This is a genomic window from Paenibacillus sp. NAIST15-1 (assembly GCF_001894745.1).
Lineage (GTDB): Bacteria > Bacillota > Bacilli > Paenibacillales > Paenibacillaceae > Paenibacillus_B > Paenibacillus_B suaedae.
Genome location: NZ_BBYF01000007.1, coordinates 173015 through 230685 on the forward strand (window position 1 = coordinate 173015; position 57671 = coordinate 230685).

Annotated in this window: 56 protein-coding genes and 1 riboswitch (2 of these 57 running past the window's edge); of the genes, 35 read left to right on the forward strand and 21 right to left on the reverse strand. The window is 46.4% G+C overall.

What is annotated here, in order from left to right:
• From PBN151_RS17035 to PBN151_RS17050, 4 genes are all read right to left on the reverse strand, one after another.
• A protein-coding gene (locus tag PBN151_RS17035) for an energy-coupling factor transporter transmembrane component T family protein (protein WP_072729947.1) crosses the window boundary here: on the reverse strand, positions 1 to 682 show its 5' portion. It extends 107 nt beyond the left edge of the window; the window shows 682 of its 789 coding nt (coding positions 1-682); it begins with the start codon at positions 680 to 682; its stop codon lies off the left edge, out of view.
• On the reverse strand, positions 679 to 2262 hold the full coding sequence (locus PBN151_RS17040; RefSeq protein WP_072729948.1) for an ABC transporter ATP-binding protein: 1584 nt from the start codon (positions 2260 to 2262) through the stop codon (positions 679 to 681). Before PBN151_RS17040 ends, PBN151_RS17035 begins: the two co-directional genes overlap by 4 nt.
• Positions 2263 to 2326: 64 nt before the next feature.
• Positions 2327 to 2923: an ECF transporter S component gene (locus PBN151_RS17045; protein ID WP_072729949.1), complete on the reverse strand. Its 597-nt coding sequence runs from the start codon at positions 2921 to 2923 to the stop codon at positions 2327 to 2329.
• 89 nt (positions 2924 to 3012) lie between these two features.
• Positions 3013 to 3126: riboswitch (TPP riboswitch) on the reverse strand.
• A gap of 221 nt (positions 3127 to 3347) precedes the next feature.
• On the reverse strand, positions 3348 to 4769 hold the full coding sequence (locus tag PBN151_RS17050) for an MFS transporter (RefSeq protein ID WP_083545196.1): 1422 nt from the start codon (positions 4767 to 4769) through the stop codon (positions 3348 to 3350).
• A 239-nt stretch (positions 4770 to 5008) separates the two neighbouring features.
• Here PBN151_RS17050 and PBN151_RS17055 point away from each other — a divergent pair, with 239 nt between their 5' ends.
• The 8 genes from PBN151_RS17055 (at position 5009) to PBN151_RS17095 (ending at position 13162) form a co-directional block, all read left to right on the forward strand.
• Positions 5009 to 5662: a response regulator transcription factor gene (locus PBN151_RS17055; RefSeq protein ID WP_072729950.1), complete on the forward strand. Its 654-nt coding sequence runs from the start codon at positions 5009 to 5011 to the stop codon at positions 5660 to 5662.
• Complete coding sequence (locus PBN151_RS17060) at positions 5655 to 7055, forward strand: sensor histidine kinase (protein ID WP_072730021.1); 1401 nt, start codon at positions 5655 to 5657, stop codon at positions 7053 to 7055. Before PBN151_RS17055 ends, PBN151_RS17060 begins: the two co-directional genes overlap by 8 nt.
• Positions 7056 to 7240: 185 nt before the next feature.
• Positions 7241 to 8116, forward strand: a complete 876-nt coding sequence (locus PBN151_RS17065) for a metallophosphoesterase (RefSeq protein WP_072729951.1) — start codon at positions 7241 to 7243, stop codon at positions 8114 to 8116.
• A gap of 197 nt (positions 8117 to 8313) precedes the next feature.
• Positions 8314 to 9036 carry a response regulator transcription factor gene (locus tag PBN151_RS17070; RefSeq protein ID WP_072729952.1) on the forward strand — a complete coding sequence of 241 codons (723 nt, stop codon included), beginning with the start codon at positions 8314 to 8316 and terminating at the stop codon, positions 9034 to 9036.
• On the forward strand, positions 8999 to 10066 hold the full coding sequence (locus PBN151_RS17075) for a sensor histidine kinase (RefSeq protein ID WP_370510429.1): 1068 nt from the start codon (positions 8999 to 9001) through the stop codon (positions 10064 to 10066). The genes PBN151_RS17070 and PBN151_RS17075 overlap by 38 nt, the downstream gene beginning before the upstream one ends.
• A gap of 71 nt (positions 10067 to 10137) precedes the next feature.
• Positions 10138 to 11058 carry an ABC transporter ATP-binding protein gene (locus tag PBN151_RS17080; RefSeq protein ID WP_072729954.1) on the forward strand — a complete coding sequence of 307 codons (921 nt, stop codon included), beginning with the start codon at positions 10138 to 10140 and terminating at the stop codon, positions 11056 to 11058.
• Positions 11051 to 11785, forward strand: a complete 735-nt coding sequence (locus tag PBN151_RS17085; RefSeq protein WP_072729955.1) for an ABC transporter permease — start codon at positions 11051 to 11053, stop codon at positions 11783 to 11785. Before PBN151_RS17080 ends, PBN151_RS17085 begins: the two co-directional genes overlap by 8 nt.
• 612 nt (positions 11786 to 12397) lie before the next feature.
• Positions 12398 to 13162: an alpha/beta fold hydrolase gene (locus PBN151_RS17095; RefSeq protein WP_072729957.1), complete on the forward strand. Its 765-nt coding sequence runs from the start codon at positions 12398 to 12400 to the stop codon at positions 13160 to 13162.
• Between the two features lie 156 nt (positions 13163 to 13318).
• On the opposite strand, the gene PBN151_RS17100 is transcribed toward PBN151_RS17095, so the two are convergent.
• The gene (locus tag PBN151_RS17100; protein ID WP_021253640.1) at positions 13319 to 13600 is read right to left on the reverse strand and encodes a hypothetical protein; all 282 of its coding nucleotides are present in this window, start codon (positions 13598 to 13600) and stop codon (positions 13319 to 13321) included.
• A 630-nt stretch (positions 13601 to 14230) separates the two neighbouring features.
• Here PBN151_RS17100 and nrdI point away from each other — a divergent pair.
• From nrdI to PBN151_RS17130, 6 genes are all read left to right on the forward strand, one after another.
• On the forward strand, positions 14231 to 14602 hold the full coding sequence (gene nrdI / locus PBN151_RS17105) for a class Ib ribonucleoside-diphosphate reductase assembly flavoprotein NrdI (protein WP_021253639.1): 372 nt from the start codon (positions 14231 to 14233) through the stop codon (positions 14600 to 14602).
• Complete coding sequence (gene nrdE / locus PBN151_RS17110; RefSeq protein ID WP_072729958.1) at positions 14571 to 16667, forward strand: class 1b ribonucleoside-diphosphate reductase subunit alpha; 2097 nt, start codon at positions 14571 to 14573, stop codon at positions 16665 to 16667. The genes nrdI and nrdE overlap by 32 nt, the downstream gene beginning before the upstream one ends.
• A 121-nt stretch (positions 16668 to 16788) precedes the next feature.
• Positions 16789 to 17787 (forward strand): class 1b ribonucleoside-diphosphate reductase subunit beta, encoded by a 999-nt coding sequence (gene nrdF, locus PBN151_RS17115; RefSeq protein ID WP_021260297.1) that lies wholly within the window; start codon positions 16789 to 16791, stop codon positions 17785 to 17787.
• Between the two features lie 216 nt (positions 17788 to 18003).
• Positions 18004 to 18840 carry a YitT family protein gene (locus PBN151_RS17120; protein ID WP_065291164.1) on the forward strand — a complete coding sequence of 279 codons (837 nt, stop codon included), beginning with the start codon at positions 18004 to 18006 and terminating at the stop codon, positions 18838 to 18840.
• 161 nt (positions 18841 to 19001) lie between these two features.
• The gene (locus PBN151_RS17125) at positions 19002 to 20291 is read left to right on the forward strand and encodes an alpha-L-fucosidase (protein WP_072729959.1); all 1290 of its coding nucleotides are present in this window, start codon (positions 19002 to 19004) and stop codon (positions 20289 to 20291) included.
• Positions 20292 to 20337: 46 nt separating this feature from the next.
• Positions 20338 to 21375, forward strand: coding sequence for a glycoside hydrolase family 18 protein (locus tag PBN151_RS17130; protein ID WP_072729960.1), 1038 nt, complete (start codon positions 20338 to 20340; stop codon positions 21373 to 21375).
• A 70-nt stretch (positions 21376 to 21445) separates the two neighbouring features.
• Here the strand turns inward: PBN151_RS17130 and PBN151_RS17135 are convergent, their stop codons facing one another.
• The gene (locus PBN151_RS17135; RefSeq protein WP_072729961.1) at positions 21446 to 22312 is read right to left on the reverse strand and encodes a YitT family protein; all 867 of its coding nucleotides are present in this window, start codon (positions 22310 to 22312) and stop codon (positions 21446 to 21448) included.
• Positions 22313 to 22567: 255 nt separating this feature from the next.
• Between PBN151_RS17135 and PBN151_RS17140 the strand changes: the two genes are divergently transcribed.
• On the forward strand, positions 22568 to 23488 hold the full coding sequence (locus tag PBN151_RS17140) for a VanW family protein (RefSeq protein WP_072729962.1): 921 nt from the start codon (positions 22568 to 22570) through the stop codon (positions 23486 to 23488).
• A 64-nt stretch (positions 23489 to 23552) separates the two neighbouring features.
• Here PBN151_RS17140 and PBN151_RS17145 read toward each other — a convergent pair whose 3' ends face one another.
• The gene (locus PBN151_RS17145) at positions 23553 to 24791 is read right to left on the reverse strand and encodes an MFS transporter (RefSeq protein ID WP_072729963.1); all 1239 of its coding nucleotides are present in this window, start codon (positions 24789 to 24791) and stop codon (positions 23553 to 23555) included.
• Positions 24792 to 25005: 214 nt separating this feature from the next.
• On the opposite strand from PBN151_RS17145, the gene PBN151_RS17150 reads away from it, so the two are divergent.
• From PBN151_RS17150 to PBN151_RS17190, 9 genes are all read left to right on the forward strand, one after another.
• Positions 25006 to 25485: a GbsR/MarR family transcriptional regulator gene (locus PBN151_RS17150; protein WP_072729964.1), complete on the forward strand. Its 480-nt coding sequence runs from the start codon at positions 25006 to 25008 to the stop codon at positions 25483 to 25485.
• A gap of 14 nt (positions 25486 to 25499) precedes the next feature.
• Complete coding sequence (locus PBN151_RS17155) at positions 25500 to 26324, forward strand: alpha/beta fold hydrolase (RefSeq protein WP_072729965.1); 825 nt, start codon at positions 25500 to 25502, stop codon at positions 26322 to 26324.
• Between the two features lie 180 nt (positions 26325 to 26504).
• The gene (locus PBN151_RS17160; protein ID WP_072729966.1) at positions 26505 to 27401 is read left to right on the forward strand and encodes a serine/threonine-protein kinase; all 897 of its coding nucleotides are present in this window, start codon (positions 26505 to 26507) and stop codon (positions 27399 to 27401) included.
• A 434-nt stretch (positions 27402 to 27835) separates the two neighbouring features.
• Positions 27836 to 28654, forward strand: a complete 819-nt coding sequence (locus PBN151_RS17165) for a hypothetical protein (RefSeq protein ID WP_072729967.1) — start codon at positions 27836 to 27838, stop codon at positions 28652 to 28654.
• Positions 28655 to 28707: 53 nt separating this feature from the next.
• A complete protein-coding gene (locus tag PBN151_RS17170) occupies positions 28708 to 30147 on the forward strand; it encodes an SWIM zinc finger family protein (protein WP_072729968.1) in 1440 nt (479 codons plus the stop codon).
• A 12-nt stretch (positions 30148 to 30159) separates the two neighbouring features.
• Positions 30160 to 32019, forward strand: a complete 1860-nt coding sequence (locus tag PBN151_RS17175) for a HEAT repeat domain-containing protein (protein ID WP_072729969.1) — start codon at positions 30160 to 30162, stop codon at positions 32017 to 32019.
• 102 nt (positions 32020 to 32121) lie between these two features.
• Positions 32122 to 33225, forward strand: coding sequence for an AAA family ATPase (locus PBN151_RS17180; protein WP_036590943.1), 1104 nt, complete (start codon positions 32122 to 32124; stop codon positions 33223 to 33225).
• Positions 33225 to 35567, forward strand: coding sequence for a DUF5682 family protein (locus PBN151_RS17185; RefSeq protein WP_072729970.1), 2343 nt, complete (start codon positions 33225 to 33227; stop codon positions 35565 to 35567). The genes PBN151_RS17180 and PBN151_RS17185 overlap by 1 nt, the downstream gene beginning before the upstream one ends.
• 1 nt (position 35568) lies before the next feature.
• Positions 35569 to 36774, forward strand: coding sequence for a VWA domain-containing protein (locus tag PBN151_RS17190; protein ID WP_072730022.1), 1206 nt, complete (start codon positions 35569 to 35571; stop codon positions 36772 to 36774).
• Between the two features lie 163 nt (positions 36775 to 36937).
• Here the strand turns inward: PBN151_RS17190 and PBN151_RS31370 are convergent, their stop codons facing one another.
• The 8 genes from PBN151_RS31370 to PBN151_RS17225 form a co-directional block, all read right to left on the reverse strand.
• Entirely contained in the window at positions 36938 to 37090 is a 153-nt protein-coding gene (locus tag PBN151_RS31370; protein WP_227774784.1) for a hypothetical protein, read from the reverse strand.
• Between the two features lie 434 nt (positions 37091 to 37524).
• Entirely contained in the window at positions 37525 to 38037 is a 513-nt protein-coding gene (locus PBN151_RS17195) for a DoxX family protein (RefSeq protein WP_021260279.1), read from the reverse strand.
• A gap of 294 nt (positions 38038 to 38331) precedes the next feature.
• A complete protein-coding gene (locus PBN151_RS17200; protein ID WP_072729972.1) occupies positions 38332 to 38721 on the reverse strand; it encodes a DUF3899 domain-containing protein in 390 nt (129 codons plus the stop codon).
• A 2-nt stretch (positions 38722 to 38723) separates the two neighbouring features.
• Positions 38724 to 40370: a peptide ABC transporter substrate-binding protein gene (locus PBN151_RS17205; protein WP_072729973.1), complete on the reverse strand. Its 1647-nt coding sequence runs from the start codon at positions 40368 to 40370 to the stop codon at positions 38724 to 38726.
• Positions 40371 to 40412: 42 nt separating this feature from the next.
• Positions 40413 to 41366 carry an ABC transporter ATP-binding protein gene (locus tag PBN151_RS17210; RefSeq protein WP_072729974.1) on the reverse strand — a complete coding sequence of 318 codons (954 nt, stop codon included), beginning with the start codon at positions 41364 to 41366 and terminating at the stop codon, positions 40413 to 40415.
• The gene (locus PBN151_RS17215; protein ID WP_072729975.1) at positions 41347 to 42381 is read right to left on the reverse strand and encodes an ABC transporter ATP-binding protein; all 1035 of its coding nucleotides are present in this window, start codon (positions 42379 to 42381) and stop codon (positions 41347 to 41349) included. Before PBN151_RS17215 ends, PBN151_RS17210 begins: the two co-directional genes overlap by 20 nt.
• 12 nt (positions 42382 to 42393) lie before the next feature.
• Positions 42394 to 43341: an ABC transporter permease gene (locus tag PBN151_RS17220; RefSeq protein ID WP_072729976.1), complete on the reverse strand. Its 948-nt coding sequence runs from the start codon at positions 43339 to 43341 to the stop codon at positions 42394 to 42396.
• A 1-nt stretch (position 43342) separates the two neighbouring features.
• Entirely contained in the window at positions 43343 to 44269 is a 927-nt protein-coding gene (locus PBN151_RS17225; protein WP_072729977.1) for an ABC transporter permease, read from the reverse strand.
• 513 nt (positions 44270 to 44782) lie between these two features.
• Here PBN151_RS17225 and PBN151_RS17230 point away from each other — a divergent pair.
• The gene (locus PBN151_RS17230) at positions 44783 to 45046 is read left to right on the forward strand and encodes a CD3324 family protein (protein ID WP_021253603.1); all 264 of its coding nucleotides are present in this window, start codon (positions 44783 to 44785) and stop codon (positions 45044 to 45046) included.
• A 92-nt stretch (positions 45047 to 45138) separates the two neighbouring features.
• Here PBN151_RS17230 and PBN151_RS17235 read toward each other — a convergent pair whose 3' ends face one another.
• Complete coding sequence (locus tag PBN151_RS17235; RefSeq protein ID WP_072729978.1) at positions 45139 to 46053, reverse strand: DNA-3-methyladenine glycosylase family protein; 915 nt, start codon at positions 46051 to 46053, stop codon at positions 45139 to 45141.
• Between the two features lie 212 nt (positions 46054 to 46265).
• Here PBN151_RS17235 and PBN151_RS17240 point away from each other — a divergent pair, with 212 nt between their 5' ends.
• The 8 genes from PBN151_RS17240 (at position 46266) to PBN151_RS17275 (ending at position 52967) form a co-directional block, all read left to right on the forward strand.
• Positions 46266 to 46865, forward strand: coding sequence for a bifunctional transcriptional activator/DNA repair enzyme AdaA (locus tag PBN151_RS17240; protein WP_072730023.1), 600 nt, complete (start codon positions 46266 to 46268; stop codon positions 46863 to 46865).
• On the forward strand, positions 46855 to 47382 hold the full coding sequence (locus PBN151_RS17245; protein WP_072729979.1) for a methylated-DNA--[protein]-cysteine S-methyltransferase: 528 nt from the start codon (positions 46855 to 46857) through the stop codon (positions 47380 to 47382). Before PBN151_RS17240 ends, PBN151_RS17245 begins: the two co-directional genes overlap by 11 nt.
• Before the next feature lie 50 nt (positions 47383 to 47432).
• On the forward strand, positions 47433 to 48251 hold the full coding sequence (locus tag PBN151_RS17250; protein ID WP_072729980.1) for an SPL family radical SAM protein: 819 nt from the start codon (positions 47433 to 47435) through the stop codon (positions 48249 to 48251).
• A gap of 316 nt (positions 48252 to 48567) precedes the next feature.
• Positions 48568 to 49767: a serine hydrolase domain-containing protein gene (locus tag PBN151_RS17255; protein WP_072729981.1), complete on the forward strand. Its 1200-nt coding sequence runs from the start codon at positions 48568 to 48570 to the stop codon at positions 49765 to 49767.
• Between the two features lie 32 nt (positions 49768 to 49799).
• Positions 49800 to 50375, forward strand: a complete 576-nt coding sequence (locus tag PBN151_RS17260; protein ID WP_227774786.1) for a TetR/AcrR family transcriptional regulator — start codon at positions 49800 to 49802, stop codon at positions 50373 to 50375.
• A gap of 135 nt (positions 50376 to 50510) precedes the next feature.
• The gene (locus tag PBN151_RS17265) at positions 50511 to 51092 is read left to right on the forward strand and encodes an RNA polymerase sigma factor (RefSeq protein WP_065291107.1); all 582 of its coding nucleotides are present in this window, start codon (positions 50511 to 50513) and stop codon (positions 51090 to 51092) included.
• A complete protein-coding gene (locus tag PBN151_RS17270; RefSeq protein WP_072729983.1) occupies positions 51053 to 52036 on the forward strand; it encodes a DUF4367 domain-containing protein in 984 nt (327 codons plus the stop codon). The genes PBN151_RS17265 and PBN151_RS17270 overlap by 40 nt, the downstream gene beginning before the upstream one ends.
• A gap of 169 nt (positions 52037 to 52205) precedes the next feature.
• The gene (locus PBN151_RS17275; RefSeq protein WP_072729984.1) at positions 52206 to 52967 is read left to right on the forward strand and encodes a hypothetical protein; all 762 of its coding nucleotides are present in this window, start codon (positions 52206 to 52208) and stop codon (positions 52965 to 52967) included.
• Between the two features lie 85 nt (positions 52968 to 53052).
• Here the strand turns inward: PBN151_RS17275 and PBN151_RS17280 are convergent, their stop codons facing one another.
• From PBN151_RS17280 to PBN151_RS17300, 5 genes are read right to left on the reverse strand one after another with little or no spacing between them, the layout of a single operon-like run.
• Positions 53053 to 54114, reverse strand: coding sequence for a polysaccharide pyruvyl transferase family protein (locus PBN151_RS17280; protein WP_072729985.1), 1062 nt, complete (start codon positions 54112 to 54114; stop codon positions 53053 to 53055).
• Positions 54111 to 55271, reverse strand: a complete 1161-nt coding sequence (locus PBN151_RS17285) for a glycosyltransferase (protein ID WP_072729986.1) — start codon at positions 55269 to 55271, stop codon at positions 54111 to 54113. Before PBN151_RS17285 ends, PBN151_RS17280 begins: the two co-directional genes overlap by 4 nt.
• On the reverse strand, positions 55261 to 55986 hold the full coding sequence (locus PBN151_RS17290; RefSeq protein ID WP_072729987.1) for a glycosyltransferase family 2 protein: 726 nt from the start codon (positions 55984 to 55986) through the stop codon (positions 55261 to 55263). The genes PBN151_RS17285 and PBN151_RS17290 overlap by 11 nt, the downstream gene beginning before the upstream one ends.
• 37 nt (positions 55987 to 56023) lie before the next feature.
• On the reverse strand, positions 56024 to 56215 hold the full coding sequence (locus PBN151_RS17295) for a hypothetical protein (protein WP_021253590.1): 192 nt from the start codon (positions 56213 to 56215) through the stop codon (positions 56024 to 56026).
• 23 nt (positions 56216 to 56238) lie between these two features.
• Complete coding sequence (locus PBN151_RS17300) at positions 56239 to 56625, reverse strand: DUF2642 domain-containing protein (RefSeq protein ID WP_139295366.1); 387 nt, start codon at positions 56623 to 56625, stop codon at positions 56239 to 56241.
• 300 nt (positions 56626 to 56925) lie between these two features.
• Between PBN151_RS17300 and PBN151_RS17305 the strand changes: the two genes are divergently transcribed.
• Together PBN151_RS17305 and PBN151_RS17310 are read left to right on the forward strand one after the other, a co-directional pair.
• A complete protein-coding gene (locus PBN151_RS17305; RefSeq protein ID WP_072729989.1) occupies positions 56926 to 57576 on the forward strand; it encodes a DsbA family oxidoreductase in 651 nt (216 codons plus the stop codon).
• Between the two features lie 48 nt (positions 57577 to 57624).
• Positions 57625 to 57671, forward strand: partial view of a nitroreductase family protein gene (locus tag PBN151_RS17310; RefSeq protein WP_139295367.1) — the 5' end (the start) only. Its footprint extends 547 nt past the window's final position; the window shows 47 of its 594 coding nt (coding positions 1-47); its start codon is at positions 57625 to 57627; its stop codon lies beyond the right edge, outside the window.

Genomic DNA, 57671 nt, shown 5'->3' on the forward strand with positions numbered 1-57671 from the left:
TTATATAATAGTAGGTACGTGATTGGCCCATCTGGAACCGCTTCGCCTCCATTGCGACAGCGACTCGCTGCGCGCGGCGAATGCTCTGTGCGAGCAGTGGCAGAGCATACATTCGCAGACGCTCGTAAATCCCTTTGAATCCTTTGCTGTATTGAACGCCGCGGATTTGCAGGGCATGCGTGCGAACTCGGTAATCTTCCCAGATCGCAGGTAGCAGCCGCAAGGAGGCGATGAAGCTATAAGCATATTGCGGCGGAAGCCGGAATTGCTGCATCAGCGCATAGAACAGCAATATTGGCTTCGTCGTGAAGGCGAATGTGATGCCAAGCATGCCGAAGCAGAGTGTCTTCACTCCGATGACAAGTCCGCGGTAGAAGCTCTCCTCTGTGATGCGGATTATTCCCCACGACCACCATTCATGCTCCCCCTTGCCGAATAAGATCATCGTGGATGCCGTCGAGACGAACAGGAAAAGGAACGGTGTTGTCACGAACAGCAGCTTCTTCGTAGAGTGGCCGCTGCATACAAACAACAACAGTGTGTATAAGATTAGCTGATAGCACGCAAAATCAAGCTCTCGGGTAAGCAGCGCAACGATGAGCAGGGCGAGAAAGACGAGCAGCTTGAGCGCAGGGTTAACCTGATGGAGCCACGTCTCGGATTTGGGAGCGAGCAGTTTCATTTCATCTGCACCTCCCGCATTATCTGTCCACGTGGGGAAACTTCTTGTTCCATCAGTTGGCCTTTCTCAACATGCCATATCCGATCTGCAAAACGATCCACGATATTCATGTCATGTGTCACCATGACTATGGCGGTTCCTTCTGTCCGAAGCCGGTTCAATTTTTCCAATATAGCAAATGTATTTTTAGCGTCTTGCCCGAAGGTTGGCTCATCCAGGAGCAGGATCGGACGCTTACGTATCATCGCTGTGGCGACACTTAATCTGCGTTTCTGACCAAGTGACAAATGATACGGATGCCGATTCTGTCCGATATTCAGATCGAATGATTCCAAGACTTGTTCCACTCTATGTGCAATGTCCGATTCATTCCAGTTGTTTTGCCTAGGTTCATAAGCAAGCTCATCATAGATCGAATCCGTTAGAAACTGCATCTCAGGATTCTGAAATACGAAGGCGAGTTCGGCTGGAGGCTGCTTTCCCGTATTTCCGAATCGCGGGAACCATCGCTTGCGAGCCGGTGCTGGCAGCTCTTGACCCTCAATAAGATAAATGCCGCTAGTACGCAGAATTTGCATAAGAGACAACAATAGTGTGCTCTTGCCAGCCCCGTTCTCTCCAATAATCGTTATCCATTCACCCGGATAAATATCAACGCTCGGGACGGATATGCGACGAATCTCTTCATAGTATCCGCTAAAATCACGCAAAGAGAGCAGTGGCTGCAGGGCTTGCAGACGCGCGTAGATGTGCCCACCGTCCTGCTTGCAATGAGGCTGTTGAAATCCGTTCGCCGTTCGTTGCTGCGATATGGCTTGGTAGGCTTCTGAATGAATGTAGTCCTGCCATACACCTGGATACCATATGCCATACTCAATGAGCTTATCTTTATGGTGTAGAAATACGATCTGCGGTTCACCGTCCGCAATGATTCGTCCAGTGCTGTCGAATAATACCACACGATTGATAATGTCGATAACATGCTCGATTTTGTGCTCCACGATTAGAATGGTGGAGGAATCGGCAGCTTGTTTTACGGTGTCCCAGACTTGTTTCGTTCCTTCAGGATCAAGAAGCGCTGTAGGCTCATCGAGGAACAGCACCTCCGGTTCTAGCAGCAGGACGGACGCAAGTGCGAGCCGCTGCTTCATCCCTTGGGATAGCGTTTGGATTTCTGTATGCAGATTGTTGAACTGCAATCCCACTCGTTCAAGTATGCCTATCATGTATGCTGGCATTTGATCACGTGGGATTGAGAGATTTTCCAGTACAAAGGCGAGCTCTTCATCTACATATGGCATGCAGAACTGGCTGTCCGGATCTTGGAATACGTAGCCCCAGCTTGAAGGAAGCTTAATCTGATCGTATTTCATCGGCACTTCGATAGAGTGGGGCATAATTCCGCTTAATACTTGCAGCAATGTTGATTTGCCGCAACCGCTTGGCCCGAGGAGCAGTACCTTCTCACCGGTAGAAATGTGGAAGGAGAGGTCCTTGAACAGCAAGGAATCCTCTCCTGGAAATGTTAGGCGCAAGCGGTCAACAAATGCAGACGAATTCGCATGAGATTCCTGTTGCATGTGTAACCACCTTATTCCGAATTTATGGCGTACGCACAAATTCTATCTATTCATATTATGCGTGCTATTGATTAAGTACCGCGTAATCCTCTTTGGACACAGGACGTATGGATTTGGTTACCCCTGTCGCTTCCAATGCACGAACGAGCAAGCCGGCAAATACGCCAGCGAAGATGAACGCACTAATGACACGAAGTCCATACTTCAAGACGAGCACCCATGTCTCGTAATCTGCATATCCATAACCGAGATCGATGATGAATGAGCCGACTGCGGACAGAATGCCAGCGATACCTGCGATGACGATGCTGTGCTTGCGGTATCCAGTCAAGGCGAATGCCGATTCTGCCGCCAGACCTTGTACACAGCCATACACAATCGTCTCTAGTCCCCAAGCAGAGCCAAGAATAGCCGATAAATTAGCGGCAGCAAGACTTGCCAGGAAGCAGACGCCGGGCTTGCGAATGACCAGGTACGCGAATGGGCCAGCCATAAACCACATGCCATATGTTAATTGTCCTGCTTGTGGGAACAGCGGCTTCGCGAGACTGTAGACGCTCTCCCACATTTTGAAGATCACACCAAATACGACCCCGATCATCACGGTAATGAGAATATCCGTAAACTTTAATTTGTTGCTTCTCTGTTGTTCTGGCAACATAACCCTCTCCTTTGTTGTATAGCTTGCATACAAAAAACCGTCTGGCAACCAGACGGTAGAAGAGTCCTAGATCACAGCAGAGCATGATCACATGACAAATACAGATTCTCTACGCTGGCATTATCCAGATCAGATTAACGGTCAGTAGCGGTATACTTATCTACAATCTCAGCCTGATTCCTCAAGCCCCCGAATTTGTATGACTATGCAATTGCTCATATCATACAATATTCATGATAGGTTGACAACGAAATATTTACAAAAAAAACATAAAAAATACGAAAGAGATAGAAGTCAATGGTTGTAATCGTTCGCTAGACAACATAGAAGAGAGGAATAAGGAGATAAGGAGCGTGTTTAGGAGATTTGAAGAGAGAATAGAACAAAATGAGGATCAGGAATAAGTCCTGATCCTCATGAATTGTTAATCGTGTAAAGCTGTAGAATGTCGTCTCAATGACAAGCTGTATACGATCCCTCCGCAAGCAAGGACTGCTATGAGCAGCATAATCAGGCCACTGTATAAGGGAAATGAAGCTTCATTGGCAACGGCAACGGTAGGTGTCAGTGAAGTCAACAGCCACCCGTGTGTAAGCAGACCGCCGACTACAGCGATGCCGATGCCTTCAGCCATAAAGCATGCAAAGCTGAGCATGCTCATTCCTTCTCCTGCTTGGTCAGGTGCAAGTGATTCTGCAACGGAAGCAGAGATAACCGTCTTAATGAATGACAACCCTCCGAACACGAGCACGAGTGCGAACGTCATCAGCCATGGAGAATCATTCCCCCACGCAAGGAGCGTGACGAAACTGATTGTGACCAGACCTAATCCAGCGACAAATACAAATGAAGTTCCTCTCTTATCAACGAGAGTTCCACCGAGTATGCCGAACAGAATGACGCTGAGTGTCCCTGGGAAAATGATCGCGCTGCCGATTACAGCGGTCGAGAGTTGATGTACATCCCGCATGAAGTAAGGAACCATGGAAATAAATCCAGCTATCGTTCCTAGTAAAATAGAACCAGCAAGCGTGCCGAGTACATAAGGGCGATTAGCGAACAGGGATGGAGCAATAAACGGTTCGCGAATACGGCGGATATGCAAGGCAAACCCAAGGACGAGAATCATACTACAGACCAGATAGAACCAGACATATGTCGTAGTAAACAAGGTAAATAGAATAATGCCTGCTGACAAGAGGGCAATGCCGATGATATCTGTTCTCCCATTGCGAGAAGGCTCCTGCGGCAGTGCGGTCAAGAAGAAGGGGAGACTGACTATTGTCATTACCGGAATGATAAATAGGTAGGACCAATGCACATAATCTGCCAGTACACCGCCTACAGCTGGGCCAATCCCTTCACCAAGCGCTACCATAGAACCAATCATGCCAAACGCCTTGCCTCGATGCTGTTCTCCAACGTAGCGAGTGACCATAACCATGATGAGTCCGGGCACAGCCGAAGCCCCGGCACCTTGTATCAATCTGGCTGCCAATACAGCTGACAGGTAGTCATGGGCGAAGAAACCGAGCAACGAGCCACTACCATAGATGAGCACACCGATGAGCAGCGGCTTCTTAATGCCGTATTGGGATGACAGGGTGCCATAAATGATGGAGCCGAGCGCGAAGGTAATCATGAAGCATGTGTTGATCCAATTCGCAACGGACGGAGTGATACTGAAATCGTGTGCGATGTCGGGCAATGATACGTTGAACACAGTCTCATTCAACACACTGAAAAAAGCTAAAAAGCTTAACCATGCGATCGATTTCTTCACATTGGGAAAGGCATACACGGGTTGTTCTTGTTCTGCCGCCTCGATGCGGTTGTCATTGTTCATTTGTTCCACGAATAGGAATCCCCTTTCTCTTGCTAAAGGGGAATTGCGCAGTTTACAGGGGTGTTATGCGTTATCCCCGATCAATACCTGCCCCAGTTGATGTTACGCACTTCATCTTAACGCCTCCTCATTATTGTTGCTTCCAGTATAGCAGTGGGGTTTTCCTTATTCAATTAAAAATGCAATAATATAGAATGCACTCAACGCAAGACAGACAAGGGTAAGGAGATACAAAGTAGATGAATGTACTTATTGCAGACGATGAGCCGCATATGTTGAAAATTTTAGCGGCTTATTTTGATAAAGAGGGCTTTCGAACTTTTACGGCGGAGAACGGGCATCAAGCGCTTGAGATCTATTACAACCAACCGCTGGACTTGGCAGTGCTCGATTGGATGATGCCGCAGATGAGCGGGATTGAGTTGTGTCGAGAAATCAAATCGAATTCGAAGTTAAAGGTGCTCATGCTAACGGCCAAGGGAGAGCATGAAGATGAGCTGACAGCTCTTGATTCTGGAGCGGATGAGTATATGCGGAAGCCGTTCGATCCTCGGGTTTTGCTGGTGAGGGCGAAGAAGCTGCTGAACATGCAGGCACAATATCTATTCGGGGATATCCAGGTAGATATGGAAGGACAGAAGATTAGCAAGCGTGGAATTGATCTGCGAGTTACGAAGAAGGAATTTCAATTGATGAAGTTTTTTATTCTGAATAAGGGGCAGGTCTTAACGCGCAAAGCGCTGCTTGATCATGTATGGGGCTATGATTACTTCGGCGAGGAACGTACGGTAGATACGCATATACGCCGCTTGCGGGAGAAGATCGGCGAGGAGTGGATACGGACGCACCGTGGTATGGGCTACAGCTTCGAGCATCCGAATAGCCATGAATAAGCTTAGTCGCAAGCTGTTTGTGCAAATTGCACTTATTCTTGTCGTAGTGTTCGGACTCTCGTATTGTGTGAATACGTTCTTTATGCCGAATTATTTTGTCCATCAGAAGCGTGCTGCGTTGACGGAAGCGGTGGAGAGGTTGCTCAGCATAGAGTCGAAGCAGCTCCTTGAAGAAGTTCAGCGGGTGGCGGATGATTACCACTTCACAATCGTTCATACCCCCTACGACCATGACATTGACCGCTTGAATTGGACATTGCGTGAACAATTTACGCGGGAGCGGATTGCGATGAGCAAATTCTGGCTTACGGAAGAGAGCCTTGCAGAGCTAATGCGCGGTGGGATAGTTACGAAGTCGTATCAGCAGGAGAAGTTGAAGTCGAGCGTTCTCGTTACGTTTGTCATGAAAGAAGGAATGATTCTCGCTGTAGGCGAATCGGTGGCCAATTCAGGCGAGACGATACGTATCGTCAATCAGTTCAATTCGATTATTGCGGTAGGTGCGCTCACTCTAGCCCTCCTGCTCACTGCTTGGTTCTCCAAGCGAACGGTGAAGCCAATTGAGCAGCTTAAGAATACGGCGGAGGATATCGCCGAACGACGATACCGGACAGTGGACATCCGAACAGGAGATGAGATTGAGGAGCTTGCACACAGCATTAATACGATGAGTGATAAGCTGAAGCAAGCGCATCTGGAGCTGGAGGAGAAGAACCGGAACTTGCGTGTCCTTATTCGTGACATCTCACATGAACTGAAGACACCGCTTGCCGTGATCAAGGCATATTCCGCAGGGGTGAAGGATGGTCTGGATGACGGTACCTACATGGATGTCATACAGTCGCAAACGGATGATATGTCCGAGCTCGTTACGAAGCTGTTGGAATGGTCTCGCTTGCAGACGGAAGAGCTGAACATTGAAAATGTTCATGTCGTTAATCTTCTTGAACAAGTCATTGCGAAATATGAGCTACCTCTGCAGCAGCATTCGATTGAGTTGACCTTAAATGATCAGAATGCGGAAAGCTTTTGCGTCCAGGCTGATAGGGTCAAGCTTGAAATGGTGCTGAACAATCTCGTATCGAACGCAATGAAATATACGACGAATCGGAAAATTCAGATTGATCTTACGAACAAGGATGATGCGTTAGTGCTGTTCATTCGGAATGGATGTACATTCTCCATGACTGAAGAGCAGCTGAAGCAATTGTGGGAGCCGTTCTTCGTTGCTGAGAGCTCGCGGAACAAGCAGCTTAGTGGTACAGGGCTTGGTCTGGCTATTGTGAAGGGGATCCTGCAGAAGCACAAGGCGGCTTATGGCGTGCGACTGCACAATGGAGATATCGAATTTCATATTGCGCTTCCTCTATGCAAGCAGGGGGAGCAGATGTAAAACTGCCTTTCAAGTAGTGTTTTCAATATACTGCTGAAAGGCAGTTTTTTTTGTATGTAAGCAATAAATTTCATGCTCTCGTTATTAGATGATCATGTTCACGCAGACTGGTTTTCTTGATGGCTATTTTCATTTTGTCATATTGGCGTAACATTGATCTCCTATGATTGGGTTGAGGTGAGATCATGAAGGACAAGAAGTGGAGCAAGCATGCGATTCGTGTGTCTCTGATTGTGTTGCTTCTGCTTGCAGGAACATTATTTTATGGCATAAAGCTGGAACCGAACAGCTTAAGTGTGACGAGGCAGATGATACTAAATCGGTATATCCCTCCAAGTTTTCATGGGATGAAGATTGTACATTTTTCCGATGTTCATTTGGGGGATCATTTCAATGATGTTCAGCTGCTTGAACTTGTTGATCGGATTAATCAAGAACATCCAGATATTATTGTGTTTACGGGAGATATGGTTGACAATTTCAATGCGTATGGAAATCGGAGAGACTGTTCCCAGCGAATACTAGGACAGCTGCAAGCAACATTAGGCAAGTATGCCGTATTCGGCAATCATGATCGCGGTGGAGGAGGCAGCCGGATTTATCAGCCTTATATGGAGGAAGCAGGCTTCACTGTACTCGTGAACGATACCAAGCAAATTCATCTCCCGAATCATGATGAATATATCACCATTAGTGGGCTTGATGATTTCTTGTTAGGTACGCCCAATATACATGGAACGCTAAAAGACTTAGAACCTGACAACTTCAATTTACTCGTCGTGCATGAGCCGGATGTTGCCGATCAAGTTATCGATTATCCGATCGACTTGCAATTATCAGGCCACAGTCACGGGGGTCAAGTTCAATTGCCGTGGTACGGCACGATATACACGCCGCCATTAGCGAAGAAGTATGTTGAGGGGATGTATAAAATCGAGGGAACAACTACCCTGAACAAGCCAATGAAACTCTATGTCAATCGAGGCATCGGGACGACAGAACTGCCTGTCCGTTTCCTAAGCAAGCCTGAAATTACGGTTCATACATTGATGCGTTCGTGAGAACTCTCACAGCAATGCTTGGAGAACAGATAGGGCACTAGTTTATCCATTTGCATCCCGATGAAGGGACACGAGCGTATGGAAATTGGCAAACACGTGCAATTGGCTGCTAGATTCGTTACACTTACATTTGCAAGTATGTAGAATGCGAATCAGATATGGGTAATCTACGATAGATATAAGGGGAGAACGGAACGATGCAGCCTATTCGCGTGCTTGTCGCCGACGACGAGCGAGAGATTCGAGATTTATTGAAGAAGTACTTAGAGCGGGAATTATACACGGTAGATACAGCAGCTCACGGTGAAGAAGCGCTGCGATTGTTCGAGCAGCATAAGTATAATCTTATCATTCTCGACTTAATGATGCCTTACATAGATGGAGTAGAGGTGTGCCGTCGTATTCGGGAGAGAAGCAATGTGCCCATTTTGATGCTGACGGCGAAGGACGAAGAGATGGACAAGATTGTAGGTCTGGGTATCGGTGCTGATGATTATATGACGAAGCCCTTCAGCATACATGAACTGGTTGCAAGGAGCAAGGCATTGCTGAGAAGATTCATGATCCTAGGCAGCGAAGCCGGTAGCCTTGCAGAAGAAGGTTCAGCAACCATGCGATTTAAGGGATTAATAATTAATGTTAAAAAATATGTAGTTACCCGCAATGGGCAAGAAGTAAATCTGACCGCCAAGGAATTTGAGTTGTTGAGATTGTTCGCTTCTCATCCTGAGCAGGTATTTACGAAGACGCAGATTTTTAGACAGGTGTGGGGATCAGAATACATTGAGGACGATAATACAGTTATGGTTCATATTCGTAAGCTTCGGCTGAAAATTGAAACAGACCCATCTGAACCGAAGCTGATTCAGACGGTGTGGGGCATTGGCTATAAGTTTACAGGTGAACGCGATGAGGCATGACAAAAACAGTCTAATGCTGGTTATTTTATTAATGGGATTAACTATATGGTTCGTCATCGATAGTATGACAATACAGCCTCTAGGTATATACAGGTGGGGGCTGTTTGCTGTGTTGTTTACCGTTGCTGCGCTGCTGCTCTACAGACGTGTTCGGTTTATAGCGGAGGTTAGGAGCCATGCTGCCGCCGTGAAGCGTGCTGTTCGCGGCAATGTCAATACGAGACTGCTGGCGAATGAATCTGAGGCGTATGATGAGATGCTCTTTTCGATTAATGAATTAATTGAGCAGATGGAGAAGCTTCAAGTGAATGCAATTCGATCCGATGCTGCCCGCAAGAGGCTTCTCGCTAATATCTCGCATGATATACGAACACCGCTTACTTCGATTATCGGTTATGTCGATGCATTGCAGGATGAACATATCTCTTCAGAGCAAGAGAGGGATGAGTGTGTTGCGATTATTTCAGCGAAGGCGCAAGCGCTTAAGGAATTGATCGACCATATCTTCCAGATGGCGAAGCTGGATGCGGATGAAGTCGAGATGAGATGGGAGTCATTAGATGCTGCGGAGCTGCTGAGGGAAGCGTTGATTTCATTTCTGCCAGAGTTGAAAAAGAACGGTATGGATCTAGCGGTTCAGATTCCTGAGGAGTCCTGTATGGTTGCAATGGATCGCTATGGGTACATCCGAATTTTGAACAACCTGATCAAGAATGCGATACAGTATGGCAAGGATGGTCAGGTATTAGGGGTGGAACTAGAGCGGAATGGGGCGAACATTGCCATTACGATATGGGATAAAGGGCCGGGAATTCCAGTGGACGAGTTAACGAAGGTATTCGAGCGAACCTACCGCTCCGAACGATCACGGAGTCTGCTTCATGGCGGTAGCGGGCTAGGATTAGCAATTACGAAGGCGTTTGTCGATAAGCTTGGCGGGCACATCTCCGTGTTAAGCGAGCCGCATGTCCGAACTGCCTTTATCGTCAATATTCCCATTCGAAAGACATTGCCACCAGTTAAGAGATAGTTAAGAACTCATTAAGCAGCATTTAAAATCAACCCCTTACGATAATAGTAGACTTACTCAGGAGGTGCTGCATGAGCACGATCATACGTACGACCCGGCTCACGAAGCAGTATGGGGAACAGATTGCTGTTCATGATCTGAACATGAATGTGAAGCAAGGCGAGATATACGGCTTTCTTGGTCGCAATGGCGCTGGCAAAACAACGACTATCCGCATGCTGCTTGGATTAATCAAGCCTACAGAAGGGGAAATTGAACTATTCGGGCAGCAATTGAACGCTAAGCCTAGAGAAATCCTGTCCCGAATCGGTTCGATGGTGGAGCATCCCGGATTCTATGAGAATTTAACGGCATATGAGAATTTGCTCATTAATGCGAAGCTGATGGGCGTATACAAACGAAATGCGTTGGAGGAAGCACTAGAAACGGTGGGGCTGCAGGAAGAGACGAAGAAGCTGGTAGGTCAATATTCGATGGGGATGAAGCAGCGTCTCGGGATTGCCAGAGCGATCCTGCATCATCCAGAGCTGCTTATTCTTGATGAACCAACGAATGGCCTTGATCCGATTGGCATTAAGGAGATGCGCAAGCTCATTAAATCATTAGCGGTAGAACGCAACATCACTGTGCTTATATCCAGTCATATTTTATCCGAGGTTGAGCAGCTTGCCGACCAGCTTGGAATTATCCATGAGGGGAAGCTGCTTGAGGAAATTTCAATTGGAGAGCTGCATAAACGAAATCGCAGATATATCGAGTTCCGTGTGTCCAATGACAATAAGGCAGCGATGCTGCTCGAGTCGCGAGCGGGCGTCCATGATTATGAAATCCATGGTGACGGATTGATACGTGTATATTCACGGATTGGAGAACAGAACAAGCTGAATAAGATGTTTGTTCAGAACGATATTGATGTGTTCAAAATGACACTCCACGAGGACACGCTTGAAGATTATTTCGTAAAGCGGATTGGTGGTGGTACGATTGGTTAATTTGCTCTATACCGAGTTATTGAAGCTGAAACGATCGAAGATGTTTCTCGTGAGTATAATTGGGGCGTCTGCCGCACCAATTATGATGTTCATCGCATACTTGAGCCAGATGAAGCGTGAGCCAGAGAAAGTAATCCCTTTCGAAATTTCATTTTATAACACGAATCTGAATGTGATGCTGCTGCTTGGAGTACTGTTGTATGGTGTTATTACTGCATATTTATTCAATCGAGAATTTGTGGAGGATACACTCAAGAACCTGCTTACAATCCCGGTATCAAGAGTTGCTCTAATCGCGAGCAAAATGCTTATGCTGCTCATATGGATACTTCTATTGACGATGGTGGCATGGGTGCTTACATTGGGATTCGGATTTTTTATCAAATCAGACGGGGTAAGTGCCACGGTACTGGTGTCTTCATTGGGTGACTATGTACTAGGTGCTGTCCTTATGTTCCTGTTGTCCACACCGACGATTTGGGTAACCTTCTTATTCAAAAATTATGTGCCGACCATCATGTTCACAGCGGTGATCACGTTAGGGAATGTTACCGTGATCAGTTCCGATTACAAGGCGATTTTCCCTTGGTCAGCTGCACATGTAATTGTGACACAAAGTTATGTAGCGGATTATCCGCCTCTATACTCGTTTATTGCGGTCGGTATCACTTCGCTATTCGGCTTAGTAGCAAGCGTTCTGTATTTCAACAGAATGGATATTAAATGAAGTGAAATATATAGGAAGTTAATTGAAGCAGATCGACCTCCGGGTCGGTCTATTTTACGTTCTCTACCAAACAACATGGCGGACGCGTAGAGAATGAGGATCAAAGCAATCAGGAATACAGCTACAACCTTTAGCAAGTGTTTTATGATGATGATCTCCCTTCAAGAGGCAATATGAATGAGATGGGGAATAGGTAGGCATTGCAAAAATAAAATTTCTTATTTCCGTAGCGGATCATTCTTTTGCATGGTTATGCACATTGCTGCTTGAAGAGACAAAAAGGAGTGAGGTTCGGCATGGAACTGACTCTGTTTTTCTGTGATTATGTTGAACATCACTGTCACAATGGCTCGAAACCGCGCGGTTGCCCGGGAAATGAGAGTACAAGCACGGGAAATGAGTATGGATTGCTGGGGAATTTCCATCGAGTAAGGAAACTTCCTTATCGGGTTGGTTTCTCCATCTGGATACTGGCGATGACCAGAATGGGATCGTAGTGCTTCTGTGGAATGTAAGGTAAGAAAAAACAAAAAATCATTGATCTGAATATTGATCCATATCTAATATATGAGGTGAAACAATCAATAGAAAGCCACATGGGAGGGAGCATGAATGGATCTGAGCTACTCGATTTATGGAACAGGCGAGCCGATTGTGCTGATTCACAGCGGAGGCGTCGATTCAAGGGCATGGGGGGAGCTAGTACCACTTCTCGCAACAACTCACCAGGTCGTTACCTTTGATGCTCGTGGTACGGGGCGATCGCCCGTACCGCAAGTACCGTTCAACCTTGTCGAGGATTTACGTCAACTGCTGGACGACCTGAAGCTGGAACAGGTGACCCTAGTTGGGCATTCTATAGGCGGAGAATTGGCTACTAACTTTACATTAACCTTCCCGGATAGAGTCGCTCGACTGATCGCTGTTGCTCCATCCTTGACAGGTTTCATCTTCTCAGAGACGTATCGGGGCTGGATTCAGCAATTGAATTCACTCGCTCCGGATGTGGGCAAGATGATACAGTTTTCATTGGAGGGGCCAATTTATCGAACGGTCATGGCTAGCGGTCAGCGTGATATCTTTATTGATATGCACACCCAATACTTTACGCGTGTCTTCACAGAGTGGCGCAGCTTTGAGGTGATATGGCCTCAGCCACCTGCGATCGAACAGTTGGAGGAAATCGCGGTTCCTACCTTGTTTATGTACGGGACAGTGGAGTGGGACGATATGCGCATGATCGCGGAGGAGTTCAAGCGGATACCACGTATTGCTTTCGTCGAAATAGAAGGTGCAGACCACATGCTCCCATTGACGCATCCTCAAGAAATGGCCTCGCACATTCTATCTTTTTTGGCAGCAGGGGATGAATCGTAGGGTACAAACTCCGTGACATTTCACGAATCAGCGGCAGTCAGACACGACTCTGGTGTCTTGTACTGCCGCTATATCTGTATCTATATCTGTATCTGGTCGATATCTTAACGTTCCAGTGTAACTCATAATCATACTATGCAAGTTAACCAATGATCATTAAATCGTGATCGTGCGATGTGGTTTGCTATAATGCGATGTTCCGCCACCACCGACGATCACTCTTCCGCCTCTCGGAAACACCAATCGCTTGTTTATCCCGCCTGACAGTATTACCTCAACTTTAGCCCGGTTTGCAGTTGCAATGTAAATAACATACCCACTTCTTGAAATTTCCGTTCTCCAATTCCGATCAAACTCAGATCGCAGTACCCGGTTTGAATACACCTGATTTACCACATCAGATGATCTCGATGTTCGTAGCGCTTTAGATTTGCTCATCGGATGTTTCCCTCCGTCTATTCAAAATGAATTGACATGAATCACTTCTAGTAATCACTTCTAGTAATCACTTCCAATTATTATATGCTTGTTCATATCCGATGTTTGGATTGTGTATGTGGTAATCAAAAAATGTGCTGATTTGACTCCAATGTCATGGTTAAATAAAAAAAGTTGAGATTGGAGAGATCGCCATCCCGTCGCTGAAAAGGGGAATATTCGAATTTTTTTATCATGTATTTCTCTACAATTCCAAAATAAATGATCTCCAATATTCGTCTGAGGTGTGGTACGATAGTAATGTTTTGTGCCAATAGTCGACATGAAATTTGATAGAGAAAGCGTCATAAAATGGACCTTGCCATTTCTCTTAAAATTGTATATGATTCTATAGCGAACTATATATAGTTGGTTTAATGCGATACATACACTATATATTGTGACAGCAATTGGAATCGAGCGGCGCCACGCGCCAGATTCTAAGACATGCCTATTCAGAGATTGAGAGATTAAAGCGACAGCATAAACGCAATTAGGGTACGCAACGTGTCGATCGCTTTGATCCTTGTTTTTGAATGAGCATTTTTTGTTCGTTCCATTTGCAAACTAGTCGAACAACGGAGGGGTCACGTGCTTATCGCTTACGATTCGAAGACGGGTAACGTGAAACGATTCGTCGATAAATTGGATTTGGAGTGTGTTCGTGTCACGCCTGACACCAAGCTTAATGAACCCTTTATCCTGATTACGTACACGACCGGGTTCGGACAAGTTCCACAGTCCACGCAAGAGTTTCTGGAAGAACACAGTCATTTGCTCCAAGGTGTCGCGGCCAGCGGCAACATGAACTGGGGCACTCGGTATGGGCTTGCAGCTGACCATATTTCCAGAGAATACTCCGTCCCCGTACTGATGAAGTTTGAACTCAGCGGGACAAAACGAGATGTAGACAACTTTATTCGGGAGGTCCATGACTTTGATACCAAAATGGATACAGCTTAACAATGAAATCATGGTTCAGAAGGACGGTAAATTTCAATTTGGCAAGGATCACGACGCAGCAAAGAGCTACTTCGTTGATTATGTCAATCAAAATACAGTGTTTTTCCATAACCTTGAAGAGAAGATTCATTATTTGATCGAAAATGATTACTATGAGAAAGAGATTTTCGACCAATATGAATTTAAAGATATTAAGAAATTGTACGAGTTCCTGTACTCGAAGAAATTCCGCTTCCCATCCTTCATGAGCGCGTTCAAGTTTTATAATAACTACGCGATGAAGACGAATGATGATACGAAGTTCTTGGAACGTTATGAAGACAGACTGGCGGTTGTATCCTTGTTCTTAGCGAGCGGAGATATGAACAAAGCATTCGAATATGCAGATCTGTTGATTGCACAAGAGTATCAGCCAGCAACGCCAACCTTCCTGAATGCAGGGAAGAAGCGCAGAGGAGAGCTCGTCAGCTGCTTCCTGCTCGAAGTGAACGATTCCATGAACTCGATCGGATTTGCGATCAACTCCGCACTTCAGTTAAGTAAAATTGGCGGCGGTGTGAGTTTGAACTTGAGCAAGATTCGCGGTGCAGGCGAGCAGATCAAAGGGCTAGACGGTAAAGCAAGCGGCGTACTCCCCGTTATGAAATTGTTTGAGGATGCTTTCTCCTACGCAAACCAATTGGGACAGCGTGACGGAAGCGGCGTTGTATACTTGAACGTATTCCATGCTGACATCCATGAATTCCTGGATACGAAGAAAATCAACAGTGATGAGAAAATCCGCATTAAGACTTTGTCGCTCGGCGTCGTTGCTCCGAACAAGTTCTTCGAGCTTGTTGAGCAGGATAAAGACATGTACTTGTTCTATCCGCACACGGTATTCCAAGCATATGGCAAGCATTTGGATGATATGGATCTCTCCGAAATGTATGATGAGCTCGTAGACAATCCGAAAGTCCGCAAAAAGAAAATTGTCGCTCGCGACCTAGTTTTGAAAATTGCACAGATTCAGATGGAATCTGGTTACCCATATATCATGTTCGTAGATAACACGAATGAATATCATGCCCTGAAAGAAATCGGTAAGGTTAAATTCTCCAACCTGTGCAGTGAGATCGCACAGCTTAGTGAAGTGTCCACAATTAACGATTACGGCATTGAGGATGAGATTAACCGCGATATTTCCTGTAACTTGGGTTCACTTAACATTGTTAACGTCATGAAGAATAAGCGGATGCGTGATACGGTTCATCGTTCTATGGACGCACTGACAGAAGTATCTGACCGCAGCAATATCAGTATCGTTCCATCCGTAGCGAAGGCGAACCGTGAGCTTCATTCGGTAGGCCTTGGTGCAATGAACTTGCACGGTTACTTGGCGAAGAACAAGATTGCATATGAGTCCATGGAAGCAAGAGACTTCGTGCGTGCGTTCTTCATGATGCTGAACTTCTATTCCTTGGAACGTTCCATGCTGATTGCGAAAGAGCGCGGCGTGACGTTCACGGACTTTGACAAGAGTGAATATGCGAGCGGCGCATATTTCGATAGATACTTGAACACGGACTTCACTCCGAAGACAGATCGCGTGAAGGAATTGTTCGAAGGTCACACGATGCCTACATTGGAAGACTGGGCTCGCTTGAAAGAGCAAGTGATGGAGCATGGCTTGTACCATGCATACCGTCTGGCGATCGCACCTACAGGCTCTATCTCGTACTTGCAGTCGTCTACAGCTTCGATCGCGCCAATTACTCAGCGCATCGAGGAGCGTGAGTACGGAGATTCCAAGACGATCTATCCAATGCCTTACATTAACGATGAGAACTACTTCTATTACAAAGAAGCATATGACATGGATATGTTCAACCTGATTGACTTGGTTGCGGATGTTCAAGTTCATATTGACCAAGCGATCTCAACGGTACTGTTTGTTAAGGATGATCTGACGACTCGTGATCTTGCAAAATATTATATTTACGCACAGAAGAAGGGGCTTAAGACGCTCTACTATACACGTACGAAGAAGAAAACAATCGATGAATGTGTAAGCTGCGTTGTCTAATTGAGCGCAACCTGCATTAAATGAGAGTTCAAAAAGGATGGTTTTCAGCACCGAGCACTGTGTATATTACTTCGTGATCTAAAGCGGTCTTTTTGAATTACCTCTAGAAGGAGATTCGTAGATGAGAAACTTTGAAGCTGTTAACTGGAACAGACCTGAATCGGATTATATGGAAATGCTGTGGACGCAAAATACGTCCCAATTCTGGCTTGATACGGAGATTCCAATCTCGAAAGACTTGAAGTCTTGGACGAAAATGTCCGATGATGAGAAACTTGCCTATATGCATGTGCTTGGCGGCTTGACCTTGCTGGATACAGAACAAGGGAACGTGGGAATGCCGGTTATTGCGCAGCATGTAGAAGGGAAGCAGAAGAAGGCAATTCTGATCTTCCAAGCGGCAATGGAAGAAATTCATGCGAAGAGCTACAGCACCATCTTTACGACGGTTGCTAGCACAGCAATGATTGATGAGACATTCGATTGGGTAAAAGACAATAAGCACTTGCAGAAGAAGACAGCAATCATTGACGGCCTATATAAGGGTATTCAAGACAACGATCCAATCAGCTTGTACAAAGCGATGGTAGCATCGGTATTCTTGGAGAGCTTCCTGTTCTATTCCGGCTTCTTCTATCCACTGTATTTGGCTGGACAAGGCAAGATGGTAGCAAGCGGTGAGATCATTAAGCTGATCATCCGCGACGAGAGCGTCCATGGCGTGTTCGTAGGCTTGCTTGCACAGGAAATTTACAATAAGCAAAGTGCGGACGTGCAGCGTGAGTTGTCCCAATTCGTGAACAAGCTGATGCTTGAATTGTACGAGAACGAGCTTGAATACACTGAGCAGCTATATGATGCAATTGGACTTACACATGAAGTGAAGAAGTACATTCGTTACAACGGCAACAAAGCGCTCATGAACTTGGGCTTTGAGCAATACTTCCCAGAAGAAGATGTTAACCCCGTTGTCTTGAACGGTATCCGTACCGAAACAAGTACACATGACTTCTTCTCCACGAAGGGAAGCGGGTATCAAAAGGGCAAGGTAGAGCCTTTGCAAGACAAAGACTTTACAATGCTGAACGATCGTGTCAAACAATCCGATATCTTTGCATAAGATGATAAGGATTGCTAGGAATGATGCAAGAACAACTGAGTGGGAACGCTCAGTTGTTTTTGTATTGTCGTGTCATAAGAGCGGAATACTTAATGTACCGGCTGCATGTATATCCATACTAGGGGAACACCCGTATATTCATGAATCAATTTTCACTGCTTTAGTTTGATGAGATAATTCGGACAGATGATTTTCATACATAAAGGACGGGCTTTCATGAAAAAAAGAATTACGGATATTGCTATCATTATCGCAGGCGCTTTCATTTTTGCATTAGCAGTTAACTTGTTTGTCATCCCCAATGATTTCGGTGAGGGCGGGGTAACAGGGGTTACCATTATTCTCTACTATCTGTTCGAATGGTCACCAGGGTTGATGAACTTGATCTTAAATGCGGTATTGCTTGTCGTTGGCTACAAATTCTTGGATAAGAAAACGACGATCTATACCATCATTGCAGTTGTGTTCAACTCATTATTCCTGCATTTGACGGAGAGCTGGCGGATTGCATCCAATGAGCTCATGATCAATGCGATTTTTGGCGGTATTTTCGCAGGTGTCGGGATCGGTCTTATCATCCGAGTCGGGGGCACAACAGCAGGCTCGACGATTTTGGCTCGCATTATGAACAAGTATTTGGATTGGAATGTAAGTTACGCATTATTGTTCTTCGACCTCATTGTGGCATTCGCGTCGTTCTTCATCATTGGACCGCAAGGCTTGATGCTAACTATTGCGATGCTGTATGTAGGGACGAAGGTGATGGATTTCATTATCGAAGGATTGAATCCGAAGAAGGCGGTTACGATTATTTCCGTGGAGCATGATCGGATCGCGGAGCAAGTGAATGTCGTCATGGATCGTGGAGTGACGGTACTGGAAGGACATGGTTATTATACAAAGGATCGGAAGCAAGTACTGTACATTGTTATTAGTAAGCAGGAAGTATCAACCTTGAAGAAAATCGTCCGAGCAACAGATAAGGATGCATTTATTACGATTCATGATGTTAGGGATGTGTTCGGAGAAGGCTTTATTGATATTACGAAATAACCAGGCTTCAACAACCAAATATGGCGTGTCTGCCACTTGGATTCCGCGCCACATCTAACTGTGAAAAAGTTAGGTGTGGCGCGGAATGTTTTCGCTAACACTTTTCTGCCAAAATGTGCGATAATACGAATTGTACAACTAGAATATGGGAGGGCACAACAATGGTACAACCGTGGTTTGAGAAAGCGAAGCTTGGGATTTTCATTCATTATGGCATTTATGCGGTCGATGGGATTTCAGAATCCTGGTCTTTCTATAATGGAAGAGTGTCGTATGAAGACTACATGAAGCAGCTCGATGGATTTACGGCAAGCAAGTTCGATGCAGACAAGTGGGCAGACCTCTTCGAGAAGTCTGGCGCGAAATATGCAGTTCTGACAACGAAGCATCATGATGGCGTTGCATTGTGGGATACGAAGTACAGTGACTTGAACGTTGTGAAGAAGACGCCTGCCAAGCGTGATCTTATCAAAGAGTATGCCAAGGCGCTTACAGATCGCGGTATTAAGCTTGGTATGTACTATTCCTTGATAGACTGGTCACATCCAGATTATGCAAGTGTGTACGAAGGCGGGAAGGTGCCTGAGGATTTGAGCAAGGTGAACCGCTTCTGCAGTCCGACGGATGGTGTACAGGATGAAGAGGCATGGCAGCGCTTCCTCGAATTCAATAACAATCAATTGCGTGAATTGCTTACTGACTACGGCAAGGTGGATCTGCTGTGGTTCGACGGGGACTGGGAGCGCAGCGCAGAACAGTGGAATTTGCCAGCGTTCAAGGATTACCTGCTGTCGTTCAACCCTGAGCTTATCATTAACTCCAGGCTTCAAGGGCATGGGGACTACAAGACTCCGGAACAGGGCTTGCCAATTACAAGACCAGTAGGGCCATGGGAGTTCTGCACAACCATTAATAGCTCTTGGGGCTACCAACACGATGATGATTATTATAAAACATTGAATCAAATTATCCGAATGTTCTGTGACTGCATTACGATGGGCGGGAATATGCTGTTGGATGTAGGGCCAATGGAGGACGGGACAATTCCGCAGCGTCAGGAAGAGACACTCATTGGTCTGGGCAACTGGATTCGGACGCATGAAGAGGCTATTTATGAGACGGATGAAGGCATTCATACTCGTTATTACTTGGGCGGCAGTACCGTGTCCAAGGATCGTCAGACGTTATATTTGTTCGTATATGATGATCCGAAAGAAAGCGTTTGCTTAAAAGGTCTCTCGAATAAAATTAAAAAGATTACGGTGCTTCATTCTGGCAAGGAATTAACTTATGAAATTCAAGGTGGCGTGCCGTGGTTCAATATTCCGGGTACAACATGGATACATATGACGCCGGAAGATGCGCATGAGAATGTAACGGTATTGAAGATTGAACTGGAAGGCGAACTGGATATGTACGGCGGTTCCGGTGCCGTGGTTACACACAACTAGGGAGTTGCAATCATAGAGAACACAACGTAGAGAGGAAGACGACAGCATGAGCAGCAACAAGCTGATTTTAGCGGGTTATGCAGGTGATCCTGTACTACCGAATGTTACAGCAGAAGATGCGAAGAAACTAACTCATTTGAACGTGGCATTTGGTCATGTGAAGAACGACCGCATTACGATTGATCATTTGCAGAATTTGTCTCAATTGCAAGTATTGAAGTCTTACAACCCTGAGCTGCTCATTCTACTGTCGGTGGGCGGATGGAGTGCAGGCGGGTTCTCTGAGGCTGCGTCGACAGCAGAAGGAAGACGGCTGTTCGCAGAGTCTGCAGTGCGAGTCTTAGAGACAGCACCATTCGATGGCATCGACCTTGACTGGGAGTACCCGTGCTATTCGGAAGCAGGAATAGCGTCCAGCCCGAATGATAAGCAGAACTTCACCTTGCTTCTCAAGGAACTGCGCGAGGTGCTTGACGCCCAGGGGCACGCAGACGGAAGACACTATCTGCTGACGATTGCAGCAGGGGCAGACCAATACTATATCGATGGTACGGAAATGGATGTGATCCATTCGTATTTGGACTTCATTCAGCTCATGACATACGATATGCGCGGCGGCTTCCAAACCTTGACGGGGCATCACACGAACTTGTACACATCGACTGGCGACTTGTTCCGCATTAGCATAGATGCATCTGTACGGTTATTCGCTGCTGCAGGAGTGCCTAGAGAGAAGATTGTCATCGGTGCTGCCTTCTATTCAAGAATGTGGAAGGATGTGCCGAATACGAATAATGGCTACTTGCAAATGGCGCCTGGATCGGGAGGGTATGGACCTGATTATACGAAGCTGGTTGCGGAATATATCGATAAGAATGGATTCGTTCGTCATTGGGATGAGGAAGCGAAATCTCCATACTTGTACGACGGACATAGCTTTATTACGTATGACGATCCAGAATCCTTAACGCACAAGTGCAAGTATGTGAGGGAGCAGGGAATTGCTGGCGTTATGTTCTGGGAATATAGCTGCGACCATACGCATACGTTGCTGGATGCTATGTACCGTGCCTACACAAGCTAATTAGAGATGTTAAATAGAGAATCCCCTGCATACGTCAGCGAGGCTGCTGAGACATGCAGGGGATTTGTGATTAGTGGATATCGTTCTTCTGGAAGTTGCCGCCGAGTACATCCGATACACTTTCGATCGCGATGAACGCCTTGCTGTCAATCTCTTGGACAACAGACTTCAGCTTCGCTAGCTCCAGACGGGTAACGACACAATAGATAATTTGGGTATCTTCCTTGCTGTAACCGCCTCTGCCGTAGATGAAGGTCGTGCTTCGACCCAAGCGGCTCTGAATTGCTTCTGAGACTTCCTCATATTCCTGCGATATGATGGTTACCGACTTCGACTCATTCAAGCCCTCAACGACGATATCCATCACCTTCGAAGCAATATAGAAAGTAAAGATGGAGTACATGGCTGAATCCCAGCCGAATGCGAATCCAGCTATGATAAAGATGAATACGTTGATAATGAGAATAATTTGACCAACTGGCACCCGAGTCTTCTTGGACACGAGAATGGCTACGATTTCAGTACCATCTAGTGATCCGCCAAAGCGAAGAACGAGACCAACACCGAGACCGAGAATAAAGCCACCGAACAGAACTGCCAATATTTTCTCATTTGTAAATGCTTCTGCTGAATGCAGCATAAATGTCGTTCCGGACATGACTATGATTCCGTATAAGGTGGAAAATGCAAATGTTTTTCCGATTTGTTTGTATCCGATAATTAGAAACGGAAGGTTAATAAGGAAGATGAACAGACCTAGCGGCAGGCCCGTTAGCTTGGATACCACGATCGAAATACCGGTTATCCCACCATCAATCACACTGTTAGGTACGAGGAATAATTCCAACGCTACCCCCATTAGAATTGCACCAGACGTGATGAAGATGAATCTCTTCAAGATGTCTAGAACGGACATTTTCTTATGAACTCTAGCCATGCAACAAATCCTCTCTGTCTATAGGTTAGTACTAACTTTACGTATGTATATCATATCATTTTCATGAAACATGAACAATAAAGCGACCAAGGTCATGAAAATAACAGTCATAAAATGCAAAACTCAGCGCGAACTGGTAGAGCATGTATATATCGTTTGGAGTAAGAAAAGGATAAGATAGCGGCAATTATTTCATGCAAGCGGAATGGGTTCAGATGTGCCTCAAGGATGAGGATTTGTCAAAAGGAGAACAACATGTATCTGCAACTTCTCTGGTTAGTGCTTTTGCTGCTCCAACGGCCAACCGTATCGGAACCAATCATGATTGGACATCATGGCCAACAAATTGCATCTGCTCACCGTGCGGATTATTTACTTCCTGGTGCTGCTATTGTGAACGAGCAACAATTAGATAAGCTGATGAAAGCGATAGATCGCCAAGTAGCCATTGCTCCGATTAATGCAGCATTGAATGGTTATGGTGGGATTATTCCCGAGAAAAATGGGATGAGGCTGGATCGAGAATCATTTATCGAGCAGTTTTATAAATACATCGTCAACAGCGGTTCGATGAGGATAGAGGTGCCGATGCAGATTGTCTATCCAAAAGTAGACAGTGAACTCCTATCGCATATTCGTGAGAAGGAAATTGGTCATTACACAACCTTCTATAATACGAACAATAAAAACCGTTCTATGAATATAAAGCTTGCTGCAGAGGCGATTAACAATCACGTCCTATTTCCAGGAGAGACGTTCTCCTTTAATGAAGTTGTTGGGCAGCGCACGCAAGAGAGAGGGTATGTGCGTGCGCCTATCATCGTGAAGGGGGAATTGTCAGAAGGAATAGGGGGCGGCATATGTCAGATATCATCCACCCTGTTCAACGCTGTCGACCGCGCAGGGCTACATATTGTGAAGCGCTACTCTCACTCTAGGAATGTAACCTATGTGCCGCCTGGTCGTGATGCAACGGTAAGCTGGAATGGACCCGACTTTACCTTCCATAATCTTTACAATCAACCGATATTGATCCGAGCCTTTGCCAACGGGGGAAGCGTACATATTGGTGTTTACTCATCGGAAGAGATTCGCTACAAGCAACGTGATGTACCTGGTGCTTCGAAGGAACTGCCTGAAGAAGTGAAGGATATTGATGTGGACAAGGAAGAATAATGCAGGTGAGGGTGCGATAATCAACAATAAGACGGTTGCTCCTCTCGATGGAAGAGCAACCGTCTTATTGTTGCGAATAATGCGTGTACCGCTTGCCGCGGTAGAATACGGATACCGCGATAAGAATCAGACTGGTGAAGATTAGAATGAGAAAGGAGGCTTGATAGCTTCCGCCGATGTCGTAAAAGACTCCGGAAACCAAGGGGAGTAATCCGCCTATCAAATATCCGCCGAACTGAATCATGGCCGTCCATAGACTTGCGTCGCGCGAAGTGCTTGTTACATCGAGAGGCAGGATTAACGCAATCGAGAACAGGCCGCCCGCTCCAATCCCCATCACTGCTGCCGACAGAAATGGATTCACCTCGGCAGGAAAATAAGAAAGCGCGCTGCACCCTGCCAGACTGCATATGGAAAAGGCTAACAGCCATGACTTGCGAGAAGTGGTACGATTCAACATAAGCGGCGTCACCAAGCCTGCGATCATCTGCATGATCGAATATACTGTTACTAGCGTCCCTGCAGTTGCCGCATCCATCCCAATCTCCTGAGCACGGGGGGCAAGCCAGGTAGCAGCGGTGTAGTAGATGCCGGATTGCAGTCCAAAAATAATGAGGAACAGCCATGCTTGCTTATTATTCCACGGAAGCTTGCTCGATTGCTTGCGAGACGATGCGTCGTGATGGTTAGGTGACGCATGCTTTCGAATAATCGGCCACCACGCAAGTATCCCGATAACCGCGAAAATGGACCAGATGCCAAGCGCCGTGCTCCATGATCCGTGTGCGGCACGCTCAATCGGTATCGCGTAGGCGGTGCTGATCGAAGCGCCGATGCCCATGCCGGTTAAATAGACGCCGACTATCGATGAGGCGTGAGCAGGGAAATGATGCTTGATGAAACCAGAGATCAGCGGACCGGCAACCGCAATCCCGATACCGGCAAGCAATGCGGTAAGCAAGAGCAGGAAGGAGGTGACGGCGAAGAAGCGAGCGGCCGTCGCGATGCCGATTAGTCCGATGCACACGGTGATCGCTCTTTCCATTCCCAATCGATCGCTCAAGCTGGCCGCCATAGGAGCGAATATTCCCATGCAGAACAGTGGTATGGACGTTAGCAGGCTGACCGATATCCCGTTCATTCCCAAATCTCTCTGAATGTCTTCCAGCAGCGGGGAAATGGACGTAATCGCGGCTCGCAAATTTGTAGATACGAGAAACAATGATAGAATCAATAAAATGGTATACCCCGTACTGCGTTTGTTGGGAAGCGAATAATCAATCGCTCGCAGTTCGGATTTCATAACATTCACCCCAATCAGTCTATTTATCTAATTTATATTTATCTAATTTGAGTTCTTATCGCGCAATGGACTGTTTCACCTTTATTTTTATGAATTATACCAGATATTTTCTTCACTCATGATTGTTACGTCGAAAAAAGAAAAAGAAGATTGAATTTTTTTATTTTCTGTGTTTAATATATATTAAATCAATTAAACATTAGAGGGTGTTGTCATGGGGAATTTCACGTTGAACGATGCTCAGCAGTCCTTGATCGAGGATTTCGGAACGTATATCGAATCATCAGGGGGTGCGCGCTCACTCGGGAAAATATGGGGCTATCTGCTGCTAGCAGGAGAACCGCGTTCGCTTGATCAGATGGTGCTGGACTTGCAGATTAGTAAAGGCACAGCATCCTTATCTGTTCGTCAAGGGGTTCAAGTATCCTTGTTTCGCAAAGTAGGTATCCCTGGAAGCAAACGGGATTACTATGAACTGCATCCGGATGCTTGGACGTCGATTTTGCATACGAGCATTGCGCAAGGGGGAATGATGGGGGATTATGTGAGACGGGCGAAGTCCATCGCATCGGATGAACAAGCAAAAATGAAAATGGATGAAAGCATCGAGTTTTTTGATTTTGTCGTCCATCAAATGAAGCAAATTCTAGTTCAGTGGCAAGAACAACGTCAACATAAAGACAGTCATAACTAGGGGGAGACAACATCATGCCGAAGGTAGCTGTGAATGGGATGCTCATGCATTATGAGAGTAAGGGGAAGGGTTCGCCTGTCTTATTCCTACATGGCAGTGGATCATCATGGCGAATGTGGGAGCCGCAATTCGAAGCCTTCTCCGAACGGTACAGCATGATAATGCCGGATTATAGGGGGCATGGCGATTCTACTAAGGAATTTCCAGAGGGCAAATATGATCATTACGTGATTGTTGAAGATTTGAAGTGTTTCTTGGATGAGCTTGGGCTGAACAAAGTACATGTCATCGGTGTCTCGCAGGGCGGACAATTGGCGACCCTGCTTGCAATCCGGTATCCACAATATATAGATAAGCTAGTCATATCGAACAGCTATAGTGAAATGCCGACGGTTGCAGCAGGCTGGGTGCTGTCCATTTCCAATTTTATTTTCAGCCTGCTTCCTTACCGTACGATCGTGAATCTCATGATGAAGTTTTATAAGGATGATCCATATACACAGCGAATTTTACGCAATTCTTTCTCAATCGATAAGAAGATGCTCCTTGCTATGAAGACGGCTCCTTTCCCGGCGCATACGAATGAACTGTACCGCATTCAGTCACCAGTTTTAGTCATGGGAGGAGAAGGAAAGATAATGACTGGTATTGACGAGGGGAAAGGGTCTCGTACCATTTATAATCATATTAATCATGCAACTCTTGCCTTGTTCAGAGATGCTTATGATCCGCTGAGCACAATGCGCAGAGATATTTTCAATGAGATGATTATCGATTTCTTCGAGGACAGGCCGTTGAGAGCGCACAACGATGTTGTGATAGAAAGGAAGCAATCCTAATCGGATTTCTATTGTACGCGGTTTATGAATGTGATACGGTGGTGGAACGTTAAAAGTGAAGGAGGCGTTGTGCTATGGCAAAAATGACGAATTTGAATTGGGTGTATCAACGAGATGGGGTCAACGCATAAGCAGCCCACGAAACTGCGGCAGCCCCGATAGGATGAGAGGGGAAGCATCGTGACAGCACATTCATTCACTTCTGTAACGATTCAGCTAGGAAATGTATCATTTGAGCTCAAGGAAGCTCATTCTTTCGATTGGATTCACAAGTATGGACACGTATTCTGCGTATTCGACGAGCAGGATTCTGGGAATATTGCGTTTGGCGTTGAGCAGGAAGGGCGCAAGCGATTTATTAAATATGCAGGTGCTAGAACGAAGGAGTATATGGGCGAGCCGGAAGCTGCCATCGAGCGGTTAAAAGCGGCGATTCCGTTATATACGGCACTGAAGCATCCAAACTTGATTGAGCTATTGGAGCTTTTTGAGGTTCCGGGTGGAGGATATGCCGCCGTATTTGAGTGGTTCGAAGGGGAATGTCTGCATTCTCACTGGTCATTCCCACCGCCGGCTAAGTATCATGATCCAAGATCTCCATTTTATCGACATCGGCATCTTCCCATGCAGCAGCGACTGAACTCATTGGATGTCATTTTTTCATTTCATGAGCATGTGGAAGCACAGGGATATGTGGCAGTAGACTTTTATGATGGAAGTATCTTATATGATTTCATAACCAATCGAACGAAGATTTGTGACATCGACTTTTATCGGAGATCTCCTGCTGTCAATGATATCGGGGAACAATTCTGGGGAGCGATGCGATCCAAATCGCCAGAGGAATACGAATTAGGCGCGCTGATCGATTCCCGAACGAATGTGTACAATTTAGGAGCTATTGCTTTTGGACTGTTAGGTGGGGAACGAAATCACGCTTTGGAACGCTGGGAAGCAGGACAAGCGCTGTATGAGGTCGCTCTGCAAGCCGTTCAGCTGGATAGAGAACAACGATTTTCAAGCATTGCAGCTTTCAAATCTGCTTGGGATAAAGCTCGAGGACAGACGATATTATGAGCTCATGGTTGCATGAACCGATAGAGTAGGAACGAATGAATTTTACTTATGAACCCTCTCCAAGTAATGTTGGAGGGGATTTTTCATGTTTTATATACTGGCGAAATCGCAGGTCAACACGTACTATAACTGTTTATTTCCACTAGGGGAGGTAAGCTATCGGAGAGGGGCATAATGGCTGAGAATGTACTCGCGATAACAATCAATAAGTAGTCCTAAATATATCAAGTGGTACTATATTCCTATAAATATGCAGAGAAGAATTGATAGGAATGGGACTAAGTGACCTGTACTGATAGCTTATAAATTCGTTATTATGAAGGAAAGATTCGTCGAAGCACTGCTTTCGGCGTTTTTTTTCATAATCAAAGGAAACGTATGTTCGTAACTTTCATCAAAATGACACGAATGTGGCGAATTTGAAGGAGGACGGAGTGGACAAGAAGGCGAAGCAGATACTGATGAAAACGTTCTGGAGCAGTGCGGGATGGAAAGATACTCGTACGATAACGTTCGCTGGGGAGGATTTCGAGTACGCTAAGGACAAAGGTCTGATGTTCGATCCCGTGACGATGAGTCACGATGAATGTGTGCTGCGCATCGTAGAATTGCATAAATTGATTACGAAGGAGATGGTGGCACAAGCCTTCCTGCATAGCTTGTCTACGCGTAAGGTGCATCTGCGAAGTGCGCTCTCCAGTTGGGCACTAACACATGGTTTGCTACCCCATCCATTTGAGAGCAATATCGGTAGATGCACGAGCAGCACGTACGCGATGTATGGGGATTGCTATGAATGTGACAAGAGCGGGATTGCCGTTCTTGAATCCTATACGAATGAAGATATCAATGTTCTGAATTTCGAGCGGATGAAATGGGGAGGCGTTCGTCTTAACCATATCCTATATTGTCTATTAGATCTGGAACAGCTCCTAGCAGAAGGGACAGTTGACGTTACGGAAGAGGACGTGACCATTCTCCAACATATGCTGACCGCGATAAAAAGCTGCCAGCCTAGCGATGCTGCGCGTCAATTGGAGAAGAACTTAAGCAATGTGCTGCCATCCAATAAACAGGAACGCGATGTGATGATGGAAATTTTGTCTTATGCGGGTGTGCTGCGAGCTGGTTCGGAGAACAGGCCAGGCAGGGGTGGGAAAAACGACTTCTTCGCTGTTGTAAACTGGCGTGGAGTGGATGGGTATTCCGATCATGCGGTTGAGCATTACTTTGGCAAGTGGTTGTATGAATAGGAATCGAGTACATAAAAAGGATAGTTGACATTGGACAGATAGGAGGAATCAACATGATCGAAATTACAGAGTCATACGTAGATTCACTTGCCCCGAACGCCTCAGCCATCAAGAATGGACAGGGGCTCGTGAAAAAGCGGAGCTTCGTACAGTTGAACCGCTCAGAGGACGGTTCACTCTTATTTGGGGAATGCTCAGGCAGCGGCAAATCGAATTATCAATGCTCGGCAGACTTCATCCAGCCTGAGAAGCCAATTCTGCGCTGTTCCTGTCCAAGCAGGCAGCTGCCATGCAAGCATGCGCTTGGGCTGCTATATGCTTATGTAGGCGGAGGGGAATTCGCAACAGCGCCTGTGCCTGAGGATATCATCTCCAAACGGGAGAAGGCAGAGAAACGCGAAGAAAAGAAGCAGCAGCAAGCAGCGGATGGAGCCGAGCCGAAGCCGAAGAAAGTAAACAAGTCCGCTCTGAAGAAGAAAGTTCAAGCACAGCTGGACGGACTGGAGACGTTAGAGAAGCTGGTGCTGTCGCTCGTGCGCGGGGGCATCGGTACGATTGATACGAAGACGATTAAGATGATTCAGGATCATGCCAAGCAGCTAGGGAATCACTATTTGCCTGGGGCGCAGAATGAACTCCGGAGATTGGCCTTATATTTATCGAGTGATGAAGATCGAGAGACCATCTATACCAATGTAATGGAGCAGTTGACTCTCCTACATGCCTTCATTAAGAAGGGGCGGAGCCATCTGACTGCGAAGCTGGATGATCCGGAACTGGCATTGGATCACGAGAGCACCGTAGAAGAGTGGCTGGGTCATGCATGGCAGCTTAACGAATTGAAAGAATGCGGATTGATGAGCGAGAATGTGGAGCTTATTCAACTCTCCTTCCTCAGCTACGATGATCAAGCTCGACAAGAATATGTCGATCAGGGCTATTGGATGGAGAGAGAAACTGGTGATATTCATCGCACGATGCAGTATCGTCCGTATAAGGCGGCTAAGCAAATGCGTGCAGATGATAGCTTCTTCGATGTTGCACAAGTGAAGACGCTCTATCGATATCCGGGAGAGATGAATCGCAGAGTACGCTGGGATGAATTGATTACTAGAGTAGTAGGAGCGGAAGATGTGGAATGCTTGTCCGCACATGCACAGCGTTCGTATGCTGACGTACTAAAGAAAGTGAAAAATCAGCTGAAAAATCCGCTCGGCGATAAAAATCCAGTGATGCTCCTTCATGTGTCAGACATAAAGCAGACAGATCAGAATGAATATGTATTGTTGGATGAAGCGGGCCAGCAGATCGTGCTGGATGATGTGTGCGCTTCTCATCATTCCACAGTGTCTCTGCTCCCGCTGCTCCCTGCTGATTGGACGAAGGATGCTTCGATGCTGGTCATGTTCGAGCACCGACTTGCAAGCGGACGATTGCTTGCACAGCCATTAACAATAATGAAGGATGCGGAAATGATCCGTCTCATGTATTAAGGAGGATTGGCCATGAGTACAGCATTGTTGCAAGAGCTTCATCAAGAAGTACGGCGACTGTATATTGCAGGCAGTGATTTGGCAGTCGGCGACTTCCGTCTAAAACGACTACTTCCACAGTTCCAGCAGCTAGGTGAGCGGGCCCCCATTTTCAAGCGGCTGGCAGAAGGAATTGCATCATTAATTGAGCCTCCTGCGGGCAAGGAGCAGTCTTCAGCGGAGACGCTGCAGGACATTGGAATGCTCCTTCATTCCGTCTTATATACGCAGGGAAGCTCGGCTCCGGCAGGGCAGTTGACTGACATGGAGAGCTATCCGAGCAATCTGTCTACGAAGCTGTCCTACCGCAAGCTGGCGGCGGTGCAAGAAGCACTAACGACAACAGGCGGAGGACGCTATGAAGTGATCTTACAGGCATTCGAGGACGGTATGTTCGCGGATCTTCGCTTGTTGCAGTACGCGATTGCAGCCCTTGGAGACCCGTATACGGAAATTGCTGATCTAACTACGGATAAGATTCTTCCTTCCTACGGATCGCAAGTCGTACCACATCTGATGAAGACATTCCAAATCGATGGCGGCAAGCTGGAAGCAAGAAAGCTTCGCGTCATCGGTACCGTCGGCGGAGAAGACGTGGCATCGTTTATCTATGAAGCGGCCCAGTCCGGCTCGGATGAAGTGAGAGCGACAGCAATCCGATTGTTGTCAGCCTATATCCAATATGAAGAATCGGTTCTTGATTGGACGAAGGAGAAGAAGAAAGCGATTCGAGAATCCGCGTATCATACGCTTGCGAACTATGGAACAGACAGAGCGGTGGCACGCTTGCATGAAGCGTTTGCCAGCAAGGATATTGAACTTGCCTCAGAAGCGGCAGCTGAATGTGATCATCCGCAGCTGACTGCCCAGTTGGTGCAGGATTTGGATCGCGATTTGAGCGCAGCGTTGGAACTAGCAGACGATAAGAAGAAGCTGGAGGCGGCTTGGACGAGGATCCGATATGTAGTTCGTGCATTGCATGAAAAGCGGTGCGCAGAACTCTACGACGTATATGCGAATTACGTGGGCCGCTATGAAGAATATAGACCTTTCCAATGGCTGGAGCTGCTCCACACTGTCGCTTGGTATATGGAGACAGAGAATTCGGAAGAGGCACTTGCTCATTTGCGAAAAATTGAAGATCTTGACGTACGCTTCATGTCTTATGCTGTTCGCGCCTCGTTCCATCTGTTATCACCAGAGGCAATGTACGATCACTATGTAGAATCGATGCGGAACAAGTGGAAGATGCAGACGAACAAAGAGATGCAGAGAAGGAAGAAGGAACTGTGCTCCACAATCGAAGCACTGGTACTGTCCAGAGAATATGTTGAGGTGCCTGCAGAGTGGAGCTATTCCAACGGAATGATGTCACTATACACGATTGTCATTCAACCACTTCCGCTTATTCTTGCTGCATGGGATGAGCGCTGGCTGGATTGGTTCATTGAGCAGAATGAGCTTGAGCTCGTATGTGCTTTTGCACGGCCGGGACACGAAATAAGCGCCAAGTTTATGTTGAGGAAGTTGGAGCAGCATCCTGAATTCCGCAATACGTACGCTGGCTTGATTTTGTCTGGATTGAAACGATCTGACGTGCCTGAAGAAGTAATGTGGGAAGCTTTAGTGGGGGCTATCGAGAACAAAAAAAATTCGAATTGTTACACATTTGATGGAAATGTGTATGAACGCATATATGAGCTGCCAGCTTCGTATCACGCTCGCTTGTCAGAGGTTCTTCCTATATACAAGTATACGGCTGGCGAACAACTGCGCTATGTCGTGGAACAGATGGAGAAGAAGCAAGCAGTGGTTGCGTCAGAATCGGTATAGCGCTGATTCCTTCTAACACGGAAATTGAAGAATTGTGGGCGCATTGTCAGAGTTATAAGACAGGTGCGTGCAACGAGCTTAAACGTCAGGGGAGATGATGAGATGGCAACGAGCCAACAGCAAATGCAGGATATCATGCGACTCTCAGCCGAGCGCTTGTATGAGGATGAGATTGCGGCACTACGCAAGGCGGACAAAGGAAAGATTCCAACAGGATGGCAAATGTCTCCGCAAGCGGTGCTCACGTTCATCACGGGAGGCAAGGCAGGAAAGACGACAATTACACCCAAATATATCGGCAACAGACGATTAGTTGAAATGGCGATTGCAACACTTGTGACAGACCGAGCACTCCTTCTGATCGGGGAACCGGGTACAGCCAAGTCATGGCTTTCCGAGAATTTGACTGCCGCTATTTACGGTAATTCCGGTCTTGTCGTACAAGGAACTGCTGGAACGAGCGAAGAACATGTACGGTACTCGTGGAATTACGCGATGCTCCTTGCGAACGGACCTACGCCGGAAGCGCTTGTTCAGAGCCCAATTATGCGGGCGATGGAGGCTGGTGGGATCGCTAGATTTGAGGAAATATCTCGCTGCGCCTCTGAGGTGCAGGATGCACTTATCTCGATACTTTCGGAGAAGACAATATCTGTGCCTGAGCTCGGCAAGGAAGTAAATGCGCGCAAGGGTTTCTCCATCATTGCGACAGCAAATACAAGAGATCGCGGAGTCAATGAGATGTCGGCTGCCCTGAAGCGCCGATTCAATATTATTGTGCTGCCAACGCCATCAGATATGAATACCGAGGTTGAGATCGTGAAGAAGCGCGTTCAGGAGATCGCTTCCGCTTATGATTTGCAGACAGCTGCTCCTTCTGATGAGGCGCTTCACAAGGTTGTAACCATATTCCGTGAGCTGCGCAGCGGCATGACGGTTGACAGAAAGGAGAAGGTGAAGTCTCCGGCGGGTGTCATATCGACGGCAGAAGCGATATCCCTGCTCACGAACAGCATGGCGCTTGCAGCAAGCTTCGGAAGCGGAGAACTGAGCGATGAGGACTTGGCGGCTGGTCTACAGGGAGCCATCGTGAAGGATGATGTCAAGGATAAACTCGTCTGGAAGGAATATCTCGACAACGTGATGAAAAAGCGCGGCGCGGAATGGCGCGGACTATACACGGCTTGTAAGGAGCTGAACGAGTGATGAGCGTGGTTGCGGCTTCTGCCGTGAACATATTCGGGGTTCGGCACTTATCGCCGGGCGGCGCGAAGCATATGTTGGATGAACTGGAGCGGATACAGCCTACAGCTGTGCTTATCGAAGGCCCCTCGGATGCGACGCCGGTCATCTGTCATTTGACGAACGAAGTAACGAAGCCGCCTATCGCCATTTTGGCCTTTACGGATGACTTGCCCGTGCGGACGGTCATGTGGCCATTTTCCGCTTATTCGCCAGAGCTGCAAGCCATGAGATGGGCAGAGCAACATGGCGCACAAGCTGCATTTATCGATCTTCCATCCTCTGTCACGCTTGCTTTGCAGGAAACACGGCATCGCGCAGATTCTGCTGATGAGGAAAGTGACAGCATGGAGACTGAATCATCTGAACAACGGATACAGGAAGGGGAACAGCGCTCGATTTACGGCCGAATTGCCGAGCTGGCAGGGGAGCCTGACTATGATACGTATTGGGAACGAAACTACGAGCACAACTTGAACCCGGGTGCCTATCGTGATTCCATATTGGCTTTTTCCGCTGAGATGCGGCTGTTAACAGAAGAGACAGAACGACTGACCGATCGCACGGAATATGCCTACAACGCGATCAGAGAAGCATATATGCGGCGGAACATCCAAGACACGATAAACGCAGGCCATGCTCCTGAAAAAATCGTCGTTATATGCGGTGCGTATCATGCTTCTGCACTGGTGGATCTAACGGCAGCGATGACGGATGAAGAAGTGGCGCAGCTGCCGAAGCGGAGCTCGAAACTTACCCTGATGCCTTATTCCTATTATCGATTGTCCTCACGCTCAGGTTATGGAGCGGGTAATCATGCGCCTGGCTACTTCCAGATGATGTGGGAGCATATGCTGGACGGCACGCTTGCTGATCTGCCGATGCATTATTTATCCGCAGTTGCTCGTTCACTGCGCAAATCAGGGACGCATCGCTCTACAGCAGAGGTAATTGAGGCCGTACGTCTGGCGCAATCGCTTGCCTCCTTACACGGAGGGAGTGCGCCGACCTTGCTGGATTTACGTGACGCGGCACTTACATTGCTCGGTCGCGGTGAACTGTCCGTTATCGCAGAAGCATTAGTGCGAGTTGATATCGGAACTGCAATTGGATCGCTTGCTGATGGCGTTAGCCAGACACCGATTCAGGATGACCTGAACCGTTGGCTGCGCAAGCTGAAGCTGGAGAAGTACAAGACGGCCGTGGCGACCGATCTCGCGCTTGATCTGCGCGAGAATCGTCGTGTCAGTTCGGAAGAGTCTGCATTTCTTGACTTGAATCGCTCATTTCTATTCCATCGGCTGACTCTGCTTGGTATATCGCTTGCGAAGCAGAAGCCGAGCCCACAAGAGCAAGCAACCTGGGCCGAGCATTGGGTACTTCAATGGACGCCGGAAGTGGAGATTGAAGTTGTCGAATCCACGTTGCTGGGAGAGACAGTTGAGGTGGCTGCTGCCTACAAGCTTCAGCAGAGGCTGGATAGCTGCGTAACGATTAACGAGGCATCCAAGCTAATCCGCGTCGCCTGCGAGTGCGGCATGCTGACGCAGATGGAAGCCGCTCGTCAAGCGCTGCAGCGGCTGGCAGTGGATAGTCGGGATGTCGTTCAGATTGCAGCGGCGGCAAGAGACCTGTCTACGATTATCCGTTACGGCGATATAAGACGTATGGATATGACGCCATTGCTGCCACTGCTGGAGCAGCTGTTCTTCCGCGCTTGTCTGTTCCTGCTCGATGCTAGCAGCTGCAATGATGAGGCTGCCAATGCCATGATCATCGCGATGAACGAGTTGAACAGCATATCACTCGATCATAGCGAACGGGTTGATGAAGCGCTATGGCTGCAAGAATTGCAACACTTGGCAGAGCGGGATGATCGGAATCCACGGTTGTGCGGATTTGCCTGTGCCATATTGATGGAACGCAACGTCATCTCTGCACAGCAATGTGCAGAGGAGGTGTCACGCCGCTTGTCCCCAGGTATCCCAGCAGAGCTGGGTGCGGGGTGGTTCGAAGGATTATCAATGCGCAATCGATATGCGTTGTTGTCACGCATGACGCTCTGGGAGCAGTTGAATGAATATATTCTATCTCTGGATGATAATGAGTTTGTAAGAGCACTCGTCTTCCTGCGGCGAGCATTCAGCACATTCGATCCGAGAGAGAAGGCGATGATTGCCGAGCTGCTTGGGGAATTGTGGGGCGTCCAACCCGAACAGGCCGAAGAGCTGCTTATGGGTGAGTTGAAGGAGGAAGAAGCGAGCATGATTGACGAATTGAATGATTTTGATTTTGGGGACATATAACATGAGCAAATTCGCTGAATCACAAGCACTTACACGTTGGCGGCTAATCCTCGGCCAGCCAGCTGAAGCGCAGCTATCCAGCTATTCCGTGAATGGCTGTACCGATCTGTCGGAAGAAGAACAGATCATGGATCAAGCATTGGCGGCTATCTATGACGAGACGAGTGATTCGCAGGCCGAATCCAGTTCTTCCGCTGGCAGGAAGGGAGCAGGACTTGGCCAATCGGCACCGCGCTTATCAAAATGGCTTGGAGATGTACGTTCCTTCTTCCCTGAAGATGTCGTATCGATTATTCAGCATGATGCGATGGAGCGAAAAGGATGGAAGCAGCTGCTGTTCGAGCCGGAGGTTCTGGCGCAAGTAAAGCCAGATATTCAATTAGTGGGCACATTGCTGTCATTGAAGGGGAAAATCCCTGAGAAGACGAAGGATACGGCTCGCATGCTTGTACAGGCGGTTGTGGATGAACTCGTGAAGCTGCTTGAAAGTGACATACGCCGAGCGGTTACGGGGGCGCTGAATCGAAGACAGCATTCTCCGCTTCCGTCTGTAAGCGGTATCGATTGGAAGAGAACCATTTCGCGTAACCTGAAGCATTATGACATGGAGCGGAAGCAGATCATTCCGGAGCGGTTCTATTTCTTCGACCGCGCGCAGCGCAATAAAGAATGGACGGTCATCGTAGATATCGACCAGAGCGGATCGATGGCGGACTCCGTAATTTGGGCGTCTGTAATCGGGTCAATATTTGCATCAATACCATCGTTGGATACACGGGTTGTCGTATTCGATACCGAAGTGGTTGATCTGACAGAACAGTGTGCTAATGATCCGGTTGACATGCTGTTCGGGATTCAATTGGGCGGTGGAACGGATATTAACAAATCTGTGGCGTATTGTGAGCAGTACATATCGGAGCCGAAGAAGACATTGTTCATCATTGTGTCCGACTTGTATGAAGGCGGCAATCGTGGAGCGCTCATCCGCCGGATGAAGGAGCTAAGGGAGGCAGGGGTAAGGACAATGTGCCTGCTCGCGCTATCTGATCAAGGCCAGCCCTTCTATGATGAGAATCTTGCTAAGATTCTAGCGCGGGATGGAACACCATGTTTCGCTTGTACACCAAGCTTGCTGCCAGAATTGGTTGAAGGAGCGTTGAAAGGGCATGATCTGACTGAGCTGGCTAAGCGGGTAGGTACCAAGTGATGTGGTGCTCACAACGTTATAATCTAAAAAGAGGACGGTATGTTAACCGTCCTTTTTTTCATTTTGATTTATGAACTGGAATACAAGATGTCACGATTGCTGAAAATTTGATGCAGGTGATGCCCCATATGCGCCACGTAGTCTTGAATTAACCATTCCAAGGTCACGATTTGTCCGTCAGGGAGCTTGCAGCGAATATCAAGGCTTGGTTGAGAGAGAGAGTACGCGGTTGATAGACTTCCTCTTGCAGCGCTTGAAACTGTTCAGGCAGCGTATTCAAGGCAGCTTCGAGTCTGGCAATAGAATTTGCAATCAAAGTATCCTCTCCCATGGCATTGATTGTCCATCTAGACATCTATATTTATATTGTACTGCGATCATGAGATTGCTGCCATAGAGCCGCTAAGAATTCACTTACACGAAGTATTCTCTCGCAGCTCAATGACAGGATGAGCCAAAATATAATGGGAGATATGCGAGAACAGAGTGAATCTTATATACCTTATTGATGGAGACTGATTGGAAGCTTATGTTTTGATGAGGTATAGGTAAATAAGAAATGCTGGATACGATGACAACATCGAGTGTATTTAAAGCGATTAAATAAAGGCGGTTGGGGAGTCACGCTGACAATTGTAATTGTATAGTCAATAAAATAAATACGCTATAACTTGCAGGACTAAAAAAGAACAATAGTGATCGAGCTATGTTGTTTACCATTGTGAGCGTTTTGATGAGCAGTTGTGTTACTCACGAGGTTACTGAGGTTGAAGTGCTGCTTTGAGGTGAATGGCTGCGAGTCAATTTCAGTCTGCGGAACAACAGTTGGTCCACTCCGAAGCGGCCTGCATTGGTATAGGCGACGAGAATGAACAACGTAAGGATAATCATGATAGGATTGGCGCTGATAGAACCACTTAGTAGAAATGACATATTCATTACAATGCCGAAAAATGCTGCAGTTCTCGTTAACCCGCCTACGATCAGGCCGATACCGACAAGAAGTTCTCCCCATTGAACCATGAGGCTGAATAGTTGGGCATTCGGGATTGCGACATGTTCGAGGAATGACGCCCACCAACCCTGAACAATAGGATTCTCGCCAGAAGCCTTTGCTAGAGCACCTTTCAAAAATCCGCTTGCATCAAAGCCTCCACCAGTCATTTTGTGCAATCCGGCTGAAACCCAGGTGTAGCCTACATAAAGCCGGAGGGCCAACAATAGTGCTGCTGCCCACACATTTTTCCGTAAAAAATCGATCATTAACCAATCCTCCTTAATATTCGTGTGATTCCCATATATAGGATGCATAAACACTTTATAGTGCAGGACGCTAATTTGCAAGCCCCATTAGAGCTATTTTTTGACTAAAAGCTTGCATTTTCTGCATGAATATAACGGATATCACATTATTATGCGTAATCACTAGAAAAATAGTAGGATTAAGAGAATCGTATCGCATCAGCCGTACAGACGGGAATCATCCAATGCTTATGAGTAGTAAAGCACAGGCTATCTCCTATTGAGAATAGGGGATAGCCTGATAGCAACGCATAGTTAGAAATATTGAATTTGTAGGATAATCGAACTGATTAACATGCCGCTGCCACAGCCAAGCGCATATGCGCTCAGTTTGCGGCTAACTGTCAACTTCCATTGCTGAAGTGAAGTATCGGCTTGAAGACGTCTGTCTTCCTCGCGCAGTGCATTCGATGTCGCTGTGAACATGGAGCCTAGTGAAGAAGCTCCACGTACAATTGGATTCAAAAATCCAGTACGCATAACATAAGCAAGTGCACCAATAATCATTAGAATCAGTCCATACAGAAAGCATCTGTTCACACTGCCTACATCAATTCGATCACTCATAAGCCCGAATGGGGGAGCACTAATGATGTACACGATGGCCATGACGATAATCGATGATACCGCGTATCGTGCCAACATGATTATTGCTCAACACGCTTTGCGAAGCGCAGATCAGGGTTAGAACGAACATCGAACACGATGCCTGTTACTTTTGGACTTACAAGTGCTGTATCCACGGAGAACAAGATCGGCATGATTGGCAAGTCTTCCATCAATACTTTTTCAGCTTGCTGGAGGATTTCAACCCGTTTGTTAGGATCCAACTCGTACGTAGATTTTGCAATCAGGTCATCATACTGTTTATTGTTCCAATTTGTGAAATTGTTCGAGTTTGTAGATTGATAGTGAACAAGTACGCCAAGCGGATCAAGGAAGATTCCTTCCCATCCCATACGTGCAACTTGGAAGTTCTTCTGCTTGAACGTATCAATATACGTTTTCCATTCTTGTGTTTCGAGCTTAACTTCTACGCCAAGGTTTTCTTTGAACATCGCTTGCAACGCTTCAGCCACTTTTTTGTGCTTATCAGCAGAATTCAGTTTGAATGTAACAGGCGGAAGAGTAGACAACCCTTCTTCCTTCAAGCCCGCAGCGAGCAATTCTTTTGCTTTTTGAGGATTGAACTCGTAATACTTAGCTGCATCATCACGGAAGTCGTTGCCGGACGGGTTCTTGATGCCGTATGGCACATAGCCGTATGCAGGTTGTTCGCCTGCCTTGGTTACATTCTTCGTCAGCGTCTCGCGATCGATTGCATAGGCGAATGCTTGGCGAATTTTTGGATTTGTGAATGGTTTTTCATTTACATTGAACGAATACGTATAGACACTGAACGTAGGGTGAGCCAAGTATTCTTTATTTTCTTTCTCTTGATCCAGTGTATCGATTGGCAGTGCCGTAATCAAATCAAGGTCGCCGGTTTTGTACATTTGATAATAGGTTGTTGCATCTTGCACCATTTTGAAATGGATGGTATCCATCGAAATGGCGTCTTTGTTCCAGTAATGATCGCTCTTTGCAAGTGTAATCTCTTCGTTATGCTTCCATTCCTTCGAAGTGTAAGGACCATTGCCTACGATTGTACTCGCTTCAGCTGCCCATTTCTCGTCTTTGTCTACGACCGTAGAACGAACCGGCAAATACGCATGTCCCATCGAGATAATCGGGAAGATACCGAGCGGTGCCTTCAATTCAACGATCAACGTATGATCATCTTTGGCTTTAACGCCAACGTCATCCGCGCTTCCTTTGCCTGTGTTGTACTCTTCTGCACCTTTAATGTAGTACAGTGAGGAAGGGTCGTACGCTGCTGTCTTCGGATTCAGTACCCGTTTCCAAGAGTATTCAAAATCTTGTGCTGTAACAGGATCACCGTTCGACCACTTCGCATTATTGCGAATCGTGAATGTATACGTCTTGGCGTCAGCAGATACATCGACTTTGCTCGCAGCACCTTCTACGATTTTGCCGGCTTTGTCATACGTGTAGAGGCCTTCATATAGGTTATCGATAATAAAATAAGATGTTGTATCTGAAGCGAGAGCTGGATCTAGGGTGTACGGTTCGCCGCCCGATAGATTCGTTGTGATCACTTGCGGAATCTTGTCGCTGGATTCTGTACCGGCAGCAGATGATTCCTTCGCTGTCCCGTTATTGCTTCCAGAGCATCCGGTTAAGGCAGTTGCGGCTAAGATAAGAATTGCTAACATTAGGTTCCATTTTTTCATGCTCGTTCCTCCAATAATATCTTCATATGTAATAGATCATTCTTAATACAAGTGGCAGGCAACCCAGTGATTGCTGTACACTTGCTTGCCTTCCGGCATTTGATTTGTGCATAGCTCCGTTGCTGCTGGACATCTGCTATGGAACGGACATCCGGTAGGCGGAGATAGCGGGCTTGGCGGATCGCCATGCAGTACAATACGTTCACGAAGCCTCTTATTTGAAGGGTTCGTTGTTGGAATTGCTGACAATAAGGCCTGCGTATATGGATGAAGCGGGTTGGAGAACAATGAGCTTCGATCTGCCAGCTCCATCATTTTTCCTAAATACATCACGCCGATTCGATCACTAATATGTTTGACCATCGCCAGGTCATGGGCAATGAATAAATAACTTAAGCCTTGTTCGATTTGCAAATCCTTCATCAGATTTACAATCTGCGCCTGTATCGATACATCGAGTGCAGAGATCGGTTCATCAGCGACGATAAATTGCGGATTCACGGCCAATGCGCGGGCGATGCCGATACGCTGTCTTTGCCCGCCGCTGAATTCGTGCGGGAAGCGAAGTGCATGATCCGGGTGAAGCCCAACTTTCTCAAGCAGCTCAGCAATGCGCTCTTTGCGGGCCTTGCCCCTTGCCAAGCGATGTGCGTCGATTCCTTCGGCAATAATGTCGCCAACACGCAGTCGAGGGTTAAGTGATGCATGCGGGTCTTGAAAGATCATTTGCATGCTCCGATTTAGCTCACGACGTTCCAGGCCGCGTGCCCTAGCCAATTCCTTGCCATTGAACACCACCTTTCCAGATGTAGGCTCCAGCAGGCCTACAGCGACTCTGCCTAATGTTGACTTGCCGCTGCCGCTCTCACCAACAAGGCCAACCGTCTCGCCGGGAAGGATGGATAAGCTGATTCCGTCAACTGATTTCACGCTGTGATTCGAACCTGTCCGAAAATGCTTATGCAGTTGATGGAGCTCAAGAATAGGCTTCGACATGTTCATTCCTCCTTGCAGGGCCTGTCCCGTGACCGATTGGTGTTCGAGGGTCATTCAGCCAGCAGCGAGCGCTATGCTGATCTGAGAACGAATGGGTGTCAGGCAGATGCTGCAGGCAGACCTGCATGGTATAAGGACATCTCTTCGCGAAGGGACAGCCAGTGATCGGTTCGGATAACTCTGGAGGAGAACCTTCAATCGGTGTCAGCCGTTCATCCTCGGAGGTATCCAGCTTCGGCGTGGACTGAAGCAAGCCCCATGTATATGGATGCTTCGGACGCTCGAAGATATCTTCGACTGTGCCTGTTTCCACAATCATTCCGGCATACATGACTGCAACGCGGTGCGCAACCTCAGCCACGACACCGAGATCATGGGTAATGAGCAGAATCGAGCTTCCCATCTGTTCTTGCAGCGTTGTCAGCATGTCAAGAATTTGGGCTTGAATCGTGACATCCAGTGCGGTCGTAGGCTCGTCCGCTATCAGCAGCTTGGGATTGCAAGCTAGTGCAATAGCGATGGATACCCGCTGCCGCATTCCTCCACTAAATTCATGCGGGTATTGACCGTATCTTCGTTCCGGATCTGGAATGCCTACTAGCTGCAACAGTTGTATCGTTCTCGCTCGCGCATCGGTTCTGCTAAGCTTCTGATGCTGGCGCAAACCTTCAATAATCTGCGTACCGATCTTCATCGTTGGATTCAAGGAGGACATCGGATCTTGAAAGACCATACCGATCTCGGAACCACGCAGTTTCCTCATTTGAGAGCGAGAGAGTGAAGTGATGTCTTGGCCTTGAAAATGAATGTCTCCACCCTTCAACTTCGCATGTGGAGCAGGGAGCATTCCCATAATGGTTCGAGCGGTTATGCTTTTACCGCTGCCGCTCTCGCCGACGATTGCGAGTGTTTCCCGTTCATCAATATGGAAGGACACGTCTCGCACGGCTTGAAGCTCTCTATTTCGTGATTGGAATACAACATGCAATTGTTGAACTTCGAGCAAATGCTTCATGAGTGCACCTCCTTATTGTTGTGATCGTGGATCTAGGGCATCCTGCAATCCATCTCCAAATGCGTTGAATGCGAACATGGTGAGCGAAATCATCAATCCTGGGAAGAACAGTCGCCACCATTGGCCGCTTAATATGACGCCAAGTGAATCGTTGGCCATTGTGCCCCAGCTGGCATCAGGTGCTTGTACACCTAGACCGAGAAAACTTAGAAATGATTCAGAGAAAATTGCCGCCGGAATCGTAAACGTTAAGTTGACGATAATGATGCCCGCAGCATTCGGGAGCAGATGCTTAATGATTATGCCTGCATGAGATGTGCCAAGCTTATGCGCTGCAAGTACATACTCTTGCTGCTTAAGCTGTAGAATCTGTCCACGTACAACACGCGCCATTCCAACCCAGCCTGTTATAGATAGGGCGATAATCATGGTGAAAATTCCTGGCTTCATAACGACAAGAAGCAAAATGATCACGAGCAAGTAAGGGATGCTGTATAAAATTTCAACAATGCGCATCAACACATTATCAACGCGATCACCGAGCCTGCCGTGACCTGCCATATATCCTGAAATGCCACCTACTACAATGCCGACGACAAGATCAATTGCCGCTGCTGCGAATCCGATCGTAAGCGAGATGCGTGCTCCTGCCCAAGTTCGCGCCCACACATCGCGTCCCAAATCATCTGTTCCGAACCAATGTTCTCCGGAGGGAGGGAGGTTCGTAGCTGTTAACGATTGAGCGCTCGAAGAATAGGGAACGAGCGATGGACCAATAGCGGCGAGGAAAATAATGACCAGCAGCAGCACGAGTCCGAGTACGGCGAGTTTGTTGCGCGATAGCTTGCGCAATCTGTCCTGCCACAATGGAACGCTGCGAGTTGCGAGCTGATGCTCTGCTTGGTGGCTGCGTTCGATGGGATGGAACAGATGATCCAATTCGGCTGATGAAGCTTTCATGCTAATCTCCTTTGCTAGCAAGTTTAATTCGCGGATCAACGATCCGGTAAGACATGTCGATTAAAAATAACGTAACGACCAATACGACGCTGTAAAAAATCGTTGTGCCCATAATGACGGGATAGTCTCGATTGAAAATACTATCGACGAAGTATTTTCCGATACCAGGGATCGCAAAGATCTTCTCCACCACAAACGTGCCTGTGAGGACGGATGCGAACAGTGGGCCCATGAAGGAAAGTACAGGAATTAAGGAATTTCGCAATCCATGACGAATCACAATTTTCCAAGTAGGCAGACCCTTGGCTTCTGCTGTATGTATGTATTCCTGTTGCAGTACTTCCAACATGCTCGTTCGCACGAAGCGGGCAATGATCGCGATCGGCGCAACTGCAAGCGCGAGTGAGGGAAGAACCGTATGCTTCCAAGTTCCCCATGCAGCGACGGGTAGAAGCCCCCATTTCACCGACATGTACTTAATAAGCAATGGTGCCAAGATGAAGCTGGGAATCGAGATACCGAGCATCGCAATCATCATCGCTGCAAAATCCAGCGCGCGGTTATGATGAAGGGCGGCAACCGTGCCTAATCCGATTCCGACCACGATTGCAAGCAGCATAGATTGAATGCCGAGAATCGCTGATGGTAGAAAACCGCGGGCTATCAAGGTGTTAACATCCGTTGTCTTGGATTGGATCGATGGCCCTAAGTCCAAGGTGAGCAGACTCTTCAAATACAATAAGTACTGTGTAGGCAAAGGCTTATCCAGGTTATACCTTGCCCTCATGTTATCCAATACGGACTCTGGCAGCGTCTTCGAATCTGAAGCGAATGGATCACCTGGGATCATGTGCATGATCACGAAGGTCAGCGTAACAATGATCCATAGTGTGACCAGCATGGCGAATAAGCGTTTCAGCACAGCCATTATTCTGTTGTCTCCTGTTCATTTAAAATCACATAATACACATTGAATAAATCGGAATTAAAATTAAATAAAATCTCCTAACGAAATCGTAATCAACCGGTTGTTAAATATTAAATCTGATAGGATTAGTATGAATAATAGGATAGAAGGTTTGAAATGTCAATGTAATACTATGTAAATTTCAAAATTTAAATTTCATTTCATCAGCTCATACACTTTAGAGGTAAGAAAGGGGGAAACGATGCCATTCCATTGATTGTAAAGGGATATACTGGTACAATTGGTTATATTCAAACTTTACTAGATAACGAAATGAGGGGATCGTTTGTTATACATGCGTATCGACTTAGAACTACTCCATGCAAAGTCTATATTATGGACATGAACGGTAGCTTGTGTGGAGTTACATCGCTTAACCGTTCACTTTCATTTTGACTTTCATGGTGAAAATACGTTTATAATGTAGGCTTTGCTCCCTTAAAAGAGACCAATTTTTTAAGGAGCGAAGGGATCATGAAATATATGAAGGCGAATGAATGCTTGCCAGAACATCTGCTATTAGAAATACAGAAATACGTCTGTGGTGAATTCATATACATTCCAGCACCGCAAGGATCTCGTAAAAAATGGGGCGAAAACTCTGGGATTCGAAGAGAGCTCCAAGTTAGAAATGAGAAGATTCGGCACTATTTCCGTGAAGGGGCATCGATTGATCAGTTATCTGAACAATATTGCCTGTCTGTAGATAGCATCAAGAAAATTGTATACAAGAAATAAGGAATGGGAAACCCGCCCTGCTTCGAACGCAAGGCGGGTCTATTTGGTGTTAATGCCATAAATCCTTGCCGCTGTATAGGATCGTTTGTGGATTAGTAGAGATATCTCCAGAGGTAAAATGTCGCATAAGCTTCCCAGCCGCTCCACTTCTCAGACATCTCTCGCAATTCGCTCTTCGTCGGCTTTCTGTCGGAACCGAGGCGATGGCGAATGGCATTATGAAGTCCGACATCATCAATCGGAAATGCAGACGGCATTCGCAAGCAGCGCATGAGTACGTAATTGGCCGTCCATGGTCCGATTCCACGTATTTGCGTCAACATCAGTTCGGCTTGCTTGAAGTCGCCGGCCGCGAGCAGCATTTCTTTTGACAATCGCTTATCGGCAATTAGCTGTGCAGTATGGATCAGGTACTCGCATTTTCGTTCGGTCATGCGCAATTGCTGCAGATCTTGGACGGTTAGAGAAGCGATATCGTGGGCAGTAGGATAGATCCAGTAGGTGTTCCCATCACATGTAATCGGCTTGCCAAAATGTTCGACTAGTCTCCGCTTCAACGTATACGCAAACGCAAGATTAATCTGTTGCCCAATAATTCCCCAGCTCAACGCTTCAAATAGGTCAGGGATGCCAATGATTCGCAATCCAGAGAATGACTGGACAGCATGTTGAAGCAAGGGATCGTTTTGGGCCAGAGCGTAAAAGGGTGCCAAGTCAGTGTCTAGGTCGAACCAATCTCGAACGTAATGTTCGACAGCACGATGTTCCTTCGGATTACGAGGAACCGTATTTCCAAGATAGACAATGTTCAGAGATTGATCTTCATTGGCGCTAATTTCTACGATTGGCGAACTATGTTCAAGAGGAATTGCCTTACATACCTTGTGTTGTTGTATCTCATATAGACATTCATTGGTCGTACGAGATAAGTAGTTCAGATTCTCGTTGAAATTGAATTCCGTAGGAACCTCCAACCGCGTCCGATTTTCCTTGTGTTCCATCGTCATGTTATCCCTCCCTGCACGAGAAATATCTCCTATTATAGTTGTATCATACTTCCGAATCACATGGATTTCGAAATATTGCGTTTCCATTCCTATTCGCGTACATAGCCCCGTCTATCAGGTTATACTGGAAGAGGAGGTGAAGTTCTATGCCAGAGAGGAACGAACCTATTCGGTTCACAGTTTTGTCTGAAGATGGGGGGAAGCAAACCATCATGCTAGGTATAGCGACAGATGAACAGTGGCAGGCCATCTTAGGAAATGATTCATCCTACGATCACCACTTCATCTATGCAGTGAAGACAACAGGGATCTTCTGCAGACCCTCATGCAAGTCAAGACCTCCAATTAGAGCGAACATATGTATATTTCAGAATGCGGAACATGCACAGAAGGCTGGATTTCGCCCGTGCAAACGGTGCAAACCATCAGGAGAGCGCATGCCGGATCAGGAATGGGTCCAGCAGATCGTTCAATGCATTCACAGCCGTTACGCGGAGTCATTGACGCTTCAAGCACTCGCTGAATTTTGTCACGGCAGCCCTTATCACTTACAACGTACATTTAAGCGGATAATGGGGGTATCTCCGATGGAATATGTTCAGCGTACGCGCATGCATCATGCCAAGCATCTACTCATTCATTCCAAGTATCCTGTTGCGAACATAGCACAGACAGTAGGGCTTTCGAATACCCCGTATTTTATCACCTTGTTCAAAAAAATGACCGGACATACACCGGCAGCCTATCGGATGCGCGAATGGAATATCGATCAGGATGAGATAAGCGGAGGAGAGAACAATCATGGGAACTGAGAACCTCAATATATATTGGGCATTGTTGCAACATAATGCATGGCATCTGCATATTGCTGCTTCTGAACGCGGTTTATGTTATATTAGCGGTCAGAATGAATCATTTGAACAGCTTAGTCAATGGGCTGAGCGGCACTATCCTGCTGCTGGTCTAGTACGTGATGATGAACGTATGCAGCCATATGTTACGGAAGTAGCGGAATATTTGACAGGGCATCGTACGGAATTCGATGTGCCGCTGGATATACAAGGCACTCGGTTCCAATGTGAAGTATGGGAAGCACTGTGTGCAATACCCTACGGTGAAACTCGAACTTATTCCGAAATCGCGGAACAGGTTAAGAAACCGAAGGCCGCGCGAGCCGTTGGCAGTGCTATCGGGGCGAATCCTATTCTGATTACGGTGCCCTGCCATCGTGTCATTGGGAAGGATGGCTCTATTACTGGTTATCGAGGCGGTCTAGAGATGAAGAGGCGTCTTCTGCACGTTGAACAACGGCCTGCGATCAAGTCATGACGTAGAAGGTTGATAAAGATTGAGCGCTGGCGAAGGGAGGAGTGAGGCGAATGATTGACTTGCAATTTACTACACCGAAAACGCTGCTGAACAAAGGTTCCGGATTCCTAGCCGACTATTCCCATACACTGAACCCATATACCGGGTGCTCATTCGCCTGCTCTTATTGTTATGTGCGACAAATGCCAGTGGCTAAGTTCCGCAAGGCGGAATGGGGCAGCTGGATCGATATAAAACAGCAGGCGGCAGAGGTTCTGCGCAAAGAACTGCGGAGAGCGAAGACGAAGGGCAATGTCACCATCTTCATGTCATCGAGTACTGATCCCTATCAGCCGATCGAATATAAGGAACAGGTAACGCGCTCGCTGCTGGAGGTTATGGCTGATGAGCAGCCTGATTTCCTATTGGTACAAACACGCAGCCCACTTGTTCAGCGGGATATCGATCTGCTGCAACAGATGAAGGACAAGGTGCGCGTAAGTATGACCGTCGAGACCGATAGGGAAGAGATTCGCAAGCATTTCTCGCCTGGAGCACCGCCAATTGCAGCTAGACTGAGAGCATTGGAACAATTGCGTCTGGCAGGTGTTCCGACCCAGGCAACGATTGCCCCTGTTCTTCCAAGCAGTGAATCGTTTCCACAGAAGCTGGTAGGGCTGACGAATCGAATATGTATCGATGATTTCGTTATGGGTGATGGCAGCGGGGGAGCTAGAACGAGACAATTGGGAATATTCAGATTGTACGAGGAGCTCGGTTTACAGGAATGGTACGAGCCAGATGCATATCAGCTCGTGTATGATCGGTTCAGCCGCGTGTTTGCTCCCGATCAACTTCATATAAGCCGGAAGGGATTTGCCCCAACATAGACATCGATAATACAGACGGACAGCAAGGACAGGAAAGCTTTAAAGATAGTAAAGCTAGTAAGGTTGGATTGGCAAAACGGTAAAGACGGTTATGCCAGCAAATACAGACAACATTTACGTTTGGACTTATGGATATCAGATGAACAAAAGGATAGACAGCGTAGGAAGTTGGGCAGTTCGCCGACTCTGATAGCTGTCTATTTTTTTGTCTATATACAAATGGAGTAAGATGCGTTATTGTTTATATGACTAATTGCACTAAAATAGTCATATAAATTGTTGACGAAGTGCTAGCATACATAGGAGCGTGAAGCAGATGACACAGGTTCATGTACAAGGTTGGGTGGCAGCAGGATTTGAAGAAGTGGAAGAAGAGTTCGTACGGAACTTTACGAGGCGCAAAGAAACGGGTGCAGCATGTGCTGTATATATACAGGGCAAGAAGGTTGTAGATTTATGGGGCGGAGTATCAGATCCTTATAGCGGAACATTATGGCAAGAGCATACGATGGTACCGGTATTTTCAAGCACGAAGGGCTTTGCAGCTCTGGCAGGGGCACTTGCGGTATCTCGGGGGCTGCTCGATTATGATGAGCAAGTCGGTGCCTATTGGCCCGAATTCGCCGTTCATGGCAAAGATCGCATCACAGTTAGGCAACTGTTGTCGCATCAAGCTGGACTGTGCACGGTAGATACATTACAATTGGAGAAGTTTGCAGATTTAGATACTGCACAAGTCGCCAATAAGCTTGCGAACGCAAGGCCGGAATGGACACCAGGCGTGAAGCAGGGCTACCATGCTTGGACAGTTGGGTGGTATATCGGTGAGCTTATACGCCGAGTAGACCCAAGAGGAAGAAGCTTGGGCCGTTTTTTTCACGAGGAGATTGCGAGTTCGCTTGATGCGGAATTCTATATTGGATTGCCTAAATCAGTACCGAATGCAAGGCTCGCTCAGGTAAGAGGAATTAACAGTCCAGCTCAGATATTAAAGCATATTCATGAGATTCCATTCTCCATGCTGCTCGGCTTCCTCAACCCACGCTCGTTAACAGCGCGGAGCATGGTTGATCCGAAGCGGCTAGTTGCGAATGAGAACTTCAACCGTCGTGAGATGCTGGCGATCGAATTTCCATCCGGCAATGGAATTGGCGAGGTACGCGCAATGGCTGCCATATATGGTGAATTTGCTGCGGGTGGCAAGAAGCTGAAGTTGTCCAAATCGGTACTTCGAACGCTAGAGGCTCCACCGGAGCTGCCATTATCAGGGACTTATGACCATGTGAATCGGACCAAGCTGGCTTATTCCGTCGGATTCTGGAAGCCCATTGAAGGGCATACGTTCGGCAGCAGCCACCGGGCATACGGACATCCGGGAGCCGGAGGTTCCTTCTGCTATGCAGACCCAGACTATGAGCTGGGTTATGCCTACGGGTTAAATGAGATAGGCGGGTATATGGACAATAATCCGCGTGAGAATGCGGTGCGCCAGGCGGTATATCGCTGCCTGAAGTAAAGGAGAGAGTCATTATTCCGAAGTTTAGTGAGATGGAAAGAGAAGCGGTTCGTACATGCCTAATGTCCACAGGCAAGGAACAGTTCACTCAATATGGACTGAAAAAAACGAGTGTTGATGAAATTGTAAAGGCATGCGGCATCGCGAAGGGATCATTTTATGCCTTTTTCCAGTCGAAGGAAGAACTGTATTATACCATCATGCAAGCAGAAGAATCGTTTAAGGATCAGAAAATTCGAGAAATGCTGAACAGTGAACGATCTCCGAAGGAACTGCTGAAGGGCCTGTTCGACTTGTCATTTGAGATGCTGGAGACAAATCCGTTCCTGAAACGAGTTCAACAACGAGACGAATACGAATTGCTGATCAGAAAATTGCCTAAAGATAAGTTGGAAGAACATATTCAAGCTGACAATCGAGCTGGTGCCGAGCTGATTAAGCAATGGCAGGAGAAGCAGGTCATTATTGATAAAGACCCAGAAGTCATTATCGGTTTACTGCGCTCGGTTATGCTGCTGTCATTGCACAGAGAGGAAATTGGAGGTAAGTTCGATCAGGTCAAGGAACTGCTGCTTGAATGTGTGACGGAGGGACTGCTTCGCAAATAACAGGAACACAGCTTCATAATCTTACCATCAAAGTTGTACTGCTGATCAGAAGGCGGTGCAACTTTTTTATTAGGCAATGTCCTTTTTGTGTGAGTTTAAGTGTTGTATAGGTGAGGGAAGGAGGGGAAAGTTGGAATGGAGTCTGTTGAAGGGTTTGTTGAACAGGTGCAGGCAGGCCAAATCGAAGAGTATATCCATATCATTAATACCTACCAAAACCCGTTATTTCGATACTGCTCACGTCTGCTAGGAAACAAGCATGAAGCAGAAGATGCTGTTCAGGACATCTTCGTGAGAGCCTACGAGAAAATTCACTTGTATAAGCCAAATGTATTGTTCTCTTCTTGGCTATATAAGATTGCTTACCATTATTGCCTCAATCTAATTCGCAAGCGCAACATCCAACAAAAATTCAAATGGTGGTTTACACAAGAGTCGACAACGGAGAGTGCTGAAGACACCGTCGGGAAGTCATTATTTGATGAGCCGCTTCATTCCGCATTGAAGCAACTTAGCGTGGAGGAACGGAACTTATTAGTTCTTCGCGTATTTGAGGAAAAGTCTTTTGCAGAGATCGGTGAGATTCTGAATAAAAGCACGGAGACAGTGAAGAAACGGTTTGGACGTACTAGAATCAAATTGCAGCAGTTCATGACTGAAGAAGGGGGGCGGGTTCGATGGAGCGAATCAGATCTATTATCGAAGATGAAGAAATAAGACGATATGAGCGAGAACTTGATACTGAATTGATGATCGATATTCGCGAACCCGTTATGCAGCGCATTGATAGTTTACACGTACATAGGAAACCCATGAATCATTCAAGAGCAAGATTACGTAGAAAGACGATCATTGTTCTTACCTCCATCATTGTTGCGTTAACCTCTATCTGGGGATATGCGGCATCTAGAATAATCCAAATTCTTAATTCCAAAGGAGATGTCGTTGTTGAGACAAGAGAAAGGAATCTCACTCCACGAGATTTTCGCATAGATAAGAAACTAGAGGAATATGGGGAGATGGTGAAAGCACAATTAAAGCCAGGAGAATGGGCTGCGTATTACGTTAAAGACGAACAGTATACTCATTTGACACAAATAAATAGAGTGAATTTTGAATATAATCCGATTGTTCATACCTATTATGATCGTTTGCAGCAGGAGATCAAGGATAAAGCTGGAGTGTCTGCCGTCGATATAGCAAATGCTCCAATAGGGCTAAAGTTTGAGTCAGGATGGGTATTTCCGAGTGTATATCCATTTAACGAAATAAAAGGATTAGCAGAACAATTTGAGAAAGAAGCAAAACAAGCAAAAAATAATCAAAACCTGTTTATCAAACCTCTAGCTTGGAAAGAAGTAGGCAGCTCACGCGCGAACTTCAATTACGATGGAAATCAACTAAAGTTGATAGGTTTTTACCATACTCAGTCGCGAGTGGTCTCGCAAAACACTTCAGGAATTGCCGTTTCCAAATTAAAGTTGAACGGGATGGAAGTTTTGTATAAAGAAAGTGTACAAGGGAAAAATGCCAGCTTCAAGCATCAAGTGGAATGGATGCGGGAGGATGAAAGTACCTATTATATGTTGTCTGATGAAGCGGAAAGTAAGCTATCCAAATCCGAGTTTATTGAGATTGCGAAAAGTATGGTAGGGAAATAGGCATGTTTGAAAGCGGCCCGAGTGGCCGTTTTATTTATTTTACAAAACAGATCTATTCCGTCCCTTTTCGCTTGTGTCAAGTGTTATACATAGTGAGACTCAGGTGAGTTAGTTCATTTGGTTCCACGACATGCTTCAAAAATAATGAGAAGAAAGGGATGGACAAATTATGAAATCAAAATCATTTCTAATTACCATGTGCGCCGTTCTTGCGATGTCAATGAGTATAAGTCAAGTGGTGACGGCAAAGGAAGCTTCTGCAGCTAACGGAGCGTCCACGAAGAAAAAGGAGTCACAGAAAAAAGCAGAAGCCAAGCAAAATGGAGAGCTTACCATCAAGGATGGAGAGCTTTATGCTACTTATACAAGCAAAGATAACTCCATTTCATTTCGATTCAAAACGATAGCCAGTGAAACTTACGAGGAGTTTCTCAAACAAGTTGATCAGTATAAAGCGCCAAAGTTTACGGAGCCAGCTTCCTTGCCTGAAGGTTATAAGTTTATCAAAAGCAAAATCACTCCTCCGTACCCTGATTTTTCGAGCGAGGCATATCGGATCCTTCTAGACCAAATGAAAAAGGAAGCTAAAGGAAAAAAAGAGTATCAGAAGAAGCTGAACTGGAAGGAAGCCGGGGAGGCAGGTGTCATGTATGCGAAGGGTTCGGACTTCATTTTCTTGACAGTGACAAGAATTCAGCCTCTGACTATTGAAAAATCACCCGCTGCTCCTGTTGGCGGAAAACTGGAGAAGGTGAGTGTAAGTGGATTAGATGCGTTTTATACGACAGGGAGCAATGCACTATATTCGAATGTATTGATGTGGCAAGTCAAAGAGAAGAAGCTTGAATATAGGATTTCTACGAATAAGCAAAGCCCATTAACGAAGGAAGAACTTATTCAGATCGCAGAAAGTTGGAATGCTGCGAACTAACGGTTTCCACTGATTTCAGGAACATATAAGAAAGCCCTAGACGATGTCATAGGGCTTTCTTGCATGCACATGTTGCGTCTTGCTTTTACAGCAGTTTGTCTGCGAAAGGAGTGACAAGCTGTAATTTCACGCGTTCTCGAAGCTCCTGCATTTGACTAACGAGGTACGCGCGATTTTCTTGAATGTAGCTTGCTGTTTCTATTAATGCTATCTCCATATAATCGGCATGAGTTGGTATGATAATAGTTGGGAGACTCATCGAATGTACAAAGTCATACGATTTGAAGCGGTAGCCCAAGCAGATGAATGGGATTCCTGCAGCAGCGGACAATACGTTGGCGTGTAGTTTCAGGTTGACAGTGAAATCGAATCTTTGTACTAGTTTTAAATAGGAGTCAAGGGAATGAATCTCTTGATCGAATACGACATGGTCTGGGAATCCGATTTTTTGCTGCAAACGTTTGGCGGCTTCACGGTCTGGTCCCCATACCACATAAATGTAGATCTTGTATCCCTCTCGAATCCAGCGCTGCGCTGCATAGGCAAGTTCATCTTCCACAACGGATTCATTGCGTCCATAGATGCGATTATAAGACGTTCCCCAGTTCAGACCGATCCAGCGTTCACCAGTTTGTCTCACACCTGCATGGTCTGAAGTAGGGAGCGGGGCCAACATGGCGGGATCCCCACTAATGGATACACGATCCATTTGTACACCGTTGTTGGACAAGTATTCGTAAGTCCATGGACCTCGAATGCCGCAATATGCCGCATTGCTGATAACCTCTTGCAACATTGTGCGATATTCGGCACTATCAGCTGCAGGTTCAGGGCTTAAGGAGCGGTCATCATTGATCATCAGCCGACTGAGTCGATCATGTCCGCTGCCCCAGATAATTGTTGTTTTGTTCTTCTTGGCAGCGTGATACATAATATCAACATACCCTGGTATAAGAAGAGAACCTCCGCCAAGCACTACGGTGTCATAAGGGGAGATATCGTTCACATCAACACCCGGCAATGAAGGGATAATTTCGTACTTATCCGGTTCTAAATATGCCTGTGACATGTTATGGAACATGCTCCACATCCATTCATCCCCGAAATTGTTGTAGCCAATCCACCCCAGATATAGTATTTTCCTCATTTGTGTTGCACCTCCTCTTGGCCGGCTTGCAGGATGACATGTCGATAGAGATCTTCCAACTGATCCACGATTTTGTGAATATCGAAATGCTCTAACGTCCACTTACGGCCCTGTAACCCGGTCTTGCGCAAGGATGCTTTATTAGCCAATGCCTCGCGCAGTTCATTCGCGATTAATTCTTCGGATGGCTTACATACGGAAGCATGGTCACCGAAATATTGCTTCCATGCCTGTTCATACGTGGATGGCGTGACAAGCCCGAAGTACCCGTGGTTGCCGATAGCAATTACCGGCTTGCCGCAGGCCATTGCCTCCAATGCTACTCTCCCTGTGCCGACGACTATATCGGCGAGACTTAGATAATCGCGAACCTTTTTCTGACTTCCTACCATGTGAATGAACGGTTGTCCAATTTCAGATTCAATGCTTTTGGACAATTCGCGAATTTCGTGATATTGATGCCCATCTCCGACGATGACGATATTCAGTTGAGAACGTCCTTCCAAGCGCAGTCTTCTCGCGGCCCAGATGAGCATTGTGCACACATAAGCCTTGTCCCATGACAACCTGCTGGCGTACACGATGGTGTCTGCATGATCCGGTATACCGAGACGGCTCCGTAAAGAGGAGGAATCCACTTCGATGAACTCATCCGGATTTACTCCATTTGGGATTAGCTCAGATTGAATATTCATGCTCTCCAAAAATTGCTTCACTGGATGGCTTACACTAATGACAGCGTCACTATATTGATTCATACTAGTTAATTGATCTTCAGGATAATAAGTGCCATGAGCGGTAAATACAACGGGAATTCCTAGCTCTTTTGCAGCCATTGCGGCGTATAGGCCAGACGGTGATTGGTGAACGTGAACGACGTTGATTTTCTGGGTTTTCATGATTTGCTTTAATGAGGAGATGATTTTGGGCAGCATGTGGTTCTGCAAATGAAGAAGTGTTCCTGGCGATAAATCAACAGCGTGAATTTGACATCCTGCTCGTGCATAAGCCTCATACATATTGCCGCTGGCGCCGGCGTATATCGAGTGAATTCCACGCTTTTTAAGGGCTTTAACAATGCTAAGCACATGCGTCTCTGTACCCCCGACGGCTAAGCTGTCCATCACCATCATCACACGAATACGATTAGGATTCATTCGTTGGATCCTGCTTTTTTGAAAAATATTTTCGAGAGCGTTGTTTTGGGTGACTGCGGTAGTAATAGAGAACGTCAGGGATATTTTCAATATTCAAATGGTTAGGATCCAGAGAACGGGCAATAAAATCATAATCTTCCGCGCCTTTTACACGTCTTGTGTGACCGCCTATACGATCGAACAGAGCGCCGCGCATCATGATTGTGCCATGACATACACAGTGCCCTCCCTTGCGATAGGTTGTACGGATATGCTCTCCATAGCGAAGCCACTTCGGGATTGTAACGACCTCGTTCGGGTCATGTTCGAACACGTGATAGTTTGTGCCTAGCAATTCAATATTTTGATGAGCTTCAAGATAGTTGATTTGCTTTTCCAGCCGCTGCAAATGGGAGATATCGTCGGAGTCTTGGATTGCAATGTACTCTCCCTTGGCCATATAGAATCCAATTGTCATTGCTCCTGCATACCCGATATTCCGGGGAAGTGCCATTGTAAATATCGAATTATGATTGGGTAAGTTTATGCGATTATCGAGAAGCCAAGCTTGTGTCTGTTGGATGGAATCATCGGTCGAGCCATCATCAATCAGGATGATCTCCCAATTTGTATACGTCTGCTGTAGGATGCCGTTCAGGCATTCCTGCAAATAAGCTGCACGGTTGTAATTGGGAATTACCACACTGACTAGTCCTTTAATTCGAGAATAAGTCATATTTATACCACTCCAATTTCAGAATTTCAGTATGAAATTAAATAATACGAATATAAGAGATCGATTTTAATGGAAAAACAGCGTATTGGCCATTCTCATACCCAGATATGCTTGATGTGCGCAGCGTTAGCTTGGTATCATCGACAGAAATGAGCGTACCGGTAGTAGTTTCCAACGAAGTAGCAACTTGCAGATTAGAACCGATTAGGGGTCTGAGCTTGTCCATCATGGTCATCACCTCCTTTCATGAGATTAACCAGCTTGCAGAGAAATCGCATTGGCCAGCTGCACAATAACGACCAGATCTTCCGATTCCATAATTTCTACATAATCGTTTCCGACTTCTGTGATTATCCCTTCTACGATTCCAGCCGGTGTATTAATGGACACATTCCGATTCACATACCTCTCAATCATTTCCTGAAGTGGAGAAGAGGGAGGATGTGGCTTGTTCAGTTTTTCCATTTCTTGTTTCATTTCAACTTTGAGTCTCTTGATGATGGGATTATCCTCATTTGGATTGCTAAGCAGTGAATCATGCACTGCTTGTTTGACAATATTGCTAATTCCTTCGAGCAGTGCTTGCAGCTCTTTCTCATTTGCTCTGAACCACATAAACGTCTCACCTGATTTCTTCATTTTTCGATAAAATATGATACATTTTATACGTTTCCTAGCTAATTTGATTGAGCAGATATACGAAATCTATGAAAATGTTTGTTTGTATGGAAGCAATTATCATGTAAAATTTCAATTTATTAACATTTCCAGAGACAGTTTTATCTTTTATTTCGAAATAGAGAAGGAAGATAAATAGGAAGAGTTGACTTTCTTTATTGTTGTAACTATAATAGTTACATCGAACGAATTATTTTTTTGTTATCGGTGTAACTACAGTTGTTACATCATAATTGAGATATGGAAGGCGAGGACTTGAATATGACTGTGAAGATTAAAGCCTATTCTGATTTTGTATGTCCGTTTTGTTTTCTGGGCAAAGGCCCGTTGGATGAAATCGTAAAGGAGAAGGACGTTGAAGTGGAATGGATGCCATTCGAGCTTCGTCCCGAACCATATCCAAAGATCGATCCGTGGAATGAACCTGATAAGCTTGCATCGTGGGATGCATTTATTAAGCCAACAGCAGAGAAGCTCGGCATCGATATGCGTCTGCCGCATGTATCTCCTCATCCATATACCAACCTGGCATTTGAAGGGTATCAATATGCGAAGGAACAAGGCAAGGGCAACGAATATATTCAGCGCGTGTTTACAGCCTTTTTCCAAGAAGAGCAGAATATCGGGGAGATTGAAGTATTGACGAAGGTTGCAGAGGAGCTTGGCTTGGATGCAGCAGCGTTCCGCGGGGCGCTTGAATCCCGCACATATCGTGAAGCTCATCAAGCAGCGATCAAGCATGCTTATGAAGAGGCTCGCATCTCAGCTGTACCGACATTCATTATCGGTGATCAGGTGATTCAAGGTCTGGCTAGCAAGGAGCGTTTGGCTCAAGCCATTGATCGCGCAGCTTCCAAGCAGTCATTTGACTCGGTTGAAGGTATGCAGTGCGATCTCGATGGAAATTGCTAAGTTTATCTTGTATATCAATCACATTATTTATAAATGGAGGAAACCTCAATGACAACATTCAAAGACGCAATCATCAACCGCCGTTCCATTCGCAA

What these genes read in the sequence shown, in the direction of transcription:
- PBN151_RS17040 (WP_072729948.1), bottom strand. Translation starts at nt 2,262, where the DNA reads ATGCAACAGGAATCTCATGCGAATTCGTCTGCATTTGTTGACCGCTTG.
- PBN151_RS17045 (WP_072729949.1), bottom strand. Translation starts at nt 2,923, where the DNA reads ATGTTGCCAGAACAACAGAGAAGCAACAAATTAAAGTTTACGGATATT.
- PBN151_RS17050 (WP_083545196.1), bottom strand. Translation starts at nt 4,769, where the DNA reads ATGAACAATGACAACCGCATCGAGGCGGCAGAACAAGAACAACCCGTG.
- PBN151_RS17055 (WP_072729950.1), top strand. Translation starts at nt 5,009, where the DNA reads ATGAATGTACTTATTGCAGACGATGAGCCGCATATGTTGAAAATTTTA.
- PBN151_RS17060 (WP_072730021.1), top strand. Translation starts at nt 5,655, where the DNA reads ATGAATAAGCTTAGTCGCAAGCTGTTTGTGCAAATTGCACTTATTCTT.
- PBN151_RS17065 (WP_072729951.1), top strand. Translation starts at nt 7,241, where the DNA reads ATGAAGGACAAGAAGTGGAGCAAGCATGCGATTCGTGTGTCTCTGATT.
- PBN151_RS17070 (WP_072729952.1), top strand. Translation starts at nt 8,314, where the DNA reads ATGCAGCCTATTCGCGTGCTTGTCGCCGACGACGAGCGAGAGATTCGA.
- PBN151_RS17080 (WP_072729954.1), top strand. Translation starts at nt 10,138, where the DNA reads ATGAGCACGATCATACGTACGACCCGGCTCACGAAGCAGTATGGGGAA.
- PBN151_RS17095 (WP_072729957.1), top strand. Translation starts at nt 12,398, where the DNA reads ATGGATCTGAGCTACTCGATTTATGGAACAGGCGAGCCGATTGTGCTG.
- PBN151_RS17100 (WP_021253640.1), bottom strand. Translation starts at nt 13,600, where the DNA reads ATGAGCAAATCTAAAGCGCTACGAACATCGAGATCATCTGATGTGGTA.
- nrdE (WP_072729958.1), top strand. Translation starts at nt 14,571, where the DNA reads ATGACTTTGATACCAAAATGGATACAGCTTAACAATGAAATCATGGTT.
- nrdF (WP_021260297.1), top strand. Translation starts at nt 16,789, where the DNA reads ATGAGAAACTTTGAAGCTGTTAACTGGAACAGACCTGAATCGGATTAT.
- PBN151_RS17120 (WP_065291164.1), top strand. Translation starts at nt 18,004, where the DNA reads ATGAAAAAAAGAATTACGGATATTGCTATCATTATCGCAGGCGCTTTC.
- PBN151_RS17125 (WP_072729959.1), top strand. Translation starts at nt 19,002, where the DNA reads ATGGTACAACCGTGGTTTGAGAAAGCGAAGCTTGGGATTTTCATTCAT.
- PBN151_RS17130 (WP_072729960.1), top strand. Translation starts at nt 20,338, where the DNA reads ATGAGCAGCAACAAGCTGATTTTAGCGGGTTATGCAGGTGATCCTGTA.
- PBN151_RS17135 (WP_072729961.1), bottom strand. Translation starts at nt 22,312, where the DNA reads ATGGCTAGAGTTCATAAGAAAATGTCCGTTCTAGACATCTTGAAGAGA.
- PBN151_RS17140 (WP_072729962.1), top strand. Translation starts at nt 22,568, where the DNA reads ATGTATCTGCAACTTCTCTGGTTAGTGCTTTTGCTGCTCCAACGGCCA.
- PBN151_RS17145 (WP_072729963.1), bottom strand. Translation starts at nt 24,791, where the DNA reads ATGAAATCCGAACTGCGAGCGATTGATTATTCGCTTCCCAACAAACGC.
- PBN151_RS17150 (WP_072729964.1), top strand. Translation starts at nt 25,006, where the DNA reads ATGGGGAATTTCACGTTGAACGATGCTCAGCAGTCCTTGATCGAGGAT.
- PBN151_RS17155 (WP_072729965.1), top strand. Translation starts at nt 25,500, where the DNA reads ATGCCGAAGGTAGCTGTGAATGGGATGCTCATGCATTATGAGAGTAAG.
- PBN151_RS17170 (WP_072729968.1), top strand. Translation starts at nt 28,708, where the DNA reads ATGATCGAAATTACAGAGTCATACGTAGATTCACTTGCCCCGAACGCC.
- PBN151_RS17175 (WP_072729969.1), top strand. Translation starts at nt 30,160, where the DNA reads ATGAGTACAGCATTGTTGCAAGAGCTTCATCAAGAAGTACGGCGACTG.
- PBN151_RS17180 (WP_036590943.1), top strand. Translation starts at nt 32,122, where the DNA reads ATGGCAACGAGCCAACAGCAAATGCAGGATATCATGCGACTCTCAGCC.
- PBN151_RS17185 (WP_072729970.1), top strand. Translation starts at nt 33,225, where the DNA reads ATGAGCGTGGTTGCGGCTTCTGCCGTGAACATATTCGGGGTTCGGCAC.
- PBN151_RS17190 (WP_072730022.1), top strand. Translation starts at nt 35,569, where the DNA reads ATGAGCAAATTCGCTGAATCACAAGCACTTACACGTTGGCGGCTAATC.
- PBN151_RS17195 (WP_021260279.1), bottom strand. Translation starts at nt 38,037, where the DNA reads ATGATCGATTTTTTACGGAAAAATGTGTGGGCAGCAGCACTATTGTTG.
- PBN151_RS17200 (WP_072729972.1), bottom strand. Translation starts at nt 38,721, where the DNA reads ATGTTGGCACGATACGCGGTATCATCGATTATCGTCATGGCCATCGTG.
- PBN151_RS17205 (WP_072729973.1), bottom strand. Translation starts at nt 40,370, where the DNA reads ATGAAAAAATGGAACCTAATGTTAGCAATTCTTATCTTAGCCGCAACT.
- PBN151_RS17210 (WP_072729974.1), bottom strand. Translation starts at nt 41,366, where the DNA reads ATGTCGAAGCCTATTCTTGAGCTCCATCAACTGCATAAGCATTTTCGG.
- PBN151_RS17215 (WP_072729975.1), bottom strand. Translation starts at nt 42,381, where the DNA reads ATGAAGCATTTGCTCGAAGTTCAACAATTGCATGTTGTATTCCAATCA.
- PBN151_RS17220 (WP_072729976.1), bottom strand. Translation starts at nt 43,341, where the DNA reads ATGAAAGCTTCATCAGCCGAATTGGATCATCTGTTCCATCCCATCGAA.
- PBN151_RS17225 (WP_072729977.1), bottom strand. Translation starts at nt 44,269, where the DNA reads ATGGCTGTGCTGAAACGCTTATTCGCCATGCTGGTCACACTATGGATC.
- PBN151_RS17230 (WP_021253603.1), top strand. Translation starts at nt 44,783, where the DNA reads ATGAAATATATGAAGGCGAATGAATGCTTGCCAGAACATCTGCTATTA.
- PBN151_RS17235 (WP_072729978.1), bottom strand. Translation starts at nt 46,053, where the DNA reads ATGACGATGGAACACAAGGAAAATCGGACGCGGTTGGAGGTTCCTACG.
- PBN151_RS17240 (WP_072730023.1), top strand. Translation starts at nt 46,266, where the DNA reads ATGCTAGGTATAGCGACAGATGAACAGTGGCAGGCCATCTTAGGAAAT.
- PBN151_RS17245 (WP_072729979.1), top strand. Translation starts at nt 46,855, where the DNA reads ATGGGAACTGAGAACCTCAATATATATTGGGCATTGTTGCAACATAAT.
- PBN151_RS17250 (WP_072729980.1), top strand. Translation starts at nt 47,433, where the DNA reads ATGATTGACTTGCAATTTACTACACCGAAAACGCTGCTGAACAAAGGT.
- PBN151_RS17255 (WP_072729981.1), top strand. Translation starts at nt 48,568, where the DNA reads ATGACACAGGTTCATGTACAAGGTTGGGTGGCAGCAGGATTTGAAGAA.
- PBN151_RS17260 (WP_227774786.1), top strand. Translation starts at nt 49,800, where the DNA reads ATGGAAAGAGAAGCGGTTCGTACATGCCTAATGTCCACAGGCAAGGAA.
- PBN151_RS17265 (WP_065291107.1), top strand. Translation starts at nt 50,511, where the DNA reads ATGGAGTCTGTTGAAGGGTTTGTTGAACAGGTGCAGGCAGGCCAAATC.
- PBN151_RS17270 (WP_072729983.1), top strand. Translation starts at nt 51,053, where the DNA reads ATGGAGCGAATCAGATCTATTATCGAAGATGAAGAAATAAGACGATAT.
- PBN151_RS17275 (WP_072729984.1), top strand. Translation starts at nt 52,206, where the DNA reads ATGAAATCAAAATCATTTCTAATTACCATGTGCGCCGTTCTTGCGATG.
- PBN151_RS17280 (WP_072729985.1), bottom strand. Translation starts at nt 54,114, where the DNA reads ATGAGGAAAATACTATATCTGGGGTGGATTGGCTACAACAATTTCGGG.
- PBN151_RS17285 (WP_072729986.1), bottom strand. Translation starts at nt 55,271, where the DNA reads ATGAATCCTAATCGTATTCGTGTGATGATGGTGATGGACAGCTTAGCC.
- PBN151_RS17290 (WP_072729987.1), bottom strand. Translation starts at nt 55,986, where the DNA reads ATGACTTATTCTCGAATTAAAGGACTAGTCAGTGTGGTAATTCCCAAT.
- PBN151_RS17295 (WP_021253590.1), bottom strand. Translation starts at nt 56,215, where the DNA reads ATGATGGACAAGCTCAGACCCCTAATCGGTTCTAATCTGCAAGTTGCT.
- PBN151_RS17300 (WP_139295366.1), bottom strand. Translation starts at nt 56,625, where the DNA reads ATGAAGAAATCAGGTGAGACGTTTATGTGGTTCAGAGCAAATGAGAAA.
- PBN151_RS17305 (WP_072729989.1), top strand. Translation starts at nt 56,926, where the DNA reads ATGACTGTGAAGATTAAAGCCTATTCTGATTTTGTATGTCCGTTTTGT.